The following is a 52,563-nucleotide window of genomic DNA, read 5'->3' as shown; positions in this document are numbered from 1 at the left end:
GCCATTGTTTGGCATGTCCCTTTTGCTCCCAGTCCTTAAAATCGCTCATATAATTTTTGTACTGTCGCTGGAGCTTCTTGCCGTTTACCCCGAAGAGAGACCCCAGTTGTTGGCCGCTCAGGGCCGTATTATCCGTTGATCTCTTTTAAAAAAGCAGCGAACTCCTTTGACATGCGGGTCCCCTGTGCGATAAAGTCCTCCCAATCACGGCTTACCTTGGTCCACTTTCCATCCACCAGGACATCCCAGCGCCTGCGCTTGAGGCTCAAGCTGACCAAATTGCTGCGGATCGGATAATCATCGATGACCCTGGGCTCCATAAAGCCACTGGCCTTAAAGGTGTGATCTTTGTAACGCTCCGGCACCTGCTTTTTCTCCTCCAGAAATACAGTCAACCGATTGTCGTACAAGGGATTCTTTATAGGCTTTTGTTCAAAGCCGACGATATCAAAAAAGTCGAGTAATCCCTCTGGTAAAAATAAGCTCAATAACGATAAATCGGTTCCTTTGTCCATCCATTAAATTTAAAGCGCAAAGAAATAAATTATTCACTTTAGACCCAAGTTTTATTCTTGATCCGTTTTACTTGTAACGGTAGGCTGCCTTAATTGGTTCATTGATAAATTGTTACATTGAACAATTATTACGTTTCAAAATCTCCAAATTGTTATATTTTCAAATTAACCAATTGTTGCATTAATTCATTTGTACATTAAGCAATCGGTACATTGTTACATTAAACAATTGTCACATTTCCTATATCCTAGGAACTTTAAACACTTACAACAGTAATTTTCTTACCTCCAACCAATTGTCGGCACGTTCATATCCTGTGGTGTGTATATTATGAGGGGAGGTAAACAGTATTTTTCTTCCCTTGAAATGTTCCAGGTTGTAACTGCGGTCATCAATTAAAATATCTCCGGAAAGAATATGCTTACTACCACAGAGAATACGATTTCTCCAATGTATAAAAGGAAAATGTTCATCCAACCAATCACTTTTCTCCCTTAATGAATTGGGATACTCCATAGCGGCAGAGGCTACGTAAAGATCATATTTCAAAGAGAGTTCCTTTATAACCTCTTTGCTGTCCTTGATCGGCTCCAGTGTTCTGAAAAATCCATCTGTCCTAGCATGGTTTCTTACGCTAAGTTGTCGTTCCTCGGGAACACTTTGCCAAACCTCCCGGCCCATGCAGTCCAATTCGGTAAGGTTTTCATTAAATTCCGCATTGTAAAGTGCTATGTGTGCGATATACGCATCGGCAAACACCTCGTCCATATCTACAAATAAGGTCATTGAATTAATTTTTAAATACGAAAATAACCATTTTCCTTGGAAGATCGGAACGATTAATATTAGGTTATAATTTGATAAAGAAAAGGATTAATTAACTATGAATGGGGTATTGGAATACTTTTGCACTGAACTTCAAACTAGTCTGGGTAAAAAAAGAGGTGTAAGCCTTATGGTATAAAGGGTATGCAAAAACTAATCTTGTTTGTTGTCCTTGTTGAACAGGGCATCCATAATTAATTTCATACTATAAAAGCCAAGGCTAATGGCGGCAACTGCCAATATTAGACCAATAATCAGGACAGGCCAATAAAGGGGATGACCTTGATTTTTAAAGGCCTGATAAATTACTACAGGGGCCGTAAACATGAGGGCAATGGTATAGGCTATATATTTTAGTCCTTTTAATAATAGTGCTTTGTTTGTTCTCATAGGTTTCATTTTGGGGACTTTACTATATAAATGGATTATTTTTTTATCAAAAGGGTATCCGAAAAAGTCTGGCACACGGCAAAATATCCCAAAGCGAAAGGAGTTTCACTTCCAATAGAACTATCACTATTGCCGGTAATATTAATAATATTTCCCTTAACTGTGGTTGCAGGAGTACTAAATGGTCCAGTGTCAGGTCCACTCTGAGAAATTAATTGATTCATATAATTAAAAAAATCCTTATCTATCCCTAATATACTAATTATGACTTCCCTTTCGTCCTCTATCTTGCTGTCATAAAAAAACGAAAACTGAAATCGCTTGCCCTGATAAAATTCATCTTCGGTGACCAAATACTCACCAAAATCAAAATCGAACAAATAAAAATCATCCCGTTCACCATTATCGGTAAAGGTAACAACTACTTCTGTTTCATCGTTCCCAAAAAGGGTAGTTGTTCCTTGTTCCAAGGATTCTATGGGAACAGCTGGCACATATTTGGTTTTGGCCGAATAGGTTTGACTGTTATGCTTAATATGGAGTTCTAGATTTCCTTGGGTCAACTCATTCAAATCCCATTCGTTTTCATAGACACCAGTACCTGGAATAGATTCTATTAAGATTAATTCAGCCTCTGATTCGGTATTCCTTAGGGTGATTTCCTGCAGTTGGGTTGGTTGCACCTCTTCAAAGAACGAACTGGTCAAACTGGCCTTTATTTGGACCAATACCGATGGGTTATCCATATCTTCCAATTTGATCAAAGCATCAATTACCAATCTTGGCTCCTCGGTAGGTAGGTCTACCTCGATTACATCCTGACAACCAAAAGTCAAAAAACAAACAATTAAAAATAAGATGTTCTTCATGTTATTAGAATTTGAAGTTATAGGTGGCAGCAGGTACAAATCCAAAAATTGAGGTTCGGACCGCTTCATTTACCCCAGTGTCCCCATTGCGACTAAATCCGATCGAAGCTGCATTTCTTCTATTATAAAGGTTATATATACTAAAAACCCATTCGGCTTTAAGCTTTCTTCCCTTGTTTTTCCTTGGTGTAAGTGTTGCCGAAAAATCTATCCTGTGATAAGCGGGCAATCGCTGCTTATTTCTTAGCCCATAATAAGGCACAGCTAAATTTTGGAATTCGAATTGGCCTATTGGATAATTGGTGGGTTGGCCGGTCTGAAATACAAAATTACTATTAAAACTCCACTTTTCATTCAATTCATAATTTACAAATAGAGAAATGTCGTGGGTTTTATCGTAGGGAGTGTTGTACCAATTTCCTGAATTAATCCCGGTCTCCGATGCATTTCTGCCTGGGGTCCTTTGTTCCGACCTGGAAAGGGTATATGCCAGCCAACCTTGGAACCTACCTTGGTTTTTTCTTAAAAGCAACTCTAGTCCATAAGCCCTGGCTTCGCCGTTCAGGATAACCTGCTCTATTGCATCGTTCGCAATTAAATTGGCGCCATCTATATAGTCTATACGGTTTTGAATGTCCTTATAAAAAACTTCTGTTTCCAAGGAATAGTCCCCGTTTTTTAAGTTTTTAAAATAACCCAATGCGTATTGATCCAATAATTGTGGTTTTACAAACGACCCGCTTGGAGTCCAAACATCCAGAGGGGTAGGGGAACTTGTATTGGAAAGCAGGTGTAGATATTGTGTCAATCTTGTGTAACTAGCTTTTATGGAATTATCTGGGTTAAGTGTATAGGCCAATGCCAAACGGGGCTCCAGATTATTAAAGGTCGCTAATTTCTCACTGCGTTTCGGGTACATAACGCTTACCGGATCAGCTTCTTTATATATTTGCAGGAAGGGGTCATAATAAACTGGATTGTTATTTTCATAGACATTGAGTTCATCCTGTCCGAAGCGTATGAAATTACTGAGACGTAATCCGTACTGTAAGCTTAATTTTTCAGTAATGTCCTGTTCAATATCTATATATATGGCGAATTCATTGGCATATTTTTGAATCAATTGATTTTCAATAATTCCCGATTCCGAATCACTGGGTTCAATTTTTCCTGGATTAAAGCGATAATAAATATTGTTGATGCCGTAATTTATTTGAAAAGTATTGCTCAAATAATGTTTGAAATCGTATTTCAGATTAAAGTTTTGAATTCCCGAATTCCATTTAAAGCCAACAAAATCCAGTTTTAATCCGTAGTAATAGTCAGAATATATTAAAGACAGATTAGAGAACAGTTTGTCCGAGAATAAATGGTTCCACCTGAAATTAAGTACGGCATTACCATAGGTGTTCACAAAGCTATCACTTATGCTAAAGACATCCCTGCCAAAATATCCAGACAAATAAATATTGTTACGCGTATCTAGCTTGAAGTTTAATTTCGTATTTAAATCGTAGAAATACGCCGTATTATCTATGTCGAAAAGCGGAAGAAACAAATGGGCGTAGGATGCCCTGCCACCGATAAGAAAGGCGGCTTGGTCCTTAATTATGGGGCCCTCTACCAAAAGTCTACTTGCAACAGCACCAATGCCACCGTTAACTTTTAATTCTTTGCTATTACCTTCTTTTTGAAAAATCTCCAATACCGAGGAAAGCCTACCGCCATAACGGGAGGGGATACCCCCTTTGAATAATTTTACATCCTTTATGGCGTCCGGGTTGAAAACTGAGAAAAAACCGAATAGATGGGAGGAATTGAAAATGGTAGCCTCGTCCAATAGAATTAAATTTTGGTCTACAGCGCCTCCCCTTACATTGAATCCTGAGGCCCCTTCACCGGCATTGCTTACTCCTGGGAGAAGGAGAATGGACTTAATAATATCTGCTTCCCCTAGTATAACCGGTATTTTTTTTATGGTTTCTGCAGAAAGGGAGTTAACGCTCATTTGGGGTTTGCGAATATTCAATTTTTCCACATCTTCCGTTACGATAACTTCCTCCAATTGCTCAGCAACTTCAAGTAATTGAAAGTTTATTTTCTGATTTACGGAAAGGTCAATATTTTTGATAATATCTTGGTAGCCCAACGAGCTTATTTGAATCTCATAATTTCCTTTAGGTAAAGTAATGGAATAGAAGCCGTATTCATTGGTAATAACACCGGTATTTAATGAAGGCACCGCAACTGTGACTCCTATCAGTGTTTCGTTACTGGATATTTCAGTAATTGTACCGCTGAGTGTAAACCGTTCCTGGGAAAATGTATTTATGGAAAATATCAGTAAAATATATAAAGGCAGATTAAGATTCTTTCCCATTTAGAGCAATTTTCCCTAAAAGTATTGATAATTTTCTTGTTGAAAAAAAGTTTGTAATTACATAAAACCAAAAGGCCTTTTCAATTTATGAAAAGGCCTTGGAAATAAAGGAAAAATATGTTTATATGGTTTCCAAAATGGAATTGAATGTTTTACTTGGTCTCATGGCCCGACTTAAAAGATCGGCATCCGGCAAATAATAACCTCCAATATTGACGGGTGCTCCTTGTGCATCATTCAACTGTTTCAATATTTCATCCTTTTTATTGGAAAGTTTTTCGGCAATAGGGGTGAAAATTGATTTGAGTTCTTGGTCTTTATTTTGTTGAGCCAAGGCATTTGCCCAATAAAGAGCCAAATAAAAATGACTTCCCCTATTGTCCAGTTCGCCGACTTTTCTTGAAGGGGAGTTGTCGTTTTCCAAAAACTGTTCCGTAGCCTTGTCCAGGGCATCGGCAAGGACCATTGCTTGTTTATTGCTGTTTCTTTCGCCAAAAAATTCCAAAGAAACGCCAAGGGCCAAAAATTCACCTAAAGAGTCCCACCTTAAGTGGCCTTCGGATAAAAACTGTTCCACGTGCTTGGGAGCGGAGCCACCAGCACCTGTTTCAAATAGTCCGCCACCGTTCATAAGGGGTACAATGGATAACATTTTAGCACTGGTACCCACTTCTAAAATGGGGAAAAGATCGGTTAAGTAGTCTCTTAAGACATTACCGGAAACCGATATGGTATCCTTACCGTCCTTTAATCTTTTCAATGTAAAGACCGTCGCTTTTTCTGGAGACATTATTCTTATATCCAATCCAGTAGTGTCATGATGGGCCAAATAGGTATTTACCTTTTTAATTAATTCAATATCATGTGCCCTATTCTTGTCCAACCAAAAAATGGCAGGTATATTGGTGGCTCTGGCCCTGGAAACGGCAAGTTTAACCCAGTCTTGGATAGGTGCATCCTTTGCCTGACACATTCTCCAAATATCTCCGTCCTCTACATTGTGCTCAATTAGAACATTGCCGGAGTCAGTGTCCACTACGGAAACCTTACCCTTAGCTTTAATTTCAAAAGTTTTGTCATGGGAACCATATTCCTCGGCTTTTTGGGCCATTAATCCTATATTGGGTACTGTCCCCATGGTAGTAGGGTCAAAGGCGCCATGTTTTTTACAGAAGTTGATAGTCTCGGTATAAATTCCGGCATAACTACTATCCGGGATTACAGCTTTGGTATCTTGAGCTTTTCCATCGGAATTCCACATTTTACCAGAATTACGTATCATAGCCGGCATTGAAGCATCAATAATGATATCACTGGGAACATGTAGGTTGGTAATACCCTTTTCCGAATTGACCATTGCCAATGCTGGACCTTTTTTAATGGTATCCTGAATATCCGACTCTATTTCCTGTCTTTCCGAATCGGGAAGACTCTTTATTTTTTTTAGTAAATTTTCTAGGCCATCATTGGCATTGATACCAATTCTGTCAAATGTGCTACTGTGTTTTTTGAATACTTCGGCAAAAAATACTTTTACCGCATGGCCGAATATGATGGGATCCGAAACCTTCATCATGGTAGCTTTCAAATGCATGGAAAACAAAACCCCTTTCTCATTGGCATCATTTACCTGCTCTTGTAGGAATGCTATTAGGGCATTTTTGCTCAGTACAGTAGCATCTATTATTTCGCCTTCAAGAAGTTTAATATTTTCCTTTAGCAAAGTCTTGGATCCATCTGCTTTAGTGAGTTCTATATTTACGGAGGTAGCTGCCTCTAGGGTAACAGATTTCTCGTTGGATTTAAAATCGCCATGGGTCATGGTAGCCACATGTGTTTTGGAATCTGCACTCCATGCACCCATGGAATGCGGGTGTTTCTTGGCGTAATTCTTGACAGCTCTTGGAGCTCTACGGTCGGAATTCCCTTCGCGTAAAACAGGATTTACGGCGCTTCCTTTTATTTTGTCATACCTAGACTTAATATCCTTCTCAACATCATTTTTAGGATTATCCGGATAGCTTGGAATGTTATATCCCTTACTTTGTAATTCTGCTATGGCCTCGTTTAACTGAGGAGCGGATGCGCTTACATTTGGAAGTTTTATAATGTTGGTTTCAGGCATTTTTGCCAAATTCCCCAATTCTACCAAATCGTCCGAAATTTGCTGTTCCTTTTTTAAGTATTCTGGAAACACAGCAATTATTCTACCTGCTAGGGAAATATCCTTAAGTTGGACATCTATTCCAGCTGTTTTTGTAAATGCCTTAATAATGGGTAGAAATGATTGTGTTGCTAATGCAGGGGCTTCGTCTGTTTTGGTATATAAAATTTTTGGCATTATAATTAAGATTTTTAAGTTTAAGCGGAGCAAATATACAATTTTAAAAATGCCAAATAAACATGGAATGGATCTATTATTGCCTAAATGATATGTAGAAAAGCAGGGAAGGTAATATTCTTTATATTGAAGTTGAAATTATATCAAAAATAAAAGCCATATCATTGTAAAATTACCTTGATATGGCTTTCTAGAAATAGTTTACAAACTTGTTGTTCTGCTTATTACAAAACGGCAACCATTGATTGCATTTGCGTCGCTATTTCAACGTTTGAAACATTTCGTACTTAATCATTCAACTAAGTAACAAAGATATTTCTCCTCAATGTTTAAATATTTGGTATTCTTAACGTACAACCTAGATCTTACATTAGCAATATCAAAATATTTACAATCCCATTGACTTACTGAAGCAAATAAATGGTTTGATTGCAGTTTATAATGTTAAACACTATAAAAGGACTAATAACAATGAGATAAAGAACGTAAACTTTATGTGACATTCATTAATCCGTGTAACGAATTACCAGCCACATCTTAAAAATAGAAAAATTTTAATTAATAAGCAAGTTTTGTAAGAAATTTATTATCAACACCTTGTGAACTTTTGTTTTGAACAATTGTTTATAAATGAAAAAGCACCCTATGGCCAAAGGCAAGGGTGCTTTTTCTATATTCAGTATGCTTTTTAAGAGCGAACCTCTTTAATTCTAGCTTTTTTACCAGTAAGACCTCTAAAGTAGAAAATACGTGATCTACGTACTTTACCTTTTTTGTTGACCTCTATCTTTTGCAAAGCAGGCATATTAATTGGGAATATACGCTCTACACCAACGGTACCGGACATTTTACGTATTGTAAAAGTTTCTGTTGCACCTGTTCCTCTTCTTTGAATAACAACACCTTTAAAAAACTGTGTTCTTGTTTTTTCACCTTCCTTAATTTCATAGTACACCGTTATAGTGTCTCCTGCTGAAAATTTTGGAAAATCTTTTTTCGGAATAAATTCGTTTTCTACAAATTTTAATAACTCTTCCATTGTATTTAATTATTGTTTACTTAGACCAACTTTCACGATTATCGTCAGAGGTTGATTTAATGGAGTGCAAAAATAATACATTATTATTAATCCACAAGTGATTATGTGATTTTTATGTTTAATATCCAACAAAAATAGTCAGCTCTTTTTTTGTTTATTTATCACCGTCTGCGGGGATCAAATTTTTTTTAAACGTTTATCAATAAAGCCTTTATATTATTTTGGTCAATAATTTTAGTGGAACAACTATTCATTTAGCAGATCGGGACGAAGCTTCTCCGTTCTTTTGTATGCCTCGTCTTCACGCCACTTCTCTATCTTTGGAAAGTTTCCGCTCAATAGTATATCGGGGACTTTATTGCCTTTGTATTCAGCAGGTCTGGTGTATACCGGTGGGGCAAGCAAATTATCCTGAAATGTGTCCGTTAGGGCAGAGGTTTCGTTGTTCAACACTCCCGGGATTAGTCGTATAACCGTATCGCATAATACTGCTGCACCCAATTCGCCCCCAGACAAAACGTAATCGCCAATAGATATTTCCTTGGTAATAAACAAATCCCTTACCCGCTGGTCCACTCCCTTGTAATGGCCACAAAGAATAATGACATTATTTAACAAAGACAGCCCATTGGCCATCTTTTGATTCAAAGTTTTCCCGTCCGGGGTCATATAAATTACCTCATCATATTCTCGCTGGCTTTTTAATGTGGAAATACATTTGTCAATAGGCTCGATCATCAAAACCATGCCGGCACCACCTCCAAATTGGTAATCATCTACCTGGTTGTAACTTTTATCCGTATAATCCCTCAAATTATGCATGTGTATTTCAACAATGCCTTTTTCTATGGCCCTTTTTAGAATGGACGCTTCAAATGGGCTCTTAAGTAATTCTGGTAATACGGTAATTATATCTATTCGCATGGGTAAAATCAATAACAATTAATGCTTTTTCAGGGCGGGTTCAAAAGTAGTAAAATTAGCCGCAATCCCATTCATTTTTAAAACCTACCTATCCTTTTTTGGATACTATGGTCAAGGGCTATAAATAATAGAATGCACTATTCATATGAATCAACCAAATTATGATTTTATGTTAAGGGTGATAATGATAGTCAACTGCGAAAAAAGTGAACGCTAAATTTTATTGTTGATTAAAAATGGTAGAATTAACCCATTAGCGCATATTTTGCAAAGTGCAGTTATGGTCTATGGTGTTCCCTTCGTTTGTTTTAATTTAATAAAAAAGCTCCCAAAAAGGAGCTTTTTATATTATTTGGATTTTTTGTGCTTATTGATTTCGTCCTGAAGCTGCCTGCTAATTTTTTGTTCCCTTTCCAATGCCCTTCTTCGGTGGTCCTCATATTCCGTTTCAACCTCTGCAAGTGTTGATTTAGCTTCTTGTGTAAGAATATTGCTATTTCTAAATTTGTATATAAAAAATAACAGAAACAGCAGTAAGCCAGCGATTATGGTCCAAAGGATAAAATTGTAAGTGCTTTTGGCAACCAGAATTCCTAAGAATGACATGCTATCTTTTTCCTCGGTCACGGAGGATAGATTATTGGTGGTCTCTTCCAATTTTTTATTAAGCGATTCAATTGTTGCAACATGACCTGCAATGGTACCGTTGAGTTCATTCACCTTTTTATTGAAGGCATTAATGGAATCCAGTACGTTCTGCCTTAATTTGGCCAAATTAAATTCTTTTACAACCTCATATCTTACACCGTCGGCTCTATAATTGCCGGATTTTTTGGAGATATATTCAAATTGGGAGCTAATAGGGCCTTCGTCCAAGGAAAGTTTATCATCCTCATCGGATTCCTGTGCAAAGTGTAGGTTAAATGACAATAGAGCCATTACGATAAAGAGTATTCTCGAAATTTTCATTTATGTAATTCTTATTGTTAATAATGATTTAGAGAGGGCTAAAGTACTTCAATATTCCCATAATTAAAAAAAAATGGATTAGAACGTAGCAATGGCTTAATAGAATAACCAACTATTTTACAATTTATTATGTTCACCTAAAATTTTAGTAATATGTATACCTGCGAACTTTGGCTATGTACTTTGCAAGACGTATTACTTGATGTGAATATCCAAATTCATTATCATACCAGATGTAAAGTACTAAATTATTTCCGTCTTCCGAAACTATGGTTGCCGTGCTGTCATATATAGCGGGTGCGGATGTGCCAACAATGTCTGTTGAAACCAATTCATTGCTTAGGGAATATTTTATTTGTTCCACCAAATCGCCTTCCAGGGCATATTTTTTAACTATGGTGTTCAATGCTGCTTTTGAAGTTTTGTTTATTATCTCCAAATTTAAAATCGCCAAAGAACCATTGGGCACTGGTACCCTAATGGCATTTGATGTCAATTTGCCGGCCAACTTGGGAAGGGCCTTGGCAACAGCCTTTCCTGCACCTGTTTCCGTAATGACCATATTGAGAGCAGCCGCTCTACCTCGTCTATATTTTCCGTGCATATTGTCTACCAAATTTTGGTCATTGGTGTATGCGTGAATGGTTTCAATGTGTCCTTTTTTTATTCCCAAAGAATCATCCACTACCTTTAATATAGGGGTTATGGCATTTGTGGTGCACGAGGCGGCAGAAAATATTTTTATAGTGTCCGGGTCAAATTCGGTGTGATTAACCCCATGAACAACATTGGGGATTTCCTTCCCGGGGGCGGTAAGAAGCACTTGATCACTCCCTTTGGATTTTAGATGGCGACTCAAGGCTTCTTTGTCCCTAAAGGCTCCTGTGTTATCAATGATCAGGGCATTGGTAATTCCGTATTGTGTATAGTCGATATCCTCCGGACATTCCGCATTAATTATATGTACGGTAGTGCCGTTAATGGACATGGCTTTGTTTTTATAGTCGATGTCCACAGTTCCCATAAATTGTCCGTGAACGGAATCGGTCCTTAATAAATTAGCTCTCTTTTCCAAAATTTCCGGCGTAATGGCGCCGCGTGTAACAATAGCTCTTAGTCTCAACTGATTCCCTTTGCCTGTTTTCGCCATTAATTCACGTGCCAATAATCTGCCAATTCTTCCAAAACCATATAGCACCACATCTTTGGGTATTATTTCCTCCCTGGAATTGGCACTTTTCAGCTTGTCGATGACAAATTCCTTTACATCATTATATATATTGTCCTCAGAATGATATTCATAAGTGAGTTTTCCGATGTCCAATTTGGAAGGAGGTAATTGTATGTCGTTAATAGTTCTCAATATTTCGACTGAATCGAAAATCGAAATTGGTTTTTGAACAAATTCGCCTGCATACTCATGCAGGTTTATAATGTCGCTCACGTTCTTGTCAATAACCTGATTTTTAAATAGTACTATTTCAATGGATTTGTCGTACCATAAATCACTGGCAATTTTTATGAATTCGGTTGTTGCCTTTCGTCTGTCCGATTGGAAGGCCAATTCCTTTTCATATAATTTTGTAGGGCTCATAGGTTTTTGTGGATTTGTTGGATTTAGAGTAAAATTATTGATTTCAAACGTTTTCGTAAAAAATAAAAGCATAAAAAAAGCGCCCCGATCGGGGCGCTCTATTAAACTGTTGGTATTATTGAATTATCAATCGCTCTTTTTCACCTTTTTTATTCAACATGGTAATACTTGCTCTATCATACCTAGAGATTTTGCCAAACTTGTTTTTGGCATCCTGTATATTGTTTATTTCCTCATCCCCAAAAGAAAGCAAAACTTTTCCTTCAAAACCATAATTTCTATACGTTTCAGGGACTCCAATAATTTTAACACCTTTCTTGGTCTTAAAAGTTTTTTTCTCATCTTCTGTCAAGTTCTTAACCTCAAAGCCCAATACAGGGATAATTATGGTTTGCCTTTCCTTAAGCATAACAGGGAACTCCATGCGCTCCTCACCACGTAATACGGTGACCAAAAGTTCGTCTCCCGGTCTTTTGGAAGATATATATCCTATTAGGTCTGCGAATTTGTGAATTTCAACATTGTCGATGTTTTTTATAATATCACCCTCTTTTAAATCGGCATCAAATGCGCCCGAGTCTTCCTCAATACCGGCTATATAAACCCCATCAATTTCGTTAATGCCATTTTCCACGGCATAAGGACTATTCATTGGGACGGTATTAATACCTAAGATACCTTTTTGTACATTGCCATATTCCATAATGTCCTCCACCACTTTTTTAGCGATATTACTGGGTACCGCAAAGGAATATCCCACATAGGAACCTGTTTGGGAGGTGATTGCAGTGTTGATGCCAATAAGGTCACCATTGGTGTTTACCAAGGCACCGCCACTGTTTCCCGGGTTTACTGCGGCATCAGTTTGTATAAACGATTGATCTAAACTGGCCAATGCCCTAGCTTTTGCACTAACGATACCAGCTGTAACCGTAGAAGTTAAATTAAATGGATTCCCAACAGCTAGGACCCATTCTCCTATTTTTGTATTGTCCGAATCTCCAAAAGCCAAATAAGGCAATTGTCGATCCACATTGATCTTTATCAGGGCAATATCAGAATTAGGGTCGGTTCCTATAAGCTCCGCATTATAGGTCTTATTATTATTTAAAGTTACCTGCAGTTGATCGGCATTGGAGATTACGTGGTTATTGGTCACAATATAGCCGTCCTGTGAGATGATAACTCCAGAACCGGTACCCACCTGAGGTGTTTGACTACCACTGTAACCGTAGAAGTACTCCATAATGCTGGAGGGACCTTTGCTCACGGTAACATTTTTAACGTGTACCACTGCATTTACCGTATTCTGCGCAGCCATGGTAAAATCTACCTCGTTAATACCTGAACCCTTGGCAGAGGTTGGAGTGTAGCTAGATGTAATCATCTTCGCCCCGTTTTCTTGCTGAATTACTGCGTAATTAGGTTTCTCTAAAAAAAGTTTGTAAGCACCTAAAGTAATAGCACCTGCAAAAACAGAGACCAATAATAAACTTCCAAATTTCTTCATAAAGACATTTTTTTAATTTGCTCTTGTAAAATTAACATAATTCCATAGCAATTATTTGGCTTTAACGAGTTTTTAACTGATAAATAAACCTTAATAAAATTATATCTTTGCCGTATAAATTACGATATGCTATTAAATTTTTATAAATACCAAGGTACGGGAAATGACTTTGTGATGATCGATAATCGCCAGGATGTGTTTCCAAAGGACAATGTTAAACTAGTCTCATTTTTATGTGATAGAAGGTTTGGCATAGGGGCCGATGGACTTATTTTATTGGAGAATGATGAGACAACAGATTTTAAAATGGTCTACTATAATTCAGACGGTAGGCAAAGTACCATGTGTGGCAACGGAGGTAGGTGCATCGTAGCCTTTGCCAATTATTTGGGGATTGTGGATAAAAACACCTCATTCATGGCGGTAGACGGACTTCATAATGCTACCATAGAAAATGGAATTGTTGGATTGGAAATGCAGAATGTAAATGAAATAAAGGAAAAAGCCAATTCCTTGTTTTTAAATACGGGTTCTCCCCACCACGTGCAGTTGGTAGAGGGTCTTAAAGATTTTGATGTTCGTAAGGAAGGTGAAAAGCTGCGCTACGGGCTATATGGCGAGCAAGGCAGTAATATTAACTTTGTGGGTCAGGCCAGTGAGGATACCTTTAATGTTAGGACCTATGAACGTGGAGTGGAGGATGAAACCTTATCCTGTGGAACAGGGGTTACTGCAGTTGCCCTGGCAATGAACCATTCTGGTAAAACCAAAAGTAATATTGTAAAAATAGTAACTCCAGGTGGCAATCTGGAAGTGAAATTTCAAAACAATGAAAATGGGTATGACAATATATGGTTGACTGGTCCTGCGCAACTTGTCTTTAAAGGAGGGATAGATGTTGAGTCTTAAAGGTGAACAGATATATTTAAGAGGTTTGGAGCCGGAAGATTTGGATTTTCTATATCAATTGGAGAACGATCCTGGAATATGGGAAATAAGTGGGACCACTACGCCTTATTCCAAACATGTATTAAAACTTTATCTGGAAAATGTGCATAAGGACATTTATGAGGTAAAGCAATTGCGGTTGTGCATTTGCAATCGAGAAGGGACTGTGCTTGGTTTAATTGATTTATTTGATTTTGATCCAAAGAATTTAAGGGTAGGTATGGGAATTATTGTGAGTAGCAAAGGTGAAAGAAATAAAGGTGTTGGTGCTGAAGCTATTGATATACTTTCCAAATATACCTTTTCCGTATTGGGTATGAGACAGATTTACGCAAATGTATTGGAGGATAATGCTCCCAGTATACATTTATTTTCTAAACTGGGATTCGAAAAAGTTGGGATAAAAAAGGATTGGATTTACTCCGGCGGTACTTTTAAAAATGAAATCTTGTTTCAAAAGATATATAGCTAATGTATATAAAGAAAATTTTACTGATTATTGTTATTGCAGGAATGTTGGTCGGGGGTGCCTTCGCCTATATGGTTTACAGCGCCTTTTTTATTCCAAATACCCAATTTAGCAATGAGGTGGCCTATGTCTATATCCCTTCGGATTCAAACTTTGAACAAGTAAAGGAGATTATGGAGCCTCTTTTGGAGGATTTGAACACTTTTGAATCCGCTGCCGATAAAAAGGGCTATAGTGCCAATGTAAAGGCTGGCAAATATGCCATAAAAAAGGGGATGAGCAATAACGATATTGTAAATTCCTTGCGAAGTGGCAATATCCCTGTCAAGGTTGCTTTTAACAATCAGGAAACCTTGGCAGATTTGGCGGGTAGGATATCTATTCAGATTGAAGCGGATAGTACAACTTTGGCAAAAAGCTTTATGGACCAAGAATTTTTAAGTACCAAGGGTTTTAATGATAAGACCGCACTGTCCATGTACATCCCCAACAGTTATGAGTTTTTTTGGGATACTTCCGCTGAGGGATTTAGGGAAAGGATGTTTAAGGAATATACTAGGTTCTGGACCGATGATCGCCAAGCAAAGGCGAAATCTTTAGGCTTAACTTCCTCTGAGGTGATTACCTTAGCCTCCATTGTACATAAGGAGACTGCAAAGGTAGATGAAAGACCAAGGGTAGCCGGGGTATATCTTAACCGATTGGGAACAGGAATGATGCTTCAGGCAGATCCCACTGTAATCTATGCCATAAAACGGCATACAGGTAATTTTGACACTGTTATAAAAAGGGTGTTGTATAAGGATTTGGAATTGGACTCTCCCTATAATACTTACAAGGTTGCTGGTTTGCCTCCTGGGCCTATCGCCATGCCCGATATTTCCGCCATAGATGCTGTTTTAAATCCAGAAAAGCACGGGTATTTTTACTTTGTTGCCAATGTGGAAAACTTTGGTTATCACAAGTTTGCGAAGACATTGGCGCAACATAACCGCAATAAAGAGCAGTATGTCCGGTGGATAAATAGTCAAAAGATCAATAGGTAGGCCAATGGTCCTTATTTGTGTGTCATTTATCCAATATTTATAACATTTTGTACAAAGTTGCGTTAAAATGGGTCTGTTTATAAAAATCGGGCATATCTTTGTAAAGTGAAATTTAAGCAAACCCTTTTTGGTTGTAAGTCTTAAGAAAACAAATATATGAGAAAGTGGACAAGTTATTTGTTCCCCGTTATCATGATTTTTATTCTTGTTAGTTATGGGTTTAAACCAGTTAAAATGGTCATTCCCGAAGCTTTTAGAGTAAACGGACCTACCGAAGTTTTGTATCCCAAACACAAAATTAATTTAACAACGACTATGGCTGCGCCACCCTTTTTAGGAACATCCTACAATGGGTTTAAAGAGGCATTAGCCTTTAAGGAATCTCAAGGAAATTATTTTATTACCAATGCACTGGGTTATTTAGGAAAGTATCAATTTGGTATTGGTACACTGGAATTGCTAGGTGTTTACAATGCTACATTATTTCTAAACGATCCAGTTCTACAGGAAAGGGTATTTCATACCAACCTTTCCAGGAATAAATGGATATTGAGAAGGGATATTAAACGTTTTGTTGGCGTGGTAATAAATGGACAGGAGATTACGGAATCGGGTATATTGGCTGCTGCACATTTGGCAGGAGCGGGGAATGTAAAAAAGTACTTACGGTCTTATGGGGAATTAAATGTGGATGATGACTTTGGTTCATCGGTTTCGTATTACATCAGAAAATTCTCTGGTTACGACATATCCCATGTAACGCCCAAAAGAAATCCAAGAATATAGAGAGTTTATAAATATGAAAATGGAAAGACCCTAGCAATATTGTTAGGGTTTTTTTATGCGTGAATTATAAAAATAGTGGGTCTCTTATGTAGGTCAACGGTGGTTTTTTGCCAATCCGCCACTTTTTTGGTCGCGATAAATTCTGTAGGCAAGGTAATGTCGCAGGCAATGCAAACCAATGTTTGTGGGGAAAGAGATTTTATTAATTCAGTTAGCAGTTTGTCGTTTCTATAGGGTGTTTCAATAAAAATTTGAGATTGATCGTTGTCTCTGGACAATTTCTCGAACTTCTTGATGCTTTTTTTTCTTTCTCCAGACTCTATGGGCAAATATCCATTAAAGGCAAAGCTTTGGCCATTTAAACCACTGGCCATAAGCGCCAATAGAATAGAGGAGGGGCCTACCAAAGGAACTACCTGTATTCCCTTTTCATGTGCAATACGAACAATGTCGGCACCTGGATCTGCTATTCCTGGGCAACCGGCTTCCGATAATATACCTACATTATATCCTTCAAAGCAAGGGTCTAAAAAAGTTGGAAGAATTTCTGGCTCGGTAAATTTGTTGAGTAGGTTAATGTGTAAACCAGGCTGTGATTTTTTAGAACTTATTTTTTTTATAAAGTGCCTAGCAGTTTTTTCATTTTCTACTATGTAATGGTCAATATTTTCAATAGTCCTTTTAATGGATATAGGTAATACCTCCAAGGGTTCATTGTCGCCTAAGGTGGTTGGGATTAAATATAGTTTTCCAATATTGCCCATTGTTTGGTCCATAGGTATTACATTATTTATGCATTAAATCCTTGGCAATGATGTTGCATGCCGAATCTATTAAGTGATAAACTTCCTCAAAACCATCATCACCTCCATAATAGGGGTCTGGGACTTCTTTGTTGATTATATCTGATTTATGAAGTAATAAATTCACTTTTGCTATTTCGTTCTTGTTTTTGGCGAGGGCAATTACGTTTTCATAATTACTTCTGTCCATTGCAAAAATCAGGTCAAAGTCGTTAAAATCGTTGTAGGTGAATTGCCTACAACGTTGCAGGCTAATATCGATCCCGTATCTTTTTGCTATTGATATAGAGCGATTATCCGGTTTCTTTCCAATATGATAACTAGCGGTGCCAGCTGAATCTACATAAAAAGATTCCTCATCCAGTTTACTTTTTAGAATACCTTCGGCCAATGGCGACCTACATATATTCCCTAAGCAGACCATAAGGACTTTGGTTCTCATGTTTAAGTAAATATTAAGAAAACTTTTTTGTTAAGTCGTCTATGTATTTCCGGAACTGTTTGTCTGTTTCTGCAAGGTTGTCAACAGTTTTGCAAGCGTGCAATACTGTGGCGTGGTCTCTTTTTCCAATTTGGGACCCAATACTAGCCAATGATGCTTTGGTGAATTTTTTAGCAAAGAACATGGCCAATTGCCTGGCTTGTACAATATGCCTTTTTCTGGTTTTGGACTGTAGTGTGGCCACATCCATTTCGAAATAGTCGGAAACTACTTTTTGAATATAATCTATGGATACTTCCCTTTTGGTATTCTTTACGAATTTCTCCACAACCAATTGGGCCAATTCAAGAGTAACTTCTTTCTTGTTGAAGGAAGACTGGGCAATTAGTGAAATTATGGCCCCTTCCAATTCCCGAATATTTGTTTTTATGTGTTTGGCAACATAGTCTATAATATCTTCGGGCATTTCTACGCCATCACGATACAATTTATTTTTTAGGATCGAAATCCTTGTTTCGTAGTCAGGTGTTTGAAGCTCTGCTGATAATCCCCATTTAAAACGGGATAGCAAACGCTGTTCTATATCCTGCATATCTACGGGTGCCTTGTCCGAAGTTAAAATTACCTGCTTGCCATTTTGGTGCAAGTGATTAAAAATGTGGAAGAAAACATCTTGGGTTCCTGACTTTCCCGACAAAAATTGCACGTCATCAATAATAAGCACATCGATCAATTGGTAGAAATGAATAAAATCGTTTCTAGTATTCTTCTTTACCGATTCTATATATTGTTGGGTAAACTTTTCGGCAGAGATATATAGTACAGTCCTTTCAGGGTATTTATCCTTTATCTCGACACCTATTGCATGTGCCAAATGTGTTTTTCCCAAACCTACCCCGCCAAAAACCAATAAAGGGTTAAAAGAGGTTCCACCTGGTTTGTTGGCAACGGCCATACCCGCCGATCTGGCCAATCTATTGGAATCACCTTCCAAGAAATTGTCGAAATTGTAACTCGGATTTAATTGGGATTCAATTTTTATGTTTCTTATTCCTGGAATTACAAAGGGATTCTTTAATTCCGGGTTTTTTGATTTTATGGCGACGTCCAATTCTTGGGGCTCTACATGAGACCTATTGGAACTCGGTATTTTTTCTGTAAAAGGCTCACGATTGCCATAGGTGTTTTCCATTTTAATGATGTACACCAATTTGGCGGTCTCACCCAATTCCTTGGTGAGTGCTACTTTTAATAGTTTAACGTAGTGTTCTTCCAGCCATTCATAAAAGAATTTACTAGGAACTTGAATGCTCAAGGCATTATCGGAAAGTTTAACAGGTTTTATTGGTTCGAACCAAGTTTTGAATGCCTGCGGTTGGATATTGTCTTTAATAAAGCCCAAACAGTGGTTCCATACGGACGTTGCAGTAACACTCATTTTTAATGTTTTCTTTTTTTTGGTTAGTGTAAATTACTGATGATATTCAGCCAGGTTAATTGGGATTATCAAGTAGGCAAATATGTGAACAAATATTCTAAAAAAAAAATTCAAACAGGTTGAATTTTCCCTTTTTTTTCCTCATGTTGTACCACAATATATTAACACTTTTAAATATAAAGGTTTTACACGGAATAACATGGATTTTAATGAATTTTCTTTTAGGGTTAGATACGGCGAAACAGATCAAATGGGAGTGGTATATCATGGGAATTACCCGCAATACTTGGAGATGGGAAGGGTGGAGTGGCTAAGGTCCATGGGCATTTCCTACAAAACGATGGAGGAAAACGGAATAATGTTGCCTGTAATTTCCTTAAATATTATATACAGGAAATCAGCAGTTTATGATGACCTGTTAACCGTTAAGACCTTTATTAGAAAGAGGCCAATGGTTAGAATAGAATTTGACTATGAGATACGCAATGAGGCCAAGGAATTGTTGATAGAGGCTAATACCGTTTTGGCATTTATAGACATGAAAACGAATAAGCCCATAAAATGTCCGAGCTACATCTTGGATAATCTAAATATCTAGTTTTTTTATTTTCACTGGATACATGGCAGAAAAAATATTTTCTGTAAGATGAGCGTCGTTTTTTCTAACTGATATTTCAATTGCGCAATCCATTTCCATTTTTTGGGTGGTTATCTCCATTTGATGTTGTTTAATGGTTCTCATAACCTTGTCCATTTCGGCATATTCAAAAGAAAGCAAATATCTTTGCTGCAATGTCTTTTCTATTATCTGAGCAGAATCGAGAGCCATTTGCGCTCCAGTCCTATATGCGGAGATTAATCCTCCGACCCCTAACTTGGTGCCGCCAAAAATACGTGCCACGGCAACAAGGACATTCGTGACTCCAAACGACTGTATTTGGCCATAGATTGGCATACCTGCTGAGTTATTGGGCTCCCCGTCGTCATTCGCCCTGTAGTTGACATCCTCAAACCCTAATTGCCAAGCGTAGCAAACATGGTTGGCGGTGTGGTGTAATTTCTTCAATTCGTCAATTATAGGCTTTACATCTTCCTCCACCCTAATTGGGAAAGCATATCCGAAAAATTTGCTTTTACGTTCTTTGAATAAAATCTCCTCAGAGGGCGATTCCAAGGTTTTGTAGGTATCAGACTCCATATTGTTCAATTAAAAAAAAGCGACCAGGAATATACTGATGACCGCTAGTGTAATTCCCATCCAATTTTTGATGCTGATACGCTCTTTGAACAGTATAACCCCTAAAAGCGTTGAGAACATAACGATGGCTACATTATTTATTGTAAAAACAGATGCACTGTTAAGGTATTCGTGCTGTAGTGCACGCAACAGGTAATATATTGAAAAATAATTAAGAATGCCCAGTCCAATTCCGCCAATAGCAGTTGTGACATTCGGCGTAGAACGTGTCTTAAAAGATTTTATGCCGATAAAAATAATGCCAGTTATTGCGGCGGAACCAAAAACTACTGCAGAAAACAGGGGAAACTCTTCTTTTGGGACCAATGTTTCCTCCAAATATTTAATACTGGTATCTATTATGCCCGAACCAATAAAAACCAGGACGGGAAGTATCAGGAAATTCTTCTTTATGAGTATGTCCCTTTCCTTTACAGATGCGAAGTATACGGCTGCAAGGGCCAAAAAAATACCTATGGATTTTAAGACCCCTAGTTTTTCATCATATACCAACAAACCAAAGATAACTGGAATTACGAGCGACATCTTCGTAGCTACTGAGGCTACTGAAACCCCACTTTTTTGCGAGGTCGCGGCCATGAGATTAAACACGAGAATAAACAATATACCCAAAACCAAAGTGCCCAGAAACCATGGTTTTGTAGGTATTTCCAAGAGAACAATATTTTTTTCATACAACATCATTCCAACTGTAGATGCAACAATATAATTAATTATGATGGCATTTAAGGTTTCTACCTTATAGGTGTCAAACAGTTTGAAAACAACAAAAATTAAACTGGAAAACAGTACGCTTAAACCTAGGTCCAACATGCTACAGCCTTTCCTTTAATTGAATTACATCTTCCTTGCCAACCATTAGGTTCCAGGTTTTTATTCCCAATTTTCTGGCGGCATCCGTATTTTCTTTGGTGTCGTCAATAAATAGGGTGTCTTCCGGGCTCAGATTATTTTGCTCCAATACAAATTGAAATATTTCATCATTGGGTTTCCTTAATTTAATTTCATGCGATAAATAAAACTGTTCAAAAGAGTTTTTAAACCGTCCGTAATTTTCGGCACCCATAATCTGTCCCACGTGGGGGATGTGCAAGGCATTCGTGTTGCTTAAAAGGAATAGTCTATACTTCTTTTCTTTAGCCAAGCTTTCCAAAAATGTAAGACGGTGTTCCGGAAAATCCAGTATCATGGAATTCCAAACGTTAATAATTTCCTCCCTGCTAAGGGCGGGGAAATCCGGTTGAAGTAGACTCACAAACTCCATTGAGCTGATTTTGCCAACTTCAAAATCCTCATTAATGGAATGATATTTAGGAAGAAACTCTAGGACATTTTTATTTTCCAACGCTTTAAAAACTACCTGTTTGTCCAAGTTGATAAATATATCTCCAAAATCGAATATAATGTTCTTAATCATGCTTTAAGAGTGTTAACGTATCTGATTCTATTTGCTTTTCGCTGATGGTAATACCTTTAATTTCAGGAGCTATCAGGCCTTCCCCAAAAACATTTCTGCCCTTAAAGATCCTGGCTTCATCCCAAAGTTCAGCATCTATAAAGCTTTGGAGTGTTTTGGCTCCGCCTTCAATAATAACACTTAATATATGATGTTTATACAGGATAGCGCAAATTTGGGAGGCCAATTTGTTTTCAAAATCAATTTCCTCATATATTAGTCCGTCTTTGTGCTTTTTTGGTCCTGGGCCGGTAAGAATAATGGTTGTTACACTACCGTCCATCACATGGTATTTGTTACTTATTTTTAATTCCCTGTCCAAAACAATTCTAATTGGGGCCTTTCCTTTCCAATGACGAACGTTTAGCTTTGGGTTATCGGCCAATACGGTATTGGTTCCCACTAAAATGGCCTGTTCCTGACTTCGCCATTGATGAACCAATTGCTGTGAATACGGGTTGGTAATCCAAAAAGGTTCAAGATTGCTACTTCTTTTTTCTTGGGTTGGTGCTATAAAGCCATCTGCCGTTTCTGCCCATTTTAAAACAATATATGGCCTCATTTTGGTATGATAGGTAAGAAATCGCCTATGGTGCTCCCGACACTCTTTTTCAAGTACGCCAACAATAACTTGGCAGCCTGTAGCCCTTAGTTTTTCAATGCCTTTACCAGCTACTTTTTCATGAGGGTCCAATAGGCCTATAATTACACTGGGAATCCCATGCTTTATAATTAAGTCAGCACAAGGAGGGGTTTTACCATAATGGGAACATGGTTCCAGGGTTACGTATAAGGTAGCTTCTTTTAATAGCGCTTTGTCCTTCACGGAATTTATGGCATTGACCTCGGCATGGGGACCACCATAAGGACTAGTATAACCCTCTCCTATAATAGTATCGCCATGAACAATAATACTGCCCACCATAGGGTTGGGATAGGTAGTTCCCAGTCCATTTTTGGCCAGCTGTATACATCTTGAAATATATTTTTCGTGTATCTTCACTTCGTAAAAATAGAACAATATAGGTATATTATTAATAAACATATGTCAGGCACTATTATACGAGAAATTCAGCCAGGTGACAATCAGGAGGTTGCAAGGGTAATAAGGAAAGTTTTAGAGGATTTGGGTGTTCCAAAAGTAGGGACTGCCTATGCCGATAAAGCCTTGGATGATATGTATGGGAATTATGATGTTCCAAGGTCCGATTATTTTGTGGCAGAGGAAAATGGTAGTATTATAGGATGTGCAGGAATTGCCCAATTGGAGAATTATGAGGGGAACGTATGCGAATTACAGAAAATGTATTTTCTGGAAGAAGCCAGGGGCAGGGGATTGGGCCTTAAAATGATCAATGTTTGTGTAGATAGAGCTATTGAATATGGCTATGAACAATGCTATTTGGAAACCATGCCCTATATGAAGGATGCCCAAAAACTATATTTAAAGTCCGGTTTCCAATATATAAATGGGCCTATGGGAAATACCGGTCATTATTCATGTCCTGTTTGGATGCTTAAAAGTCTGTAGAAAATAGTTGAAACCTACGGAATACTGTTAAGTTACAGGTTGATTAAACTGTTTGCAAAAAGTAGGGAATGTTATTAAAAGAGATTAAAAAAATTTACCATTTAGAGCTAGATCCTATTTTTCCAAAAGAAGAGGTAGATAGCTTTTTTTATTTGGTAATAGAGCATTATTTGGGTTTGGAAAGATTTGTTTTGGTCATGGAACCTAATCTGGTTGTGTCCAAGGAAAAGGAGGACCACCTGTTTTATGCACTAAGCCAATTAAAATTGGAACGACCAATTCAACATATTTTGGGGAAAGCCCATTTTTGTGAACTTGAGTTTTATGTGGACGAAAATGTTCTGATTCCACGGCCGGAAACCGAAGAATTGGTGTATTGGATACTGGAAGAGCTACAAAGTGAGGATTCCTCTAAAGAGATAAAAATATTGGATGTTGGTACAGGAAGTGGTTGTATTGCTATTTCCCTGGCTAAAAACCTGCCCAATGCCAAAGTGGTTGCCATGGATATTTCAAAAAAGGCCATTCAGATGGCGGAACGGAATGCCAAGGAAAATAATGTGGACATAGAGTTTGTTGAAGCGGATATCCTGTCCAATATGAATTTTGAAGGTGAATTTGACATAATTGTATCCAACCCACCTTATGTCAGGGAATTGGAAAAAGTTGAAATGAAAAATAATGTTCTTGACCATGAACCTGGATCGGCACTCTTTGTTTCCGATAAGGATCCTTTGATTTTCTATAAAAAAATTGTGCAATTTGCTGAAGGTCACCTAAAGAAAAAGGGTGTTCTGTATTTTGAAATCAATCAATATTTAGGTGAGGAGACAAAAGAACTTTTGGGAAATGGAAAATTTTCGGAAATTGAAATCAGAAAGGATATGTTCGGGAATGCTAGGATGTTGAAAGGAATGCTTAATTCTTGATATAGGGGCAGGGCCAATAATTTATTGGTGGGACTATAATTTCGAATTAAAGTATCAAGTATATACGAATTGGTAAGTTGTGTAAATTATGAAAAGCGTAGTTGTATTTTGTGGAAGCAGTGAGGGCAATGATCCGGAAATAGTGGAATGCGCCTATGAATTAGGGGCAAGATTGGCCAATGAAGGTATGACCTTGGTATATGGTGCCGCTAAAATAGGTATTATGGGTAAATTGGCGCAAGGAGCTCTGGACCATCAAGGTGAGGTTATTGGTGTTATCCCAGATTTTTTAAAATTAAAGGAAGTATTCCATTCGGGACTTACCCAACTGATCATTACAAAGAACATGCATAAACGCAAATTAAGGATGCACGACCTTTCCGATGGAATTATTACACTTCCCGGCGGATTTGGCACCATGGAGGAATTATTCGAGATGATTACTTGGGCACAACTAGGCCTACATCAAAAACCTATTGGGCTTTTGAATGTCAATGGATTTTATGATGAATTGCTTGCTATGTTGCGTACTATGGTAAGAAAGGGGTTCTTAAAACAGGAATACTACGATATGTTATTGATAGATAATTCTATTGACGGACTTTTAGATAAAATGAAAAACTACCAACCCTTGCCATTGCCAAAATGGATTAAAAAGGAACAGCTATAAATGGAGATCAAACAGAAGATAGAAAACCTCAGAACTGAGCTTAGGGAGCATAATTATAATTATTATGTCCTGGACAATGCCATAATTTCCGATTATGAGTTTGATATGAAACTAAAGGAGCTGCAGGCTCTGGAAGAAAAATATCCTGAATTCTATGATGCTAGTTCCCCCACTTTAAGGGTAGGTGGTACAATTACCAAGAATTTTGAAACATTGGTACATGAACATCGTATGTATTCCTTGGACAATTCCTATTCCAAAGAAGATCTGGAAGATTGGGAAAAACGCATTCAAAAAATATTGGGAGACGCTCAGGTAGAATTTACATGTGAACTTAAATACGATGGGGCGTCCATTAGTTTAACGTACGAGGATGGCAGGCTGGTACGTGGACTCACCCGCGGTGATGGGTTTCAAGGCGATGACGTTACCAATAATATAAAGACCATTAGATCGGTACCTTTACAATTAAAAGGGGATTACCCACCCAAATTTGATATTCGTGGGGAAATTGTATTGCCTTTTGAGGGATTCGCAAAGATGAACCAGGAAAGAATCGAGAATGGGGAAGATCCCTATATGAACCCGCGAAATACCGCTTCTGGTAGTTTAAAATTACAGGACAGTGCCCTAGTTGCGGAACGACCTCTTGATTGTTTATTGTACAGTATAGTTGGGATAAATTTGGGATTTGAGTCACAATTCCAAATGCTGGAAAAGGCTAGGTATTGGGGTTTTAAGGTCCCCAAAGCGGCCAAATTATGTAAAACCACTGAGGACGTCCTGGAATTTATCGAATATTGGGATAAGCATAGACATGAATTGCCTTATGAGACCGATGGGGTGGTTATTAAAGTGAATAGTATACAGCATCAAGAAGAATTGGGGTATACCTCCAAATCTCCTCGTTGGGCTATGGCCTATAAATTTAAGGCGGAGCAGGTTTCTACGATTTTGAATGAGATTACATACCAGGTTGGGCGTACAGGTGCTATAACACCAGTAGCCAATTTGGAACCCGTACTTTTGGCGGGTACTACCGTAAAAAGAGCTTCCCTTCACAATGCCGACCAAATAGAAAAGATTGATATTAGGGTGGGGGATACCGTTTTTGTGGAAAAAGGAGGAGAAATAATTCCGAAAATTGTTGGGGTGGATTTTAGCCAAAGACCTTCAGATTCGCAGCCTACCAACTATATTGATCATTGCCCGGAATGTAATACTCTATTGGAACGTACCGAGGGAGATGCCAAACATTATTGCCCTAATGAATATGGCTGTCCTCCACAGATTACAGGCCGTATTCAACATTTTGTATCCCGCAAGGCTATGGACGTGGATGGTGTTGGACAGGGAATAATTGAAATATTATACTATAACAACCAAATATCTAATTATTCAGATCTTTATTTTTTGGAGTTTGATAAAATTATTGGACTTGAACGATGGTTAAATAATGACAATGCGGGGTTGAAATATGAAAATCAATTACAAGTCGAATTAAAAAAGGCCATTTATGGATTAAGTTATAAGTGGGGTAACTTGACGCTTGTTGAATCTGAAATTTTGAGTTGTAAAGTCAATTCTTTGGAAGAATTACTGCATTCTGATGAAAGGATATTTGACTCAAAAATTAATGATAAAAAGTTTCTAAAATTTAAGCAAGCATTATTTGAGGCGTGGAGCTATATTAATATTGATGATTATAAATCATTTAAAAACCATATCTCTTTTAATCTTTTATTAGATTTAAAATTCCCAGCAATAAGATATTCAAGTTTATCTATTACTGAACATTTAAATAAATTGAATTTCGTGGATGAGTCATTGAAATTTATTAATGGGTCTAATCAAATAAAGGATTTTGAGAATTTCATTATTAGAGTTTCAGATAGAAATAGAATTAGTATACAGGTTAAGACGGCGGAGAATATTTTCAAATCCCTTGATAAATCTAAACAGCGAGGATTTGAGAATGTTTTATTTGCATTGGGGATTAAGGATGTAGGTGAGGTAAATGCAAAGAATTTAGCTTATAATTTCAAAAGTATTGACCGATTAATGACTGCTACTTATGACGATTTGGTTGCATTGCGAGATATTGGTGAATCTGTGGCTAAAAACATTTTGAGTTTCTTTTCAAAAAGCATAAATCAAGAAATTATTGGCAGGCTAAAGGAATCGGGACTTCAGTTTTCAATAATTGAAAAGGAAAATGTTTCTAACAAATTGGAAGGATTAAGCTTTGTGGTATCAGGTAGTTTTTCCATTGATAGAAATGAATTGAAGAAATTAATAGAGGACAATGGCGGGAGAAATATAAGTTCGTTGAGTAAAAACACTTCTTATTTGATTGTTGGAGACAAAATGGGACCTGCAAAGAAGGAAAAGGCAGAAAAGGAAAATATAAAAATGATATCTGAGGAAGAATTTTTTAAAATGCTATAAAATTGGAAAGATACACAGCTTTTGACTTTGAAACAGCAAGTGGTAAGAACCCATGCTCTATTGGTATTGTTGAATTTGAACGAGGGGAAGTAATTAATACATTTTACTCATTAATTAATCCGGAAATTGAAAAATTTAATCCCTTTGCTGTAAGAATTCACGGTATTTCGGAATCGGATGTAACCAATGAGAAAACTTTTGGTGAAATCTGGAATGATATAAAGCATTATTTTGAAAATCGAAACGTAGTGGCCCACAATACAAGTTTCGACATCTCTGTTTTGCAATTTTCATTGGGTAGATATAATTTGAGTTGCCCGGATTTCAATTGTTTTTGTACAATGCGCATAGCAAAGAGGTTTTTAGGGCTTAGAAACTATAAGTTGAGCACCTTGGCAAAACATTATGGAATTAATCAGGACAACTATCATAATTCATTAGAAGATGCTAAAGTTTGCGGAGAAGTATTCAATAATCTAGTTAATCAATTTGACGATATCACGGTCTATATGAAATCAACTTCTTTAAGCGTAAAAGGCGTTAAAGTTGTTAACGATCGAAATAATTTGTCTAATTCTAGTTCAAAAGTTGATAATTATTTCAAGAGAAAGGTAATTACCGAAAAACTAAGTTTAACGTCGAGTGTTTTGGTAAATAAAGTTATTGTTGTGTCAGGTGTTTTCGAAAACCTCAGTAGGGATGAACTTAAAAAATTGATCGAAGATAACGGCGGAAAAGTGGGGTCGAGTATTTCTTCAAAAACTTCTTATCTTGTGGCAGGAGATAAGATGGGTCCCAGTAAAAGGACGAAAGCAGAAAGTTTGGGAGTACCCATTATTACGGAGACTGATTTTATGGGTATGCTATAATTTTTGCCTATTGTTAATAATGAAGATAATCAATGTAGGTTATAGATAGTTGGGGATGATTATGAATTTTAAAAAGTGCTACGCTAAATAAGAATTATGTATACCATCCTGCTACTGCTGATATGTATTGTTTTCATAATTGTGGCTTCCACCCGTTTTAAGCTTCACCCATTTTTGGCATTATTGGCCGCCAGCTTATTATTCGGTATTTTTTCTGGACTCCCATTGGATGAGCTCATAAAAACTATTAACGATGGATTTGGTGCTACCATAGGGGGTATTGGTATCATAATTATCGCGGGTTTAATTATAGGGACTTTTTTGGAAAAATCGGGAGGTGCCTATACCTTGGCCAACCTTGTCTTAAAGATTATTGGTCCAAAGCGGGTACATATGGCGATGGGTTTTATTGGTTTTTTCGTATCCATACCAGTATTTGCCGATAGTGGTTTTATTATCGTCTCCCCATTAAATAGGGCACTTACTAAAAAGGCAAAATTGTCCTTGGCGGGAACGGCAGTGGCCCTGTCACTAGGTTTAATGGCTTCCCATACTATGGTACCCCCAACTCCTGGTCCCATTGCCGCTGCAGGTATCTTAGGTGCAGATTTGGGTCAGGTTATCCTCTTTGGTCTCATGACCAGTATACCGGCCTTGTTGGTCTGTATTCTATTTGCCAAAAAAATAGGTTCCAAAATTTTTATTGATCCCGCGCCAAAGCTAACGGAGGAGCAGATCAATTCCCAGTTGGAAAATGCTCCATCTGTTTTTAAATCCTTTATTCCCATTGTAGTTCCTATTCTGCTTATTGTGCTGAGGTCTTTTGCGGAATACCCCACTATGCCGTTTGGCGACGGAACTTTTAAGTATGCTATAGGATTTGTAGGCAACCCGGTGGTGGCCCTGTTGATCGGAATGGTGTTGTCCTTTACCTTGCCCAAGAAATTGGATAAGGAAATGTTGAGCACCTCGGGTTGGATAGGAGAGGCACTTACTTCCGCAGCCATTATTATATTAATAACTGGGGCCGGCGGGGCATTTGGAAAAGTACTGCAGACTTCGGACATTAGTTCCTTGCTGGAGAACAATGTTACCAATGGAAATTTAGGGATTTGGTTACCATTCCTGATTGCTGCAGGCATTAAGACCGCCCAGGGCTCCTCTACGGTAGCCATAATTACAACAGCTTCCATTATTGCCCCATTGATGCCTGCAATGGGTTTTGATACCGAGGTTGCAAAAGCTTTGGCGGTAATTGCCATTGGCGCAGGTGCGTCCCTGGTCTCCCATGCCAATGATAGCTTCTTTTGGGTAGTAACCCAAATGAGTGATATGAAGGTAAATCAAGGGTATAGGACACACAGTTTAGGGACTGCAATTTTGGGCTTTTCAGCAATGATAGTTTTAACGATAATTAGTTTATTAATATAATTTATAAAGGATGAAAGTTTTTAAGACCAACCAAGGTATTCTAATTGAAAATAACCATAAATTTTATCTAACCGATATGGATTGGGATTCGTTTATTACGGACGATGACATTTATGCCAATACCCTGACCTTAATTTCCAAATTAAATCCTATCGGGAATAGTGCCTCATTGTTGAACGGCAGTATATTGCCTCCTGTAGGGCGTCAAGAAATTTGGGCTTCTGGGGTAACTTATTACAGCAGTCGGGAGGCACGTATTGAAGAATCCAAAGATGCTGGGGGAGGCGATTTTTATGACCGGGTGTATAATGCGGAGCGACCGGAATTATTTTTTAAAAGTACTGCTAGCCGGGCAGTGGGGCATAAGCAGGATGTTAGGATCAGAAAGGATTCCAAATGGAACGTCCCCGAGCCGGAATTGACATTGGTAATAACCCCTAATGCGAAAATAATAGGGTATACCATTGGAAACGACATGAGTTCCAGGGATATTGAGGGGGAGAACCCCTTATATCTCCCACAGGCCAAGAGTTATGATGGAGCAGCGGCTATAGGGCCTTGTATTTGGCTGACCAAGGAACCCATTTCCATGGATACCAAGATCAAAATTCAAATTGTTCGTAAAGGTAATACAGTATTCGAAGGTGAGACCGAGGTGGGACAAATGAAAAGAAAACTTTCCGATCTTGTTCACTACCTGTATCGTGAAATGTCTTTTCCTTATGGCAGTCTTTTAATGACCGGGACCGGAGTGGTACCGCCAGATTCCTTTACCCTTGATCATGGCGATGTTATTAATATTACGGTAGATTCAATAGGGACCCTATCCAATACTGTAGCATAGATTGTTAATTTTAAATATGAATAATGTCCTTTCCAAAAAGTTATAAGGAATTTGAAGAAACCCTTAATCAACTATCGCCACCGCCTACTTGGTCCGGAGCTTTGAGGGCTATGTGGTTCGATGTTAAGGGGGATTGGGAGTCGTCCCATAATATTGCTCAGGACATGCATGATAATAATGGGAGCTGGATCCATGCTTATTTGCATAGAAAAGAAGGGGATAAATTTAATGCGGGTTATTGGTATAGAATGGCAGGGAAAACATTTCCTAGCATAAACTTGGAGGACGAACAACGGCAATTGGTGGAGTATTTTTTAGTGGAGTAGCACTTTCAACGATTGTTTCGGCTAAAAGTTTAGTTGTTATTATTTAAAATAAATAGGCCGTGAAATAGTTTCACGGCCTATTTTGTAATAAAAGTTTTTTATCCACAACATGGTTTTTCTCCTTTGTTTCCAGACCCTGGAAACAAAGCGGACTTATGATTAATAATCGGAATATTCTGTAGGATAGAAAAAGCGGGTCACATTTTTGGAAACGTTGTTTTGGTACATTGGGTCTGCCTTTAATTTATTCCAGACGGGTGAATCGGAAAATGATTTCCAATGGGCATCCCTACTAGCCTGATTTTCGAATGTGGTCATATACATGAGGTTGGGCATATTGGCTCCTGAAAGTACCTCCCCATAGAAAACGGCATTAAAACCTAAATTGTCAAAAAGTGTAACCTCACCACCTTTATTGAACATTTCTACTTTATTGATGTACTTGGCTACAGTCGAGGATTCATAGCTTCTTAATTCATAAATACGGTCTTTACGGGGTCCACTTAAAGGTGAGGCCTTCATCTTGGGCATATCTACAAATGCCTTTAATAGGACAGATTCAACCCTGCTGAAAGGAGGGTTTTTATAGGGTGCATCCAAAAAATCCTTGGCCGACGCCATATAAATTTTGTCTTTCTGGAGTTTGGCCTCCAATGTTTCCAACTCGGAAATACCTCTCATTGGTATTAACACCTTAATACTTCTCGGATTTAAAGAGTCGATGGTCCTAGGTTTAAATACGCCGATGTTTTTTATATTCAATTTTTTAAGCGCTGGCAATAAGGCCCCGCTCAGGTATTTGTCAGTACTTTTTTCCTGTTCCTCGGTGTCCAAGAGGTAGGTTTTAAGTTGGTAATATTCACGTTGCTGGGCTTGGCCCCAAGTGCTGATAGTGAATAAAAACAAAAGAAAAGGAAGATATAAGGCTTTGTGCATTGCGTTTGGATTAGGATTAATAATTGATTTTATTGGTGATTGATAAGGTAGTGTTTTTCGATAATAATGTCATAGGTTTTTAATAAAGCAAACACTATTGGACATTCCCTTGTATTGTCCGTAATTGGGAATGGAGAGATAGCCGTTTTTTTTATAGAGTGCAATTGCCTCTGGTTGTCTAAGTCCTGTTTCCAAAATACAGGAACTGTAATCCTTTTCCGCTGCCCAATTTTCCAACTCCTTTAAAATTATTGAAGCAATTCCCTTTCCGCGTTCGTTTGGGGCTACAAACATTCTTTTGATCTCCATGGTGGTGGAATTGTGTTCCTTTATTGCGCCACAGCCTACCGGTTTATTTTTCGAATATGCCAAAACTACAAAGGGTAGGTTTACAATGCCATTGAATTGCGCGTAGAAGTCATGGTCATCCCCATCCCTTAGCTTCAAATCGGCATCAAGTAATTTAACCAGTGCTATAAAATCCGAATTTTTGGAATTACTTCTTTTAATGGTCACCATAATAATGTGATTTTTTTTAAGTATGGCTCAATAGGCCTGGACCTTGTTTCTTTAAAAGTCTAGGAGACATGTTTATTAATTTTAATAACCACAGATTTGGAGGTTGGAGTATTGCTTTGGTCGGCCGTACTGTTTAAAGGAACCAGAACATTGGCCTCAGGAAAGTAGGTTGCACAGCATTGTTGGGGGATATCGTAAGGTAAAACAATGAATTTTGGGGCGACCCTTTCCTTATTGTCGTGATAATTATGGAGGTTTACCAAATCCCTTTCGTTAAGTTGATGCTCTTCCATATCCTTGGGATTCATCAATATAATCCTTCGTTCATTAAAAATACCCCTATAGCGATCATTAAGCCCATAAATTGTGGTGTTAAACTGATCGTGGCTACGTATGGTCATCATTAGAAGTTCATCAGATTGTAAAATAACGGCATCACTATTGGATATACTGAAATTGGCCTTCCCGGTCGTGGTATTATAGGAATTGTCCCGTGCCCCGTTAGGTAAATAGAAGCCGGAAGGCTGTCTTACCCTTTGATTGTAGTTCTCAAATCCAGGAATACATTTTTGGATACTTTCCCGGATGTGGTCGTAATGTAATAGATATTTCCCCCAATCCACTTTGGAGTTTTTCAAGGTGGCCATTGCTAAATGGCAAACAATGTCAGGTTCACTTAACAATTGGTCCGATATAGGTTTTAGACTTCCTTTGGAGCTATGAACAACGCCCATAGAATTTTCTACACTCACAAATTGTAATTCCCCATTAATAACGTCTTTATCCGTCCTTCCCAAACAAGGTAGGATGATGGCTTCCCTGCCATGGATAAGATGACTGCGGTTTAGTTTGGTGGATACCTGAACGGTAAGGTCACATTTTTGAAGTGCTTCTGCCGTATATAGGGTATCTGGGGTTGCCGATAAAAAATTACCTCCCATTGCAAAAAAGATCCTTGCTTTACCGGAATGCATGGCTTTGATACTTTCTACAGTGTCAAATCCATGTTTACGAGGTGGATTAAATTGGAATACTTTTTCAAGGCTGTCCAGGAATGATTTTGGAGGCTTTTCGTAAATTCCCATGGTTCGGTCTCCCTGTACATTACTGTGGCCACGAACAGGACAGGTGCCGGCACCGGGTTTTCCTATGCTTCCCTTTAGCAACAAAAGGTTGACAATTTCTTTTATGGTGTTTACCGAGTTTTTGTGTTGTGTAAGGCCCATGGCCCAACAGGCAATAATTTTGTTTTTGGTACTTAGGATACGGGCAACCGTTTCCAAGGTTTCAAGGGGTATTCCGGATTCGGCTACAAGTTTATTTATATCCAGTGTTCTTATGTGGGTCAAGTAATCTTCAAATCCCTGGGTCTTTTCTTCAATAAAGGAAATGTCAAAAACAGTACCTGGACGCTTGTCCTCTTCAACCAGCATAAGTTTTACCAAGGCCTGAAGGAGTGCCATATCCCCATTTATTTTTACTTGGAGATATATATCGGTTAATTTGGTCTTTATCCCCAATGCTCCCTTTATTTCTTGAGGATTGTTAAAATTTAAAAGACCGGTCTCAATAATCGGGTTTATGGAAATAATAGTAGCCCCATTTTCTTTCGCCTTTTTAAGGGCGCTTAGCATTCTGGGGTGATTAGTTCCGGGATTTTGGCCTAGAATAAGTATAACTTCAGTATTGTAAAAATCTTCCAGCTTTACGGAGCCTTTGCCTATGCCAAGGGTGTCCGTAAGTGCCACCCCACTACTTTCATGGCACATATTGCTACAGTCCGGCATGTTATTGGTGCCGTATTCCCTAACAAAAAGTTGGTACAGGAAAGCGGCCTCGTTGCTAGTTCTACCGGAGGTGTAAAATATGGCCTCGTCAGGACTATTTAAGCTATTGAGGTGTTCTGCTATTTTGTTAAAAACCCTTTCCCATGTTATTTCCTGATAAAAGTTAGACCCTTCGGGCAGGAACATAGGCTGTGCCAACCTCCCTTTTTTGCCTATTTCGTAATCGGAAAGCATGGAAAGTTGGGAAACACTATTCTCTTTGAAAAAGTTGGCGTCCAATTTTTTGGTAGTGGCCTCCTCGGCAATGGCCTTGGCACCATTTTCACAATATTCTGCAATAGAGCTTCGCTCATCGTCCGGGTCCGGCCAGGCACAACCAGGACAGTCAATTCCACCTTTTTGGTTGAGGTTGGCAAGTGCTTTTAACCCACGGCCGAGTCCCATTTCTCCGAGAACATGTTTGGCCGATGATATAACGGCAGGAATTCCTGCGGCCACTTTTTTGGGTTCCGTGGTTTTTAGACCGGTTAATTTTGCCGGAGCTGTTGGACTAGGTTTTTCAGGTTTTATGGCCATTATTTTTTGGTTGTTGCCGCGGGGTTGGGGTAATTATCCGATTGATCTTCCACACGCTCATCCAAACAAACAAAATCTTTTTCCAATAGTAGGCTTAAAGTTTGTCCATTGGCCAAGTTCATATCATTCGCATAACCAACTCGATCTATATCCGGCCATTTTTCACTTTCATTTTTGGGAATATATAAGGTTATGGTATCTTCCTGAAAATCCGCTTGAAGGGCAGTGATGCCCTCTTTGGCCATTACACGATAGCCAAAGTTTTTTCCGTTAAATGATGTGTGCTCTTCAAAGAAACCTTTTGCCTGTAGTGCGGTTACTTCGGAACGGGTGAGCCTGTAGCGTATGGAATTTCCTTGTATCCTAATTTTCATTTAATCCAAATTTTATATCCGAGTATATAAAGTTATGGATTACAAAATCAGCTTCAAAGTTTAGACACCTATATTTTAATACGATTTGCTCCGGTATAGATGTTGTAACGGGTTTCGCTTAGAAAGCCAATTAAGGTAATATCGTGTTCCAGAGCCAATTCCACAGCCAGGCTGGACGGTGCTCCCACAGCCATAATAAAATGAATTCCAGCCATGGCGGCCTTTTGTATCAATTCGAAGCTAGCCCGACCACTCAGAAATAATAAATGCCGATTTAAGGGCAATTGCTCCTGTTGAAGACTATGGCCTAGGAGTTTGTCCAAGGCATTATGCCTACCAACATCTTCCCGGACATTAATCAGCTGACCATGGGTATTGAAAAGAGCTGCTGCGTGAATCCCACCAGTGTTGTTAAAAATATTCTGTTGTTGTTGAAGTATCCCGGGAAAGGATTTAATGAGGTTTTTTTCAATTAGAAAATTGGATGGAGAGGAGGGAAGGCGACAGACTGTTTTTAAAGCTTCAATACTGGCTTTGCCACAAACACCACAACTACTGCTGGTGTAAAAATGTCTTTCCAATTTACTAAGATCTATTTCTTCAGAATTGTTTAGTTGGACATTTATGCTGTTTTCATCACGAACAACCATTGAAATTTGATGGGAGGCAATAATAATTCCCTCGGTAAAGAGAAATCCTAGGGCAAGATCCCGATCGTGGCCAGGGGTCCTCATGGTTATGGAAATACTTTTATTTTTAATGGGGGAATCCGCATTTAAAACACTGATACTAATTTCCAGGGGTTCTTCAACAGCTATGGCATCTGTGTGCTCTTCAAGGTCGTCTCCCAGAATTTTAATAATTTTTTTTGAGACTATGGATTTGACTTTTTCCTGAATCATAATTTTGTGTTTACACTTTTATGGACACTCCCTCCCAAGTACTTTGCTTTCCATCGTCAAAATAAAAATCGATTCGGCCTAAATTAATGCCAAAACAACCTACCTGGTTTACCAACATTTGTTGGTTTTTTCTATTGTTTGTTATTGTTGGCCGATCTAAAAACGTATGGGTATGACCACCAATAATTAAGTCTATATTTTCTGTACTGGCGGCAAGTTTCAGGTCGTCCGGTTTTTGTGGATTTTGGTATTGGTAACCTAAATGGGAAAGACAGATAATTAAATCACATTTCTCTTCTTCCTTAAGAGTAAGGCTTATCTCCTGGGCAATTTCTATAGGATCCAAATAAACGGTTTCTTGGTATAATCTTTTGGTGACTAGACCGGCAAGTTCTATTCCCAATCCAAAAACGCCAACCTTGATTCCGTTTACATGATAAACTTTATAAGGCTTTACATGACCTTCCATTAGCGTATTGGTGAAATCATAATTGGCCGATAAAAAATCAAATTTGGCATAGGGAAGTTGAGCGGCAAGACCATCGAGGCCATTGTCAAAATCGTGATTGCCAATGGTGGCGGCATCATATTTTAACATGCTCATTAGTTTAAATTCCAATTCGCCCCCATAAAAATTGAAGTAGGGAGTTCCCTGAAAAATATCCCCGGCATCGAACAAAAGTGTATTTGGGTTTTCTTTTCTTATTTGATCCACCATAGTTGCCCTTCTTGCCAGACCGCCCAAATTGGGGTAAGTGGAATGGTTGGTGGGAAATGGGTCTATATGGCTATGTACATCGTTGGTGTGCAAGATGGTGATGTGTTTACGGGACGAATTATGGCAAGAATTCATCGTCAGCCCCCCTAAGCCAACAAATGCGGAGGACGCTGCAGTCTGGGATATAAATTTTCTACGATCCATAATTAATCAATTTTTATAAATCGGTCATCTTCAAATGCGGTTATAGTATCCATTTTCTTAAAATAATCTACCATGGTATTTCTGATCAGGTAATCCGAATCGGTCAGTGAAATATAATCTTTAAAAAAATCCATCTTATCCCCTCCAGTCACCAAATAGTCAGAAGTAGCAACAAAATAGGTCCTGTTCTCATCAAAAGGTTGACCTTGTATGTTGACCGCTTGCAAGCTTTTATTTTTATCCACAATTATTTGAATTCCTGAAATGGGATGTGCAACGGTAGATTTTATTAGGAAAGATACCATGGCCCTAATAGTTTTTCCATCCAATTCGGTGATAACCACCGAATTTTCAAAGGGCATTACCTCATAGGCAGTACGCTCCGTAATATTTCCTGCAGAAATTATAGACCGGATACTTCCAAAATTAAGGAGTACAAAATCTATTTTATTCCCTGTTCTCGCGGTAAAAACGGGGTTTACTTCTTGCATTACTATGTCCGCCATTAAATTGCCGGCAGTAGTATTCAGTGAGCCGTCCGTTTTTGATATTGCCTTTGGTGCGAAGGCTAAAACACTGTCCAACACCTGGTTGATCCTGTTGCGATAAGGGGCGATAAGGTTTTCAACGGAATCTTTTGGAGTTGTGGAGTAATTCACTTGAACCCTTTGTCCCTCAATGTTTCTTAGTTTGGGGACAGATTCCTTGCACGCGAGGAAGATTACACATGTTACAATTATAACAAAATGTTTGTTTTTTAAACTCATATACTTCTTACCTTCGTGTAAATATTGTGTTGATAATATTTACATTTACATTCTTGAAAATGTAAAAATACATGTTTTTAAAAGCGCTTAAGGAAAAAATTAAATTTAGGGCCGGTAAAAAGTTTTTACAGCGGGGATTGAATACCCCTTCGGAGGTGGTACATCGAGAAAAAGGTATAAGTTCTATAGGTTGTATTGTGGATTTGGATGAGTTTGAAAATGCCAATGCCTTTTATGAATTTGTGGATGAATTTTCTTTAAGGCCAAATTCGGTAAAAATAATTGGGTACAAGAAATATTATGATAAAAATTCTCCCTATTCCACGCCGGTTTTTTCGGATAAGGATTTGGGATGGAAGGCAAATATTGAAAACAGTTATGCCCTCGAGTTTTTAAACAGGGAATATGATTTATTGGTAAATTATTATACGGATGAAAAATTATTATTACAATTAATGACTTTAAAGACCAGGGCAAGATTAAAGGTGGGCTTTGGTAATGTGGACAAAAATTTAAATGATTTGATATTGAATACCCCAATTAAGGATTTCCAAACCTTTAAAAAGGAATTGCGGAAATATTTAAGGGTTTTAAATGAGATTAAGTAATGGAACAGTTAGTTGGCACAGGTGTTGCTTTGGTGACTCCTTTTAAGGAGGATTTTTCTATAGATACGATTGCATTGACAAAAATCGTAAATTATTGTGTGGATGGTGGAATAGATTATTTGGTGGTTTTAGGTACCACTGGTGAGTCTGTTGTACTAACAAAAAAAGAAAAGCAACTTGTAATAAATACCATTGTTGATGCCAATGATGGAAGGCTTCCATTGGTATTGGGAGTAGGGGGCAATAACACGGCAGCTGTAGTGGAAGAGCTTCAAGAAACCGATTTGAACGATTTCGTAGCAATTTTATCGGTCTCGCCTTATTATAACAGACCGACCCAAGAGGGTATTTATCAACATTTCAAAGCTATTTCCTTGGTGTCGTCCAAGCCAATAATATTGTACAACGTGCCGGGAAGAACTGGGAGCAACATGCTTCCTGAAACCGTTTTGAGGTTGGCCAACGATTTTAATAATATTATTGGCATTAAGGAGGCTTGCGGCGATATGGTTCAGATAATGCGCACCATTAAGGGTAAGCCTGCAGACTTTATGGTGATATCCGGTGATGATTTTACTGCTCTTTCCACGGTTTTGGCCGGTGGTTCAGGGGTAATATCCGTCTTGGGGCAGGGAGTACCATCAGAATTCTCCCAAATGATACGTTTTGGATTGGCTGGTAAGGTTAAGGAAGCCTTTAACTTGCATTACGCCCTTCAGGATGGTATGGATCTAATTTTTAAAGAGGGAAATCCTGCTGGTATAAAGGCATTATTGGAGGCTGTAGGTTTAGGTACTGCGGTTGTTAGATTGCCATTGGTAGAGGCTACGGGAACTCTTAAAAAAACTATTAAGAGCTTTTTAAATACCTTGCTCAAGACGACTGCGTAGTAAAATACAGTCAACTTGCTTTAGGATTTTATGCCCACAAAGTTAAAACTTGCACAAAAATGTTGTCAGTAGTAAAGCTGCGGGCTATTTTAGCGATATAAAAATGTTTTTTATATCCGTTTAGAATCCTTAATTTTGCAAAATGTTTTTAAAAATGAAGCGTTTATTTTCCTTTTTATTATTGGTTGCCTTCCTTAGCTCTTGTAGTGAGTACCAAAAGGTGCTTAAAAATGAAGATGTTAAGGCCAAATATGATTTGGCTGAAAAGTTTTATGATGCAGGTGATTTTAAAAGGGCAAACCGTTTATTGGAACAGATTGCCCCAAAGTATATAGGTAAGCCACAAGGGGAACGAGTTATGTTCTTTCTTGCGGATTCTTATTTTCAAACTAAGGACTATAACATGGCCGGCTACCAGTTTGAAAGGTTTTTAAAGTCATACCCGAAAAGTGATAAAGCCGTAGAAGCAGGATTTTATGGTGCAAAAAGTTACTACAAATTATCGCCGAAATATTCTTTAGATCAAACAGATACCGATAAGGCCTTGATAAAATTGCAAAATTTCATCAATGCATATCCAGAATCGGAATTCCTGGTAGAGGCCAATATAATGGCAAAGGAATTGACGACAAAGAAGGAGCGCAAATCCTATGAGATAGCTAAGCAGTTCAATACCATAGGAGAATTTGATTATACATTTTTAACTCCAGCGGTGACCGCTTTTGATAATTTTATATCTGATAATCCAGGTTCTGTTTATCGTGAAGATGCTCTTTATTATAAATTTGATGCATCTACAAATTTGGCGATGAATAGTTTCGATTACCTTAAAAAAGAACGATTGAACGATGCTAAGGCCGCTTATCAGGCTTTCAAAAAATCTTTTCCGGAGTCCAAGTATCTTAAGGATGCCACCAAGACTTTGGAAAAAGTTGAAAAAGAATTAGAAGTTTATTCCAAATAAAAATACCTTTTTGATATGAATATGAACGATTTAAAAAACTCGAAAGCTCCTGTTTCCACGGTAACTATCAATAAAAATGATTTTGATGCCAAAACTGGGAATATCTATGAGGCTATATCCATAGCTGCCAAAAGAGCTGTTCAGATAAATTCTGAAATTAAAAAAGAGCTTTTGGAGAAGTTGGAGGAATTTGCAACCTATAGTGATAGTCTGGAGGAAGTTTTTGAAAACAAAGAACAGATCGAGGTTTCTAAATTCTACGAAAAATTGCCTAAACCACACGCATTGGCAGTAAAGGAGTGGTTAGATGATAAAATTTATCACAGGAATACAGAGAAAGACGCTTAAAGGATGTTGAGCGGTAAGAATATACTTTTAGGAATTACTGGGGGTATAGCTGCATATAAAACTACCTTTTTGGTCCGTTTACTTATAAAAGCTGGCGCTAACGTTAAAGTTGTTTTAACGGATAGCGCCAGCTCTTTTGTTACCCCCTTAACCTTGGCCACCCTGTCCAAAAACGCGGTGCTTTCTTCGTTTGTAAATGAGGAAGATGGCAGTGTTTCCTGGAACAATCATGTAGAATTGGGACTATGGGCAGATATTGTCCTGATTGCTCCTGCAACGGCCAATACCTTGTCCAAAATGGCCAATGGTACTTGCGATAATTTATTGATGGCAACATATTTATCTGCGAAGTGCCCTGTTTACTTTGCTCCAGCAATGGATTTGGATATGTTTAAACATCCGTCCACAACAGCGACTTTTAAAAAGCTATTATCCTTTGGAAATATTATGATTCCAGCAACTTCCGGCGAGCTGGCCAGTGGATTGATTGGTGAAGGCCGTATGGCCGAACCCGAAGATATAGTTGATTTTCTCAATGATCACCTTGGCAAAGGACTGCCGCTAAGAGGTAAAAAGGTATTGATTACTGCCGGGCCCACATATGAAGCCATTGATCCAGTTAGGTTTATAGGCAATCATTCCACGGGATTAATGGGGTACGAATTGGCAAGAAATGCCGCTAAACTTGGGGCTATGGTATACTTGGTTTCAGGCCCTTCGCATTTGAGCGTTCAGCATTCGAGCATTCAACTTGTTAAAGTAACTTCTGCCGATGAAATGTATAAGGAAACCACTTCTCTGTACAAAGATATGGATGTGGTTATTTGTGCGGCAGCCGTAGCGGATTACAAACCAAAAACCGTGGCAGTACAGAAAATTAAGAAAACTTCTGAAGAGTTTAGTATTAGCTTGGTTAAAAACAAGGATATCCTATTTTCTTTGGGAGAAATGAAGAAGAATCAGTTTTTGGTGGGATTTGCCTTGGAAACGGAGAATGAAGTGGAAAACGCCATAGGAAAATTAAAAAGGAAAAATTTGGACGCCATTGTTTTAAATTCCCTGAACGATAAAGGTGCGGGTTTTGGAAAGATCACCAATAAAGTATCGTTCATAGATAAGAATTTGGATATAAAAACGTTTGAGTTAAAAACCAAGGCAGAGGTAGCCTTGGATATTTTAAATGAAATCACTAACAGGATCCATGCGTAATCTATTTTTAATCATAATTTGTACTCTAGCTTCCATATCCGTCGAAGCCCAGGAATTAAATTGTGCTGTTACCATAAATTCGGATCAGGTAGGACAGACCAATCAGCAAATTTTCAAGACCTTGGAGCGTTCCTTGAACGATTTCGTCAATAAGAATAGATGGTCCAATAGAGTTTATAAGGAAAATGAAAGGGTAAATGCCCAAATGTTTATTACCATAACCGAGTATGAATCCAACAGGTTTAAAGGGAATATTCAGATCCAATCTTCAAGACCGGTTTTTAATACTTCCTATATAAGTCCAATATTTAATTATAAGGACAATCAGTTGAGTTTTAATTACATTGAGTTTCAGCCTTTGGTTTTCAATGAAAACAATATAGATTCCAATCTAGTAGGGGTATTGGCTTTCTACTCTTATATAATCTTGGGATTGGATGCCGATACGTTTTCTTTAGAAGGCGGAAGTGACTTCTATAAAAAAGCGCAGCAGGTGGTTACTTTGGCTCAAAGTGCAGGTTTTTCGGGATGGGCACAAACATCTGGGGACAGAAGTAGATTTGAGTTGGTAGACAACCTTATGTCCAACTCCTACAGGGAATATAGAATAGCCATGTATAATTACCATAGAAAGGGATTGGATGTGTTGGCAGATAATAATAGTACAGGGAAGCAGGTTGTTGCTGGTACCATGCGTTTGTTCGAAACCATGGTGGGCAGACATCCCAATGCTTTTTTAATTCAAACTTTCTTTGATGCAAAGTCAGAAGAAATACAAAATGTATTTTCCGATGGTCCTAAAGTGGATATTGTACAACTAAAGCAGACCTTGAATAAAATAGCTCCTCTTTATTCTTCCACTTGGAATGAAATAAAATTTTAATAGGGTTCCTTCAAGCCAATGTTTTGGTCTACTCTTGGTCATTAGGGAATTGGTGTTGAGAAATTTTTTATCCCACATTTTTTTCCAAGGCAATATAAATTATCTTTACGGCAATATTAGAACATAAACATTGCTGACAAATCTCTCCATAAAAAATTACGCTTTAATAGACCATTTGAACGTTAAGTTCACCAATGGTTTTACAGTAATAACCGGTGAAACAGGTGCCGGTAAATCCATTTTATTGGGTGGATTATCACTGGTTCTGGGTAAAAGGGCAGATCTTTCCTCCCTGAGGGAGAAGGATAATAAATGCATTGTGGAGGCAGAATTTGAAATTTCAAAATATGGTCTGGAAGTTTTTTTCGATGAGAATGATCTGGATTATGAAAAAAAGACCATAATAAGAAGGGAGATTTTACCTAGTGGTAAATCTAGGGCCTTTATCAATGATTCTCCCGTAACCTTGGACATCCTTTCCCAATTGGGGGATCAACTGATAGACGTGCATTCGCAGCATCAAACTTTACGCCTTGCAGATAATGATTTTCAACTGAAAGTGATAGATGCCTTGGCCGATAATGGAAAAGGTCTAAAGGAGTATGGGTCCAAGTTGTTGTTATATCAATCTACATTAAGGGAATTACAAAATCTAGAAGATTTTCAGAAAAGCGCTACAAAGGAGCACGAGTATAACAGCTTTTTGTTGCAAGAATTAATTTCGGCACCCTTAAAAGAGGGGATATTGGAAGAATTGGAGGAGCACTATGAGCAGCTGAACAATGTTGAGATTATTTTGGAGCAATTGTCACGTGGGCAACAGTTGTTAAACGAGGAGCAAATAGGGGTAGTGAACCTTCTTGCGGAGTTGAAACAGGTTTCAAATAAACTGGCTGGTTTTGGCCATCAGTATTCCGATATAAATGAGCGCATTAAATCAGTGTTTATTGAGATGGATGATATCTCCAATGAACTCAACCTACTTAACGAAAAGGTAGAGGCCGATCCACAAATGTTGGAGCAGGTAAATACCAAGTTGCAATTGCTATATGACCTTCAAAAGAAACATAAGGTACAGAGTATTACGGAATTGCTGGAGATAAGGAATAAGCTGGATGAAAAGGTAAGTGCTACTGAGAATGTGGGCGTGGATATTGACCGTAAAAGGAAGGAATTGAAGGCTTTAGAGGTTGATTTGAGTACTAAAGCTTCCGGTTTAAGTAAGAAAAGAAAGTCGGTTATTCCCAATTTGAAAAAACAACTGGAAGATACCTTGATCGACCTAGGGATGGCCAGTGCTACCTTTAAAATAGAAATAAATCCTTCCAAGGAATTTAAACCGACAGGCAATGACGATCTAATTTTTTTGTTTTCTGCGAACAAAGGTTCTTCCTATGGTGATCTGAAAAAAGTGGCTTCGGGTGGTGAATTGTCCAGGATTATGTTGACCATCAAGGCTATTTTGGCAAAATATGAACAACTGCCCACAATGATGTTCGATGAAATAGATACTGGTGTTTCTGGAGAGATATCCAATAAGATGGGAGACATTATGCAGGCTATGAGCAATACCATGCAGATATTTTCAATTACCCATTTACCGCAGGTTGCAGCCAAGGGGGTGCATCATTTTAAGGTCTACAAGGAAGAGGAATTAATGGGGACCAATACTAAAATGAAAAAACTTAACGCGGAAGAACGAATTGTGGAGCTGGCAGAAATGCTTGGGGGTAAAACCCTATCCGATTCCGCTTTGGCCCATGCCAGGCAGTTATTGGATTAACCTTTACTTTATTAAACAGGGAATTCTCCAATTCCGTTTAGTGAAATTTACAGGTGTTTTAATGTGCAAGAACATTAATACCTTTGTGGCTATACCCCTTATGGTATGAAGCTTCAATAACAAGGTTTCTATATTTTCTACCAACTTCTTTCTGCGGTCTACCCACTAATTTTTAATATCTTTGACGATCTAAAATTCACAAAGAAACTAGACTATGTCGTTTAATTTATTAAAAGGAAAGAAGGGAATTATTTTTGGAGCACTGGATGCTAATTCAATTGCATGGAAAACTGCAGAAACCATACATGCCGAAGGCGGTACCTTTGTTCTTACCAATGCACCTATAGCAATGCGTATGGGGCAAATTGATGAGCTTGCCAAAAAGACGGGTTCGGAGATTGTTCCAGCTGATGCCACTAGCGAAGAGGACTTGGATAATCTGGTATCAAAATCTATGGAAATTCTTGGTGGGAAAATAGATTTTGTATTGCACGCCATAGGAATGTCTGTCAACGTACGTAAAGGCAGGGCCTATGTGGATGAGAAATATGATTTTACGACGAAAGGCTGGGATGTATCTGCGCTTTCTTTTCACAAAGTAATGCAAAGTCTTTACAAGGCAGATGCTATGAACGAGTGGGGTAGTATTGTAGCTTTGACCTATATGGCAGCACAACGCACCTTTCCGGATTATAATGATATGGCAGACAATAAAGCCTATTTGGAATCGGTGGCCCGTAGTTTTGGATACTTTTTTGGTAAGGAGAAGAAGGTGAGGGTGAATACCATTTCCCAATCCCCAACACCTACCACCGCGGGACAGGGAGTTAAAGGTTTTGATAACTTTATTTCCTATGCAGATAAGATGTCGCCTTTGGGAAATGCAACCGCTCAGGATTGTGCGGATTATACCGTTACCCTGTTTTCGGATTTTACAAGAAAGGTTACCATGCAAAATTTGTTTCATGATGGTGGTTTTTCCAATACCGGGGTAAGCCAGGAGATAATAGACCGGTTTTCGGAATAATGCCTTATTATTCAAAAGCTGCCTTTTAAGGGGTAGTACACTTTAATGTTTGTTTTGGCTAATGGGTTTTCGCAGTTTTAATTTAAATGGAATTATTGCTGCTATGAAGTAAGCAAACCAATACTATTGTTCTACCTCCTTATTTTACAACAAACGATAATGGATTTATTCTTTTCTTTTATAGTACCCGTTTATAACAGACCCAATGAGATTTATGAATTGCTGGAAAGCCTTTCAATTCAGGATTACGATAAATCTTTTGAGGTGGTCATAGTGGAGGACGGTTCTACGGAAAGTTCGGAGCGTATTGTTGAAAAGTTTAAAGATAAATTGTTGATCACTTATTTAAAGAAGAACAACTCCGGGCCAGGGGATTCACGTAATTATGGAATGAACCGTGCCAAAGGTAATTATTTTATTGTGCTGGATTCCGATTGCATTATTCCTTCGCAATATTTATCGGTTGTGGAAAAATCTTTGACCAATAATTATATGGATTGTTATGGGGGACCCGATGCAGCTCACCATACCTTTACCAATGTGCAAAAGGCTATTAATTATGCCATGACTTCCGTGTTTACCACTGGTGGAATAAGGGGTAATAGGGCGGCTATAGGAAAGTTTCAGCCTAGGAGTTTTAATATGGGGATATCAAAAGAGGCTTTTGTGAAAACACAAGGGTATGGGAATATTCATCCTGGCGAAGACCCGGATCTTACTTTTAGGATTTGGGAAGCCGGTTTTGAAACAAAATTGATTGAAGATGCCTATGTCTACCATAAACGTAGGATAGATTGGAACAAATTTTATATACAGGTCAAAAAATTTGGCATGGTAAGGCCTATATTGAATTATTGGCACCCAGGAACAGCAAAAATCACCTATTGGTTTCCTACCTTGTTCTGCTTGGGACTGATTGGGGCAACGGTATTGATGCTATTGGGGATTTTATGGCCAATGGCTGTTTATGCCTTTTACTTTGGTTTGCTTTTTGTACATTCCCTGATGGTCAACAAAAATATTAAGGTCGCTTTTCTATCCTTGATTGCGGTTGTCATCCAATTTGTGGGATATGGTTTTGGATTCTTGAAAAATTCAATTCTTATAGCGATTAGCAATAAGAAACCTGAGGAGTTATTCCCTAAGCTTTTCTTTAAAACATTGTAATATTGATAGATAGAATAAAAAAAGGACTTAATAAAAGAAAGGTTAAGCTGTTTCTGGTCTTTCTATTGTGTTCCAGTCTTGCTTGGTTTGTAAGCAATTTGGGTGAGCAATATACCAACAATGCCACCTTTGATATCTATTACGGTAGCACCCCTGATAGCTTATTGTTAAATAGTGTTTCAAAAAGGAACATCAAGGTTAGGCTTAGGGCAAGTGGTTTTCAGTTTTTAATGTTTGGTTTTAAAAATAAAACAGTTGTTGTAAACTTATCCGAACTTGAAAGGAGAGGGTCCAAGTATTTTGTTTCTCCATCAACATACAGAAGTCAGATAGAGAATCAACTCTCCAAATTTATCACGGTTGTGGATATGGATAGGGATACCTTATTTTTCAATTTTCAAAAACTTTATAGAAAGAAGGTGCCTGTAATACCTATAGTGACCATTGATTTGGATCAAAATTATTTAATGGATAAAACCTATACCTTGCTTCCCGACTCCATTACTGTAATAGGGCCTAAAAAAGAAATAGATACTTTGAGGGGTATATCTACACAAGCTTTGGTCTTGCCGCATACGACCACTGATGTTTCCAAGAGATTAAAACTTGATCTTCCGGGTCAATTGAAGAATACAAAGTACTCTGATCGAAGCGTTACCATATCGGCTAAAATATTTAGATTTTCCGAAAAGGTTTTCCCGGTTCCGGTCGAGGTTGTCAACGTGCCTGAAGGTGTAGAGATTAGGACATTTCCGGAAATGGCCTCTGTTCTTTGTAGAGGGCGATCCAGTGCCATTAAGGAATTGGCGGTTACGGACTTTGTAGTTATTGCCGACTATTCGAGCCTAAAGGATAAAAGCGAAAATATCTTGGAATTGAAATTGGCAAAAAAGCCGGATAGTCTAAATGTGGTGCAGTTAAGGGAGAATAAAGTGGAATTTATACTTAAGAGGCAATGATGATCGTAGGGTTGACTGGAGGAATTGGTAGTGGAAAATCTACGGTAGGGAAAATGTTCCAGAAATTGGGGGTGCCAATATATAATTCTGATATTGAGGCCAAGAAATTAATGTCAAGTTCTAAAGAGATTAAAAAAAACATTGAAGCTTTGTTGGGCAAGCTGAGTTATTTGGATGGTGAGCTTAACAGGGAATATATAGCAAAAGCTGTCTTCAATGATAAAAAATTATTACAGGAATTGAATGCCATTGTGCATCCCGCTGTAAGAAGGCATTTTATAAGTTGGGCAAAACAACAGGATGCACCATATGTAATACAGGAAGCCGCCATTATTTTTGAAAATGGGAACAACGACTTCTACGATAAGATAGTTTTAGTGACTGCCCCGCCCGATATTAGAATACAAAGGGTGGTTGATAGGGATGGAGTTGATGCTCTCAAGGTAAAGGAACGCATAAATCATCAATGGCCCGATAGTCAAAAGGAGAAGCTTTCAGATTTCGTAATTGAAAATATTAGCCTTGAAAATACAGAAAGAGAAGTGGCTGAGATTCACCGTAAACTTCTTAAAATAAGTGCTTAAGAACCAAATTTTAACATTTGTGTTAAGGTTAGGTTAAACGTACAATCCGCTAAATGTTAAATTTATAATTTTGTTAATAAATGAATAAGAGGTTATTTGGTCTTTTGGTAGTCTTAATGAGCCTTTCCCTAATTGGGATCATCTTTGTTCAGAGCTATTGGATAAATAAGTCAGTAGAGGACAAGGAGGAACAGTTTTCAAATACCGTCAACCAAATTTTAAGTAGGGTTGTAGAGAATATTGAAAAACGGGAAGTGCAGGATTATCTTAATGAGTTTTACAAGCTAAAGGATAGTATTGGTAAGCCAAAGGCTACACATCTTAAGAATTTCTTTTTTTTTGATCGCGATATCAATTCCAATGAAATACGGTTTTATACACACGGTATTTTGGAGGAGGATTACAATATGGCATCTACGTTCTTTGATATAGGCTTGGATACAACAACCTTTAGAAATATTACCAGTACTAGAAAAACCGAAATTTATAAAGAAGATTTTGGTCTGGATGGGAGGCAATATTCCTTGACACCGGTCCAAAAGCTCGAGAAAATTGGAGGTCTTTCATCTGTTGATAAAGCTGCATTGGATGATGTTTTTAGGGAACAGGCAAAATCCAGGTCTATCCACAAACGTGTATCCAAACAGGAAATAGAATTGTTCCTTGGCAGGGAACTAAAAAATAGGGGTATAGATATAGACTACGAATATGGAGTCTATAGCAAAGGACTGCCTACAAAAGTTAAATCCAAAAAATTCAAGTTTACAGAAACAACCCTTTATAAGGCACCATTATTTAAGGATAGTGAGGGGAATACCAATTTTTCCTTATTGCTCACTTTTCCTAAAAAGAAAAGGTTCCTAATTCAATCTATTCTTGGAATGGCAATTTTGTCGTTAACATTTACCTTGGTAATTGTAGTGGCATATTCCAGTGCCATTTATCAGTTGATAAGACAAAAGCAGATTTCAGAGATAAAATCGGACTTCATAAATAATATGACGCATGAGTTTAAAACTCCGATTGCAACGATAAATTTAGCCGTGGAAGCTATAAAAAATCCTAAGATTATAGATGACAAGGAGAAGGTGCTGCGCTACTTGCAAATGATCCGGGATGAAAATAAAAGAATGCATGCGCAGGTGGAAAATGTGTTACGAATATCGAAGTTGGAAAAAAATCAGCTGGACATAAGTAAGGATAGGGCAGATGTACACGACATAATAGAGGATGCCATTACTCATGTAGAGTTAATTGTTGCGGATAGAGGAGGATATATAAAGCCCCATCTAAAAGCGGAACGTTCGGAGGTATTGGCCAATGAGATGCATTTTACCAATGTTATAGTGAATATATTGGACAATGCGGTGAAATATTCGCCAGAGGTGCCAAAGATCGATGTCTTTACTGAAGTGGTAGGTAATTATATCATTATTAAAATTCAGGATCAGGGTGCTGGAATGAGCAAAGTGGTGCTTAAAAAGGTTTTTGAAAAGTTCTATAGAGAACACACAGGGGATATACACAATGTTAAGGGGCATGGTTTAGGGCTCGCTTACGTTAAAAAAATAGTTGATGATCACCAAGGTGAGGTTTATGCAGAAAGTGAAAAAGGTAAAGGAAGCACTTTCTATATAAAACTGCCTTTAATTTAAAATAATAATGGAAACAGCAGATAAGAAAATATTACTTGTAGAGGATGATCCCAATTTTGGGATTGTACTTAAAGATTACTTGGCAATGAACGATTTTGACGTTACGTTGGCAAAAAATGGAATGGAAGGATTTGAAAAATTTAAGAAAGACAATTTTGACGTCTGTATCTTGGATGTTATGATGCCTTACAAGGATGGATTTACCCTTGCAAAGGAAATCAGGGAAAAGAACGAAAACGTACCAATCGTTTTTCTTACCGCCAAGACTATGAAAGAAGATGTTCTTAAAGGATATAAGGCCGGCGCGGACGATTATTTGAATAAACCTTTTGATTCTGAAGTCTTACTGATGAAACTTAAGGCTATAATTCAAAGGAAGTCTTCCAGTTCCCTTGCGGATAGTAAGCAATTTGAATTTACCATTGGTGGTTTTCAATTGAATTCCAAGCTACGCTTCCTGAAATATAAGGACGAAGAGGCTATTAAATTGTCCCCTAAGGAAAATGAGCTTCTTAGGCTTTTGGCCTTGCATGAGAACGATTTAATGCCAAGGGAATTAGCTTTGACCAAAATTTGGAGGGATGATAATTATTTTACCTCTAGAAGTATGGACGTATATATTGCAAAATTGCGTAAATACCTTAAAAGAGATGAAAATGTGGAGATCTTAAATATCCACGGGGAAGGGTTTAGATTGGTGATTAAAACCGAATAATCCGGGATAATATAAATATTTTGAAAACACCAAGGGAAACCTTGGTGTTTTTTATTCGTGAGTCCTGCATTTCAAAAGCCGTAGGTTCATGGAAATGCGACAGAAGAACGATCCCAGCCAATAAGGCGGGGTTTTGGCTATACACCCATACCATTGGGTGTACTTATTTAAGTGTGCTTAGGGGCGCCCTAGAGTTAAATTTTATATAGTTCTGGTATATTCCCTTAATATTGTATCTATAATTTCTTCGGGACTGGGTTCAATGGATATTTTTATGGCCTTGGTAGGAGATTCAAAGGTATCCAGTTGGGAACGAAGTAAATCGGCTGGCATAAAGTGGCCCTTCCGTTTTTGTAATCGGTCCAATAACAATTCAAAAGAACCTTCCAAGGAGATCCATATTACCTTGTCTTCAATTTTGCTTTCCAGTAATTTTCTATAGGATTCCTTTAAGGCGGAACAGACAATAACGGCTCCTTTCTTTTTGTTGTCTATAGCCAATTGGTTCAGCGTTAGCAGCCAGTGATATCGGTCCTCGTCGGTCAGGGGATTTTTATTGGCCATTTTTTTTATATTGGATTCCGAGTGATAATCGTCCCCATCATAAAAAGCTAGGTTTAATTTTTCTGCAAGTAACTTCCCGATGGTGGATTTACCGGTTCCGGAAACCCCAATTACAAAAAGAATATTTTTTTTACCGTCCTTCATTTCCTATTTCTTTCATGTTCAACTTTTATTAGAAGTTCTTTCAGGTCGTATTTATAGTCGACCCACAGGATATCCTCTTTTTTCCGCAACCAAGTTAATTGCCTTTTTGCAAACCTTCTGGTGTTTTTCTTTATTTCGGCAATAGCGGTATCCAAATCAAATTCTCCGTCAAAATAACTAAATAACTCCCTATAGCCTACGGTTTGTAATGCATTTAGGTCCTGTTGTTCCTTTAGGGATCTTACCTCTTCCAACAATCCTTGTTCCAACATTATATCTACTCTTTGGTTTATTCGGTCGTAGATTGTCTTCCTTTCTGCGGTTATGCCAATGGTTATTACGTTAAAATTTCTATCCACTTTTTTTTGGTTCAGGAAAGAGCTGTAGGGGAGGCCGGAACCAATACACACTTCCAGAGCTCTAATTAGCCTATGTGGATTGTTTAGGTCCACTTTGTTGTAATATTCCAGGTCCAAAGATTTAAGCTTCTCCTGCAAGCTTAAAATACCTTCATTTATCAAAGTACTGTTTAACTTTTCACGCACTTCCGGCTCTATTGTGGGGAAATTATCCAGGCCGTATTTAATGGCATCAACATATAATCCGCTACCACCTACCATTACAACTATATCGTGTTGTGTGAAGAGTGCTTCCATTTTGGTTATTGCCTCCCGTTCAAAATCCCCAACGGTATATTCGTCCAATATACTTTTGTGTTGAATAAAATGATGTGGGACGGCAGCTAATTCTTCTGGGGATGGTACCGCGGTCCCAATAGACATTTCTTGGTAAAACTGACGTGAATCGGCGGAAATGATCTCGGTATTATAATGTTTGGCGATGGCAATGGCTAAGGATGTTTTCCCGATTGCAGTTGGTCCAACAACGGTAATAAGAATTTTTTCCTTCATTAATCTTCACTTAATCTGTGCCCGCATTCCCTGCAGTAATGGGCGTCTATGCGCATAATCTCCGTGCCACAATCCGGACAGGCCCTACCGGGGTTTTCGTTGGCCTTTTTAGATAATCCTGAAGCATATTCAGCAGAAACGATGCCAGTGGGCACTGCTATTACCCCGTAACCAATAATCATGATTACTGTTGCGAGAAATTGTCCCAGGGGGGTTTCAGGGGAGATATCGCCATATCCAACAGTGGTCAGGGTAACAATGGTCCAATAAACGCTGTGGGGTATACTGGTGAAGCCGTGGGTGGGCCCTTCAACGATA

53 protein-coding genes and 3 pseudogenes (1 of these 56 cut by a window edge) are annotated in these 52,563 nt (G+C 38.1%); 28 read left to right on the top strand and 28 right to left on the bottom strand.

The genetic code is table 11. The features are described 5' to 3' along the window. Window positions 1-128 precede the first annotated feature (128 nt). The 11 genes from MWU78_RS19075 to MWU78_RS19025 all read right to left on the bottom strand — a co-directional run bounded on the left by MWU78_RS19075 (window position 129) and on the right by MWU78_RS19025 (window position 13,357). The gene (locus MWU78_RS19075; RefSeq protein ID WP_247000775.1) at window positions 129-515 is read right to left on the bottom strand and encodes a hypothetical protein; all 387 of its coding nucleotides are present in this window, start codon (window positions 513-515) and stop codon (window positions 129-131) included. 265 nt (window positions 516-780) lie between these two features. Beyond that, complete coding sequence (locus tag MWU78_RS19070) at window positions 781-1,302, bottom strand: 5'(3')-deoxyribonucleotidase (RefSeq protein WP_247000773.1); 522 nt, start codon at window positions 1,300-1,302, stop codon at window positions 781-783. Window positions 1,303-1,494: 192 nt separating this feature from the next. After that, window positions 1,495-1,731 (bottom strand): DUF6095 family protein, encoded by a 237-nt coding sequence (locus tag MWU78_RS19065; protein WP_247000771.1) that lies wholly within the window; start codon window positions 1,729-1,731, stop codon window positions 1,495-1,497. Between the two features lie 35 nt (window positions 1,732-1,766). Beyond that, a complete protein-coding gene (locus MWU78_RS19060) occupies window positions 1,767-2,600 on the bottom strand; it encodes a DUF4249 family protein (RefSeq protein ID WP_247000769.1) in 834 nt (277 codons plus the stop codon). Window positions 2,601-2,604: 4 nt separating this feature from the next. Further along, window positions 2,605-4,980 (bottom strand): TonB-dependent receptor, encoded by a 2,376-nt coding sequence (locus MWU78_RS19055; RefSeq protein WP_247000767.1) that lies wholly within the window; start codon window positions 4,978-4,980, stop codon window positions 2,605-2,607. A gap of 121 nt (window positions 4,981-5,101) precedes the next feature. Next, window positions 5,102-7,321: an NADP-dependent isocitrate dehydrogenase gene (locus MWU78_RS19050; RefSeq protein WP_247000765.1), complete on the bottom strand. Its 2,220-nt coding sequence runs from the start codon at window positions 7,319-7,321 to the stop codon at window positions 5,102-5,104. A 688-nt stretch (window positions 7,322-8,009) separates the two neighbouring features. Next, entirely contained in the window at window positions 8,010-8,360 is a 351-nt protein-coding gene (gene rplS / locus MWU78_RS19045; protein ID WP_103440983.1) for a 50S ribosomal protein L19, read from the bottom strand. Between the two features lie 246 nt (window positions 8,361-8,606). Next, window positions 8,607-9,284 carry a tRNA (guanosine(37)-N1)-methyltransferase TrmD gene (trmD, locus tag MWU78_RS19040; RefSeq protein ID WP_247000763.1) on the bottom strand — a complete coding sequence of 226 codons (678 nt, stop codon included), beginning with the start codon at window positions 9,282-9,284 and terminating at the stop codon, window positions 8,607-8,609. A 348-nt stretch (window positions 9,285-9,632) separates the two neighbouring features. Further along, window positions 9,633-10,253, bottom strand: a complete 621-nt coding sequence (locus MWU78_RS19035) for a tRNA (guanine-N1)-methyltransferase (RefSeq protein ID WP_247000761.1) — start codon at window positions 10,251-10,253, stop codon at window positions 9,633-9,635. Window positions 10,254-10,398: 145 nt separating this feature from the next. Then, complete coding sequence (locus tag MWU78_RS19030) at window positions 10,399-11,847, bottom strand: glyceraldehyde-3-phosphate dehydrogenase (RefSeq protein WP_247000759.1); 1,449 nt, start codon at window positions 11,845-11,847, stop codon at window positions 10,399-10,401. Window positions 11,848-11,962: 115 nt separating this feature from the next. Continuing rightward, a complete protein-coding gene (locus MWU78_RS19025; protein WP_247000757.1) occupies window positions 11,963-13,357 on the bottom strand; it encodes a trypsin-like peptidase domain-containing protein in 1,395 nt (464 codons plus the stop codon). A 126-nt stretch (window positions 13,358-13,483) separates the two neighbouring features. Here MWU78_RS19025 and dapF point away from each other — a divergent pair, with 126 nt between their 5' ends. The 4 genes from dapF (at window position 13,484) to MWU78_RS19005 (ending at window position 16,606) form a co-directional block, all read left to right on the top strand. Then, window positions 13,484-14,266 carry a diaminopimelate epimerase gene (gene dapF / locus MWU78_RS19020; RefSeq protein WP_247000755.1) on the top strand — a complete coding sequence of 261 codons (783 nt, stop codon included), beginning with the start codon at window positions 13,484-13,486 and terminating at the stop codon, window positions 14,264-14,266. Continuing rightward, window positions 14,253-14,777 (top strand): GNAT family protein, encoded by a 525-nt coding sequence (locus MWU78_RS19015; protein ID WP_247000753.1) that lies wholly within the window; start codon window positions 14,253-14,255, stop codon window positions 14,775-14,777. Before dapF ends, MWU78_RS19015 begins: the two co-directional genes overlap by 14 nt. Next, entirely contained in the window at window positions 14,777-15,820 is a 1,044-nt protein-coding gene (mltG, locus tag MWU78_RS19010; protein ID WP_247000751.1) for an endolytic transglycosylase MltG, read from the top strand. The genes MWU78_RS19015 and mltG overlap by 1 nt, the downstream gene beginning before the upstream one ends. Window positions 15,821-15,976: 156 nt before the next feature. Continuing rightward, a complete protein-coding gene (locus MWU78_RS19005; protein ID WP_247000749.1) occupies window positions 15,977-16,606 on the top strand; it encodes a hypothetical protein in 630 nt (209 codons plus the stop codon). A 53-nt stretch (window positions 16,607-16,659) separates the two neighbouring features. Here MWU78_RS19005 and MWU78_RS19000 read toward each other — a convergent pair whose 3' ends face one another. The 3 genes from MWU78_RS19000 to dnaA are packed head-to-tail and all read right to left on the bottom strand — an operon-like array spanning window position 16,660 to window position 19,289. Continuing rightward, a complete protein-coding gene (locus MWU78_RS19000; RefSeq protein WP_247000747.1) occupies window positions 16,660-17,382 on the bottom strand; it encodes an SAM-dependent methyltransferase in 723 nt (240 codons plus the stop codon). A 10-nt stretch (window positions 17,383-17,392) separates the two neighbouring features. After that, window positions 17,393-17,851 (bottom strand): low molecular weight protein-tyrosine-phosphatase, encoded by a 459-nt coding sequence (locus MWU78_RS18995; protein ID WP_247000745.1) that lies wholly within the window; start codon window positions 17,849-17,851, stop codon window positions 17,393-17,395. Between the two features lie 13 nt (window positions 17,852-17,864). After that, a complete protein-coding gene (dnaA, locus tag MWU78_RS18990; RefSeq protein ID WP_103440993.1) occupies window positions 17,865-19,289 on the bottom strand; it encodes a chromosomal replication initiator protein DnaA in 1,425 nt (474 codons plus the stop codon). Between the two features lie 199 nt (window positions 19,290-19,488). Here dnaA and MWU78_RS18985 point away from each other — a divergent pair, with 199 nt between their 5' ends. Then, window positions 19,489-19,887, top strand: a complete 399-nt coding sequence (locus tag MWU78_RS18985; RefSeq protein ID WP_247000743.1) for a thioesterase family protein — start codon at window positions 19,489-19,491, stop codon at window positions 19,885-19,887. On the opposite strand, the gene MWU78_RS18980 is transcribed toward MWU78_RS18985, so the two are convergent. From MWU78_RS18980 to ribD, 4 genes are read right to left on the bottom strand one after another with little or no spacing between them, the layout of a single operon-like run. Continuing rightward, window positions 19,876-20,487 carry a YigZ family protein gene (locus MWU78_RS18980; protein WP_247000741.1) on the bottom strand — a complete coding sequence of 204 codons (612 nt, stop codon included), beginning with the start codon at window positions 20,485-20,487 and terminating at the stop codon, window positions 19,876-19,878. The genes MWU78_RS18985 and MWU78_RS18980 overlap by 12 nt on opposite strands. Before the next feature lie 9 nt (window positions 20,488-20,496). Continuing rightward, entirely contained in the window at window positions 20,497-21,360 is an 864-nt protein-coding gene (locus tag MWU78_RS18975) for a DMT family transporter (RefSeq protein WP_247000739.1), read from the bottom strand. Between the two features lies 1 nt (window position 21,361). Further along, complete coding sequence (locus MWU78_RS18970; protein ID WP_247000737.1) at window positions 21,362-21,964, bottom strand: HAD family phosphatase; 603 nt, start codon at window positions 21,962-21,964, stop codon at window positions 21,362-21,364. Then, window positions 21,957-23,006, bottom strand: coding sequence for a bifunctional diaminohydroxyphosphoribosylaminopyrimidine deaminase/5-amino-6-(5-phosphoribosylamino)uracil reductase RibD (ribD, locus tag MWU78_RS18965; protein ID WP_247000779.1), 1,050 nt, complete (start codon window positions 23,004-23,006; stop codon window positions 21,957-21,959). Before ribD ends, MWU78_RS18970 begins: the two co-directional genes overlap by 8 nt. Window positions 23,007-23,048: 42 nt before the next feature. Here ribD and MWU78_RS18960 point away from each other — a divergent pair, with 42 nt between their 5' ends. The 10 genes and pseudogenes from MWU78_RS18960 (at window position 23,049) to MWU78_RS18920 (ending at window position 31,051) form a co-directional block, all read left to right on the top strand. Next, on the top strand, window positions 23,049-23,534 hold the full coding sequence (locus MWU78_RS18960) for a GNAT family N-acetyltransferase (protein ID WP_247000735.1): 486 nt from the start codon (window positions 23,049-23,051) through the stop codon (window positions 23,532-23,534). Between the two features lie 68 nt (window positions 23,535-23,602). After that, window positions 23,603-24,463, top strand: a complete 861-nt coding sequence (prmC, locus tag MWU78_RS18955) for a peptide chain release factor N(5)-glutamine methyltransferase (protein ID WP_247000733.1) — start codon at window positions 23,603-23,605, stop codon at window positions 24,461-24,463. 88 nt (window positions 24,464-24,551) lie between these two features. Next, a complete protein-coding gene (locus MWU78_RS18950) occupies window positions 24,552-25,133 on the top strand; it encodes a TIGR00730 family Rossman fold protein (RefSeq protein ID WP_247000731.1) in 582 nt (193 codons plus the stop codon). Beyond that, window positions 25,134-26,747, top strand: a pseudogene (ligA, locus tag MWU78_RS18945) (NAD-dependent DNA ligase LigA); the annotation flags it as partial. It lies immediately after the preceding gene. A gap of 201 nt (window positions 26,748-26,948) precedes the next feature. Then, a complete protein-coding gene (locus MWU78_RS22605) occupies window positions 26,949-27,581 on the top strand; it encodes a helix-hairpin-helix domain-containing protein (protein WP_348647113.1) in 633 nt (210 codons plus the stop codon). A 2-nt stretch (window positions 27,582-27,583) separates the two neighbouring features. After that, window positions 27,584-28,042, top strand: a pseudogene (locus MWU78_RS18940) (3'-5' exonuclease); the annotation flags it as partial. A 153-nt stretch (window positions 28,043-28,195) separates the two neighbouring features. Continuing rightward, a pseudogene (locus MWU78_RS18935) lies at window positions 28,196-28,450 on the top strand (BRCT domain-containing protein); the annotation flags it as partial. A 96-nt stretch (window positions 28,451-28,546) separates the two neighbouring features. Continuing rightward, window positions 28,547-29,881, top strand: coding sequence for a Na+/H+ antiporter NhaC family protein (locus MWU78_RS18930; protein ID WP_247000727.1), 1,335 nt, complete (start codon window positions 28,547-28,549; stop codon window positions 29,879-29,881). Between the two features lie 10 nt (window positions 29,882-29,891). Beyond that, window positions 29,892-30,725 (top strand): fumarylacetoacetate hydrolase family protein, encoded by an 834-nt coding sequence (locus MWU78_RS18925; RefSeq protein ID WP_247000725.1) that lies wholly within the window; start codon window positions 29,892-29,894, stop codon window positions 30,723-30,725. Between the two features lie 23 nt (window positions 30,726-30,748). Next, window positions 30,749-31,051, top strand: a complete 303-nt coding sequence (locus MWU78_RS18920) for a hypothetical protein (RefSeq protein WP_247000716.1) — start codon at window positions 30,749-30,751, stop codon at window positions 31,049-31,051. Between the two features lie 159 nt (window positions 31,052-31,210). On the opposite strand, the gene MWU78_RS18915 is transcribed toward MWU78_RS18920, so the two are convergent. The 7 genes from MWU78_RS18915 to MWU78_RS18885 form a co-directional block, all read right to left on the bottom strand. Further along, a complete protein-coding gene (locus MWU78_RS18915; protein ID WP_247000714.1) occupies window positions 31,211-31,987 on the bottom strand; it encodes an NIPSNAP family protein in 777 nt (258 codons plus the stop codon). A 69-nt stretch (window positions 31,988-32,056) separates the two neighbouring features. Beyond that, entirely contained in the window at window positions 32,057-32,506 is a 450-nt protein-coding gene (locus MWU78_RS18910; protein WP_247000712.1) for a GNAT family N-acetyltransferase, read from the bottom strand. Window positions 32,507-32,565: 59 nt separating this feature from the next. Continuing rightward, complete coding sequence (locus tag MWU78_RS18905; protein WP_247000710.1) at window positions 32,566-34,869, bottom strand: FdhF/YdeP family oxidoreductase; 2,304 nt, start codon at window positions 34,867-34,869, stop codon at window positions 32,566-32,568. Further along, entirely contained in the window at window positions 34,869-35,243 is a 375-nt protein-coding gene (locus MWU78_RS18900; protein ID WP_247000709.1) for a hypothetical protein, read from the bottom strand. Before MWU78_RS18900 ends, MWU78_RS18905 begins: the two co-directional genes overlap by 1 nt. 68 nt (window positions 35,244-35,311) lie before the next feature. Beyond that, complete coding sequence (gene fdhD / locus MWU78_RS18895; protein WP_247000707.1) at window positions 35,312-36,145, bottom strand: formate dehydrogenase accessory sulfurtransferase FdhD; 834 nt, start codon at window positions 36,143-36,145, stop codon at window positions 35,312-35,314. A 10-nt stretch (window positions 36,146-36,155) separates the two neighbouring features. Then, on the bottom strand, window positions 36,156-37,067 hold the full coding sequence (locus MWU78_RS18890; RefSeq protein WP_247000704.1) for a metallophosphatase: 912 nt from the start codon (window positions 37,065-37,067) through the stop codon (window positions 36,156-36,158). 2 nt (window positions 37,068-37,069) lie between these two features. Further along, complete coding sequence (locus tag MWU78_RS18885; protein WP_247000702.1) at window positions 37,070-37,726, bottom strand: 5'-nucleotidase; 657 nt, start codon at window positions 37,724-37,726, stop codon at window positions 37,070-37,072. Window positions 37,727-37,905: 179 nt separating this feature from the next. On the opposite strand from MWU78_RS18885, the gene MWU78_RS18880 reads away from it, so the two are divergent. The 13 genes from MWU78_RS18880 (at window position 37,906) to MWU78_RS18820 (ending at window position 50,626) form a co-directional block, all read left to right on the top strand. Continuing rightward, window positions 37,906-38,442 carry a hypothetical protein gene (locus MWU78_RS18880; RefSeq protein ID WP_247000700.1) on the top strand — a complete coding sequence of 179 codons (537 nt, stop codon included), beginning with the start codon at window positions 37,906-37,908 and terminating at the stop codon, window positions 38,440-38,442. Continuing rightward, a complete protein-coding gene (gene dapA / locus MWU78_RS18875) occupies window positions 38,442-39,332 on the top strand; it encodes a 4-hydroxy-tetrahydrodipicolinate synthase (protein WP_247000698.1) in 891 nt (296 codons plus the stop codon). The genes MWU78_RS18880 and dapA overlap by 1 nt, the downstream gene beginning before the upstream one ends. 142 nt (window positions 39,333-39,474) lie before the next feature. Continuing rightward, window positions 39,475-40,296, top strand: coding sequence for an outer membrane protein assembly factor BamD (bamD, locus tag MWU78_RS18870; protein WP_247000696.1), 822 nt, complete (start codon window positions 39,475-39,477; stop codon window positions 40,294-40,296). A gap of 15 nt (window positions 40,297-40,311) precedes the next feature. Continuing rightward, window positions 40,312-40,644, top strand: a complete 333-nt coding sequence (locus MWU78_RS18865) for a DNA-directed RNA polymerase subunit omega (RefSeq protein WP_031444521.1) — start codon at window positions 40,312-40,314, stop codon at window positions 40,642-40,644. A 3-nt stretch (window positions 40,645-40,647) separates the two neighbouring features. Beyond that, entirely contained in the window at window positions 40,648-41,853 is a 1,206-nt protein-coding gene (gene coaBC, locus MWU78_RS18860) for a bifunctional phosphopantothenoylcysteine decarboxylase/phosphopantothenate--cysteine ligase CoaBC (RefSeq protein WP_247000694.1), read from the top strand. Further along, window positions 41,846-42,736, top strand: a complete 891-nt coding sequence (locus MWU78_RS18855) for a DUF4835 family protein (RefSeq protein WP_247000777.1) — start codon at window positions 41,846-41,848, stop codon at window positions 42,734-42,736. The genes coaBC and MWU78_RS18855 overlap by 8 nt, the downstream gene beginning before the upstream one ends. Window positions 42,737-42,866: 130 nt before the next feature. Beyond that, window positions 42,867-44,519, top strand: a complete 1,653-nt coding sequence (gene recN, locus MWU78_RS18850; protein WP_247000692.1) for a DNA repair protein RecN — start codon at window positions 42,867-42,869, stop codon at window positions 44,517-44,519. Window positions 44,520-44,733: 214 nt separating this feature from the next. Continuing rightward, a complete protein-coding gene (locus tag MWU78_RS18845; RefSeq protein ID WP_247000690.1) occupies window positions 44,734-45,546 on the top strand; it encodes an SDR family oxidoreductase in 813 nt (270 codons plus the stop codon). 159 nt (window positions 45,547-45,705) lie between these two features. Next, on the top strand, window positions 45,706-46,713 hold the full coding sequence (locus MWU78_RS18840; RefSeq protein ID WP_247000689.1) for a glycosyltransferase: 1,008 nt from the start codon (window positions 45,706-45,708) through the stop codon (window positions 46,711-46,713). 2 nt (window positions 46,714-46,715) lie between these two features. Next, window positions 46,716-47,672, top strand: a complete 957-nt coding sequence (locus MWU78_RS18835; protein WP_247000687.1) for a YbbR-like domain-containing protein — start codon at window positions 46,716-46,718, stop codon at window positions 47,670-47,672. Continuing rightward, window positions 47,669-48,256 (top strand): dephospho-CoA kinase, encoded by a 588-nt coding sequence (gene coaE / locus MWU78_RS18830; protein WP_247000685.1) that lies wholly within the window; start codon window positions 47,669-47,671, stop codon window positions 48,254-48,256. The genes MWU78_RS18835 and coaE overlap by 4 nt, the downstream gene beginning before the upstream one ends. An 80-nt stretch (window positions 48,257-48,336) precedes the next feature. After that, entirely contained in the window at window positions 48,337-49,911 is a 1,575-nt protein-coding gene (locus MWU78_RS18825) for a HAMP domain-containing sensor histidine kinase (protein ID WP_247000683.1), read from the top strand. A 7-nt stretch (window positions 49,912-49,918) separates the two neighbouring features. Then, a complete protein-coding gene (locus tag MWU78_RS18820; RefSeq protein ID WP_247000681.1) occupies window positions 49,919-50,626 on the top strand; it encodes a response regulator transcription factor in 708 nt (235 codons plus the stop codon). A 201-nt stretch (window positions 50,627-50,827) separates the two neighbouring features. On the opposite strand, the gene MWU78_RS18815 is transcribed toward MWU78_RS18820, so the two are convergent. The 3 genes in view from MWU78_RS18815 to MWU78_RS18805 are tightly spaced (each overlapping or abutting the next) and all read right to left on the bottom strand, a layout consistent with a single transcriptional unit that may run on beyond the window. Beyond that, window positions 50,828-51,334, bottom strand: a complete 507-nt coding sequence (locus tag MWU78_RS18815; protein ID WP_247000679.1) for a gluconokinase — start codon at window positions 51,332-51,334, stop codon at window positions 50,828-50,830. Then, the gene (gene miaA / locus MWU78_RS18810) at window positions 51,331-52,245 is read right to left on the bottom strand and encodes a tRNA (adenosine(37)-N6)-dimethylallyltransferase MiaA (RefSeq protein ID WP_247000677.1); all 915 of its coding nucleotides are present in this window, start codon (window positions 52,243-52,245) and stop codon (window positions 51,331-51,333) included. The genes MWU78_RS18815 and miaA overlap by 4 nt, the downstream gene beginning before the upstream one ends. After that, window positions 52,245-52,563: the end of an ion transporter gene (locus tag MWU78_RS18805; protein WP_247000675.1), read on the bottom strand. It continues 509 nt past the right edge of the window; only the last 319 of its 828 coding nucleotides appear in the window; its start codon lies off the right edge, out of view — the gene reads right to left on this strand; its stop codon occupies window positions 52,245-52,247. The genes miaA and MWU78_RS18805 overlap by 1 nt, the downstream gene beginning before the upstream one ends.

Source organism: Arenibacter sp. F26102, from assembly GCF_023015865.1.
Lineage (GTDB): Bacteria > Bacteroidota > Bacteroidia > Flavobacteriales > Flavobacteriaceae > Arenibacter.
The sequence above is the reverse complement of the archived record's forward strand: the minus strand, read 5'-3'. Positions and strand labels throughout refer to the sequence as shown.

Coding starts and splice junctions, on each gene's coding strand:
- MWU78_RS19075 (WP_247000775.1), bottom strand. CDS start 515: ATGGACAAAGGAACCGATTTATCGTTATTGAGCTTATTTTTACCAGAG.
- MWU78_RS19070 (WP_247000773.1), bottom strand. CDS start 1,302: ATGACCTTATTTGTAGATATGGACGAGGTGTTTGCCGATGCGTATATC.
- MWU78_RS19065 (WP_247000771.1), bottom strand. CDS start 1,731: ATGAGAACAAACAAAGCACTATTATTAAAAGGACTAAAATATATAGCC.
- MWU78_RS19060 (WP_247000769.1), bottom strand. CDS start 2,600: ATGAAGAACATCTTATTTTTAATTGTTTGTTTTTTGACTTTTGGTTGT.
- MWU78_RS19055 (WP_247000767.1), bottom strand. CDS start 4,980: ATGGGAAAGAATCTTAATCTGCCTTTATATATTTTACTGATATTTTCC.
- MWU78_RS19050 (WP_247000765.1), bottom strand. CDS start 7,321: ATGCCAAAAATTTTATATACCAAAACAGACGAAGCCCCTGCATTAGCA.
- rplS (WP_103440983.1), bottom strand. CDS start 8,360: ATGGAAGAGTTATTAAAATTTGTAGAAAACGAATTTATTCCGAAAAAA.
- trmD (WP_247000763.1), bottom strand. CDS start 9,284: ATGCGAATAGATATAATTACCGTATTACCAGAATTACTTAAGAGCCCA.
- MWU78_RS19035 (WP_247000761.1), bottom strand. CDS start 10,253: ATGAAAATTTCGAGAATACTCTTTATCGTAATGGCTCTATTGTCATTT.
- MWU78_RS19030 (WP_247000759.1), bottom strand. CDS start 11,847: ATGAGCCCTACAAAATTATATGAAAAGGAATTGGCCTTCCAATCGGAC.
- MWU78_RS19025 (WP_247000757.1), bottom strand. CDS start 13,357: ATGAAGAAATTTGGAAGTTTATTATTGGTCTCTGTTTTTGCAGGTGCT.
- dapF (WP_247000755.1), top strand. CDS start 13,484: ATGCTATTAAATTTTTATAAATACCAAGGTACGGGAAATGACTTTGTG.
- MWU78_RS19015 (WP_247000753.1), top strand. CDS start 14,253: ATGTTGAGTCTTAAAGGTGAACAGATATATTTAAGAGGTTTGGAGCCG.
- mltG (WP_247000751.1), top strand. CDS start 14,777: ATGTATATAAAGAAAATTTTACTGATTATTGTTATTGCAGGAATGTTG.
- MWU78_RS19005 (WP_247000749.1), top strand. CDS start 15,977: ATGAGAAAGTGGACAAGTTATTTGTTCCCCGTTATCATGATTTTTATT.
- MWU78_RS19000 (WP_247000747.1), bottom strand. CDS start 17,382: ATGGACCAAACAATGGGCAATATTGGAAAACTATATTTAATCCCAACC.
- MWU78_RS18995 (WP_247000745.1), bottom strand. CDS start 17,851: ATGAGAACCAAAGTCCTTATGGTCTGCTTAGGGAATATATGTAGGTCG.
- dnaA (WP_103440993.1), bottom strand. CDS start 19,289: ATGAGTGTTACTGCAACGTCCGTATGGAACCACTGTTTGGGCTTTATT.
- MWU78_RS18985 (WP_247000743.1), top strand. CDS start 19,489: ATGGATTTTAATGAATTTTCTTTTAGGGTTAGATACGGCGAAACAGAT.
- MWU78_RS18980 (WP_247000741.1), bottom strand. CDS start 20,487: ATGGAGTCTGATACCTACAAAACCTTGGAATCGCCCTCTGAGGAGATT.
- MWU78_RS18975 (WP_247000739.1), bottom strand. CDS start 21,360: ATGTTGGACCTAGGTTTAAGCGTACTGTTTTCCAGTTTAATTTTTGTT.
- MWU78_RS18970 (WP_247000737.1), bottom strand. CDS start 21,964: ATGATTAAGAACATTATATTCGATTTTGGAGATATATTTATCAACTTG.
- MWU78_RS18960 (WP_247000735.1), top strand. CDS start 23,049: ATGTCAGGCACTATTATACGAGAAATTCAGCCAGGTGACAATCAGGAG.
- prmC (WP_247000733.1), top strand. CDS start 23,603: ATGTTATTAAAAGAGATTAAAAAAATTTACCATTTAGAGCTAGATCCT.
- MWU78_RS18950 (WP_247000731.1), top strand. CDS start 24,552: ATGAAAAGCGTAGTTGTATTTTGTGGAAGCAGTGAGGGCAATGATCCG.
- MWU78_RS18930 (WP_247000727.1), top strand. CDS start 28,547: ATGTATACCATCCTGCTACTGCTGATATGTATTGTTTTCATAATTGTG.
- MWU78_RS18925 (WP_247000725.1), top strand. CDS start 29,892: ATGAAAGTTTTTAAGACCAACCAAGGTATTCTAATTGAAAATAACCAT.
- MWU78_RS18920 (WP_247000716.1), top strand. CDS start 30,749: ATGTCCTTTCCAAAAAGTTATAAGGAATTTGAAGAAACCCTTAATCAA.
- MWU78_RS18915 (WP_247000714.1), bottom strand. CDS start 31,987: ATGCACAAAGCCTTATATCTTCCTTTTCTTTTGTTTTTATTCACTATC.
- MWU78_RS18910 (WP_247000712.1), bottom strand. CDS start 32,506: ATGGTGACCATTAAAAGAAGTAATTCCAAAAATTCGGATTTTATAGCA.
- MWU78_RS18905 (WP_247000710.1), bottom strand. CDS start 34,869: ATGGCCATAAAACCTGAAAAACCTAGTCCAACAGCTCCGGCAAAATTA.
- MWU78_RS18900 (WP_247000709.1), bottom strand. CDS start 35,243: ATGAAAATTAGGATACAAGGAAATTCCATACGCTACAGGCTCACCCGT.
- fdhD (WP_247000707.1), bottom strand. CDS start 36,145: ATGATTCAGGAAAAAGTCAAATCCATAGTCTCAAAAAAAATTATTAAA.
- MWU78_RS18890 (WP_247000704.1), bottom strand. CDS start 37,067: ATGGATCGTAGAAAATTTATATCCCAGACTGCAGCGTCCTCCGCATTT.
- MWU78_RS18880 (WP_247000700.1), top strand. CDS start 37,906: ATGTTTTTAAAAGCGCTTAAGGAAAAAATTAAATTTAGGGCCGGTAAA.
- dapA (WP_247000698.1), top strand. CDS start 38,442: ATGGAACAGTTAGTTGGCACAGGTGTTGCTTTGGTGACTCCTTTTAAG.
- bamD (WP_247000696.1), top strand. CDS start 39,475: ATGTTTTTAAAAATGAAGCGTTTATTTTCCTTTTTATTATTGGTTGCC.
- MWU78_RS18865 (WP_031444521.1), top strand. CDS start 40,312: ATGAATATGAACGATTTAAAAAACTCGAAAGCTCCTGTTTCCACGGTA.
- coaBC (WP_247000694.1), top strand. CDS start 40,648: ATGTTGAGCGGTAAGAATATACTTTTAGGAATTACTGGGGGTATAGCT.
- MWU78_RS18855 (WP_247000777.1), top strand. CDS start 41,846: ATGCGTAATCTATTTTTAATCATAATTTGTACTCTAGCTTCCATATCC.
- MWU78_RS18845 (WP_247000690.1), top strand. CDS start 44,734: ATGTCGTTTAATTTATTAAAAGGAAAGAAGGGAATTATTTTTGGAGCA.
- MWU78_RS18840 (WP_247000689.1), top strand. CDS start 45,706: ATGGATTTATTCTTTTCTTTTATAGTACCCGTTTATAACAGACCCAAT.
- coaE (WP_247000685.1), top strand. CDS start 47,669: ATGATGATCGTAGGGTTGACTGGAGGAATTGGTAGTGGAAAATCTACG.
- MWU78_RS18825 (WP_247000683.1), top strand. CDS start 48,337: ATGAATAAGAGGTTATTTGGTCTTTTGGTAGTCTTAATGAGCCTTTCC.
- MWU78_RS18820 (WP_247000681.1), top strand. CDS start 49,919: ATGGAAACAGCAGATAAGAAAATATTACTTGTAGAGGATGATCCCAAT.
- MWU78_RS18815 (WP_247000679.1), bottom strand. CDS start 51,334: ATGAAGGACGGTAAAAAAAATATTCTTTTTGTAATTGGGGTTTCCGGA.
- miaA (WP_247000677.1), bottom strand. CDS start 52,245: ATGAAGGAAAAAATTCTTATTACCGTTGTTGGACCAACTGCAATCGGG.